The organism is Rathayibacter sp. VKM Ac-2762 (assembly GCF_009866585.1).
Taxonomy (GTDB): domain Bacteria; phylum Actinomycetota; class Actinomycetes; order Actinomycetales; family Microbacteriaceae; genus Rathayibacter.
This window is the reverse complement of the sequence record NZ_CP047419.1, coordinates 563205-619346: the sequence shown is the minus strand read 5'-3', so window position 1 is coordinate 619346 and position 56142 is coordinate 563205. Positions and strand designations below refer to the sequence as shown.

Below are 56142 nucleotides of genomic sequence, written 5' to 3'. Positions count from 1 at the left end.
CCGCCGAGGGGCGCTCGCGCGAGGCCTCCGCCCGTCGCGACGAGGCGCGAGCCGGCCTCTCCGTGCTCGAGCACCGCTCGGAGCGCCTGGCCGAGCTCACCGCGACGGCCGCGGGCCGCCTCGCGGTGCTGGGTGAGCGCCTCCACCGCCACGAGGAGCTGCGCGGGCTGGCCGAGACCGTCTCCGGCCGGGGGCAGAACACGCGCCGGATGGACCTCGAGGCCTTCGCCCTCGCCGGACGCCTGGAGGAGATCGTGACCGCGGCGAACCTCCGCCTCGACGCGATGACCAGCGGCCGCTACGCACTCGCCCACGACGACTCGCTCGCCTACCGCGGTGCCGCCTCCGGCCTCGGGATCGACGTGCTCGACGCCTTCACCGGCGTCCGCCGGCAGCCCGCCTCGCTCTCCGGCGGCGAGACGTTCCTCGCCTCGCTCGCCCTCGCCCTCGGCCTCGCCGACGTGGTGACGGCGCAGTCCGGCGGCATCTCGCTCGAGACCATGTTCATCGACGAGGGCTTCGGCTCGCTCGACGCCGAGACGCTCGAGACGGCGCTCAGCACGCTCGACGAGCTGCGGTCGGGCGGTCGGACGATCGGCCTGATCAGCCACGTCGACGCGATGCGCGAGCGGCTGCCGATCGGCCTCCGCGTCGCGGTGGGGCCGCGCGGCGACTCGACGATCCTCACCGGCTGAGCGGCCGCTCCCGGGCGAAGGGGCGACGACGGCCCGCTGGCTCCTCTCGCACTGCAGCAGCGAGCGCGCCCGCGCCCGCTGCTAGGGTCGTGCGCAGTGACACGGGGTGCCCGCCAGGGCTGAGAGAAGACCCGTTGAACCTGATCTAGTTCGTACTAGCGAAGGGATGTCGCGAATGAGCATTCGCACGCCTGTCCACCCGACCCTCCCCGCCGACACGGCGCCCGACCCGGCGTCCGTGGGTCGCGATCTCGCCGAGCTCCGCGCCGCCGGGCCCCTGGTGCAGTGCATCACGAACGCGGTCGTCACCGGCTTCACCGCCAACAGCCTCCTGGCCCTCGGCGCCAGCCCGGCGATGTGCGACCTGCCCGGCGAGGCGGGCGTCTTCGCGGGCCTCGCCTCCGCCGTGCTCGTCAACCTCGGCACGCCCGGAGCGGAGCAGCGCGAGGGTGCTCGCGAGGCGGTCGCCGCGGCCGGACGCGCCGGCACCCCCTGGGTGCTCGATCCGGTCGCCGTCGGCCCTCTGCCCGTCCGCACCGCTCTGGCGGTGGAGCTGCTCGAGGCGCGGCCCGCGATCATCCGCGGCAACGCCTCCGAGATCCTCGCCCTCGCGGGAGCCGGTGCGGGCGGCCGCGGCGTGGACGCCGTCGACACCGCCGAGCAGGCGCTCGACTCCGCCCGCGTCCTCGCCCGCCGCACCGGCGGCGTGGTCGCCGTCTCGGGAGCGGTCGACCTCGTCACCGACGGCGAGCGGATCGTCCGAGTCACGGGGGGCCACCCGCTGCTGACCCGCGTGACCGGCGGCGGCTGCGCGCTCGGCGCCGTGATGGCGGCGTTCCTCGGCGCGGGCGCCCGCCCGCTCGACGCGGCCGTCAGCGCCTCCGCGGTCTGGGGCCTCGCCGCCGAGCGGGCCGCCGCTGCGAGCAGCGGTCCCGGGTCCTTCGCCGTCGGCCTCCTCGACGCCCTCGCTGCCCTCCAGCCGGCCGACGCCGAGGCCGGGGCGCGGATCGCATGAGCCTCGACCTCTCGCTCTACCTCGTCACGGACACCGCGCAGTGCGGCCCGCGCGGCGTGCCCGCCGTGGCCGCTGCCGCCGTCCGGGGCGGAGTCACGACCGTGCAGATCCGCGATCACGACGCCCCCGCCGCCGAGCTCGTCGCCCTGACCCGGGCCGTCGCCGCCGTCCTCGACGAGCGCACGACCCTGCTGGTCGACGACCGCGTCGACGTCGCCCTCGCCGCCCGCCTCGCGGGCGCCCGCGTCCACGGCGTCCACCTCGGGCAGTCCGACCTCCCCGTCACCGCCGCCCGCTCGCTGCTCGGACCCGACGCGGTGATCGGGCTCACCGCGAACACCCCCGAGCACCTCGCCGCCGTCCGCGCCCTGCCCGCGGGGACGGTCGACTACCTCGGCGTCGGCGTCATTAGGCCCACCGCGACCAAGCCCGACCACCCCGCTCCCCTCGGTGTCGACGGGTTCGCCGCCCTCGCCGCGGCCACGGCGCTGCCCTGCGTCGCCATCGGCGGAGTCGGAGCCGCGGACGCGGGGCCACTCCGCCTCGCCGGTGCGGCCGGTCTCGCGGTCGTGTCGGCGCTCTGCACGGCCGCCGACCCCGCGGCGGCCGCCCGCCTGATCCGAGCGGAGTGGGACCGGTGACCGCCGGCGCCCGCGTCCCCCGTGTCCTCAGCATCGCCGGCACCGATCCGACCGGCGGTGCAGGCGTCCAGGCCGACCTCAAGTCGATCGGCGCGCTCGGCGGCTACGGCATGGCGGTGGTCACCGCGCTCGTCGCGCAGAACACGCACGGGGTCCGCTCCGTGCACCTGCCGCCCGCCGCGTTCCTCCGCGAGCAGCTCGACGCGGTGAGCGACGACGTCACGATCGACGCGGTGAAGATCGGGATGCTCGCCACGGCCGAGTACGCCGGAGTCGTCGCCGAGTGGCTCGACGAGGTCCGCCCGCCCGTCGTGGTCGTGGATCCGGTGATGGTCGCGACCAGCGGTCACCGGCTGCTCGCTCCCGAAGCCGAGGACGCCGTGCGCGACCTGCTCCGCCGCGCCGACCTGGTGACGCCGAACCTCCCCGAGCTGGGCGTGCTGGCCGGAGAGCCGACCGCCTCCGACTGGCCGGCCGCGCTCGCGCAGGGAGCGGCACTCGCCCGCGCCCTCGACGCCGCCGTGCTGGTGAAGGGCGGCCACCTCGACGGCCCCGCCACCCCGGACGCGATCGTCACCCCCGACGGCCTCGTGCGCGAGGTCCCCGGCGAGCGCGTCGCCACCTCGAACACGCACGGCACCGGGTGCTCGCTCTCGTCCGCGATGGCGACGCTCCTGGCCGGGCGCGACACCTCCTCCGACGCCCTGGTCGAGGCGCTGACGGAGGCCAAGGAGTGGCTGACCGGCGCCCTGCGCGCCGCCGACGCTCTCGAGGTCGGCACCGGCAACGGCCCGATCGACCACTTCCACCGGCAACGTCCTCCGGCGTTCTGCGCGGACGTCTGGGAGAGGACCCGGACCCTCCGCGACGAGATCGACGCGCTCCCGTTCGTGCGGGCCCTCGGCGACGGCTCCCTCGGGCGGGAGGACTTCGAGTGGTACCTCGAGCAGGACGCTCTCTACCTCACCGAGTACGCCCGCGTCCTGGCCGTGGCGGCGCAGCGCGCGCCGACCACCGCCGAGCAGGTCTTCTGGGCCGAGGGCTCGGCGTCCGCCCTCGCGGCGGAGGCGCAGCTGCACCGCGACCGGCTCGGGACCAGGGACGCGGCTCCCGCGCCCGTGACCCGCGGCTACACCGACCACCTGCTCGCGGTCGCCGCGCGGGGCGGCTACGGCGAGATCGTCGCCGCCCTGCTCCCCTGCTTCTGGCTCTACGCCGACGTCGGGTCGCGCCTCGCCGCCTCCGGGCACCCCGAGCACCCCTACGCGGACTGGCTGCTCTTGTACGGCGACCCGGTCTTCGCGACGGCCACCGAGCGGGCGATCGAGTTCACGGAGCAGGCCGCCCGCGACGCCTCACCGAGGGAGCGCGCCGCGATGAGGGACGCTTTCCTGCGGTCGAGCTCGTTCGAGAAGGACTTCTTCGCCGCACCGCTCGCCCGGACCGGCTGAGCGCTCAGCCGGCCCGGCCGGGTGCACTCAGCCGATCGCCTCGCGCAGGACGTGCATGAGGGCGTCCAGCTGCACCGTGTCGGCCGAGGCCGTCTCGGCGTCCGCGCCGTCGAGCGCCCGGGCGGCGAGACCGGCCTTGGCGTCGATGAGCTCCGCGATCTTCGCGTCGATCGTGTGCGCCGCGATGATCCTCCACGCCGTCACCGGCTCCTCCTGGCCGATGCGGTGCACGCGGTCGATCGCCTGCGTCTGCTCGGCCGAGGTCCACGACAGCTCGGCGAGCACCACGTTGGACGACGCCTGCAGGTTCACGCCGACTCCCGCCGCGGTGAGCGAGCAGACGGCGACAGAGACGTCCGGGTCCTCGTTGAAGGCGTCGATCTGCGTCTGGCGGAACGCCGCGGTCTGGTCGCCGCGGATGGAGACGGACGTCAGCTCGCGCTTCTCGAAGGTGTCCTCCGCCTGGTCCATCACGTCGATGTGCTTCGCGAAGAAGACGACCTTGCCCACCGAGCGGGCCAGCTGCGAGGCGTAGTCGGCGGCCAGCGCCGCCTTGGCCTGGCCGATCCGGCGCACCATGGTGAAGACGTTCTCGCCGGTCTTGGCCGACTTCGACTCCTCGAGCTCGCTCTGCGCCACGATGCGGATGAACCGCTCGCGCTCGTCGTCGTCGAGCTCGTGCGTGATCGAGGAGGTGACCGCCCTGAAGCGCTGCAGCATGCGGGCGCCGAGCTCGCGCTCGGCCTTCTGGATGGAGCGGCCGAGGTCGTCGTCCAGCTCGACGGGCAGATCGACGATCCGCTTCGACGGCAGGTCGGCGGCGACGTCGATCTTCTTGCGCCGGACGATGCCGAGGTCGATCACGGCCTCGCGCGCCTCCGGGTAGAAGCCCGTGTCGGCGGGGGTGAGGCCCGTCTCCTCGAGGCGGCCCATCAGCTCCGGTCCCGGCTTGGTCTCGTCGATCCAGCCGAGGAAGCGCCAGATGGCGCGGAAGTCGTCGACGTCGTTGATCAGCGGGGTGCCGGTCAGCGCGATCATCAGCGGATCGTGCCCCGGAGTGGTCTCGCGGATCCTCGACGCCAGCGCGAGCACGCTCTGCGAGCGCTGCGAGCGGAGGTTCTTGATGAAGTGCGCCTCGTCGACGACCATGCCGCGGAAGCCCAAGCTCCCGAGCCAGCCGATGTGCCGGTCGAGGATGTCGTAGTTGACGATGACCACGTCGGCGAACGCGTCGAGCGTGCCGCCGTCTCCGTGGATGACCGTGGCGCGCCGCTGCGGCGTCCAGTGCTCGACCTCGCGCGCCCAGTTCATCTTGACCACGTTCGGCACCACCGCGAGCAGCGGGTACGCCCCGACCACCGAGGCGGCCAGGAGGCTCTGCGCGGTCTTGCCCAGACCCGGCTCGTCGGCGAGCAGGAAGCTGCGGTGCCCCTCGCGGGCGCTCTCGATGAAGCGCGCCTGGTGCGGCATCAGCTCGCGGCCGCGCGGCGAGACCCGGTCGAGCTTCGGCGGCTCCGGGAGCTCCATGCTCGCGGCCCGTCCGCCCGCTCCGTACTCGAACGCCTTGAAGAGCGGCCCGAGCAGCTCCCAGTCGTCGAGCCTGCGACGCGGCGCCGGAGCCGAGGCCTCGGCGATCGAGAAGTCCGGCGGGAGGAAGGGGTTCGCCAGCTGCCGGGCGCGCACCGACTGCGGCACGACCTGGTTGACCGGCACCTCGGGCTTGGGCTCCGGCTCGGTCACGATGAGCAGCTCGTCGGGGCTGAGCTCCGCGCCCGCCTCGAGCAGCCAGTCGCGGCGGAGCTTCTGCGCGGCCGCCGTGACGCCGGCCTCCGATTCGAGCAGCGCGATCAGGCTGGTGTCGCGGGCGGCCGTCTTGGCCAGGATCGTGGCGATGCCGTCGAGGCGCTTCATCTCCTCGGCGCGCTGCGCGTCGCTGAGCGAGGGATCGACCTTGACCCGCTTGCGCTCCTCGCGCATCAGGAGGGCGATCACCAGGAACTTCGTCCGGTTGGTCGGTCCGACCTTGCCGGTCTGGGCCTTCGCCTCCACCTCGCGGACGCGGCGGGCGAGGATCGGGATGATCCCCGCGTTGTCCACGCCGCGCGAGCGCGATCGGGGTCGGCTCCCGGCGGCGTTCGACGCTCGTCGCGTCTGACCGGACTGACGCTGGCCGCTGCGAGCCATGCTCCTCCTCGATGTGTGACGGGGGGCGGAGGAGGGGTTCCCGCGCGCTGCCGTCGCCGTGCATCCGCCGGATCGCCTCCGGAGAGGCGTCGGGCGTCGGTGCATCCGGTGGCCGTCGGGAGCTCCGAGCAACGGGTCTGGGACCCGGTCGCAGCATCCCCGGCGTGCGGGTGCGCCGCCAGTCTACTCCTCGGGGCGGTCCGGTCGGCGCTCCGCCGCGCGGACGGTCGCGCTCGTCGTCATCCCGGAGTCGGGACGCGGATGACGAGGCCCGCCGCCACGAAGACGCCGACCGCGGCGAGGCTCAGCGAGGACCAGATCGCGTCCGGGAATGCGAACGGCAGCACCGGGTTCCACAGCACGAGCACCGGGACGAGCCCGACCAGCCAGAGGAGTGCGCGCGCCTGGATCGCGAACCAGCCGATGACCGCCGCGAGGATCGCGACCGGGTAGCGGATGAAGTCGTAGGCGTCGGAGCCGACGAGGGCGAGCCCGGCCAGCAGCACGATCGCGCCGAGGATCCCGGGCGCGAGCGCCATGCGGGCGCGGTCGCGCGAGGGGTAGCGGGCGGCGGTCGCGCGGGACGGCTTGCGGGTGCTCACCCCTCGATCGTAGGCGCGCGCATACCCCGCCCGGGTACCGCCTGCGGCGCGTAGGCTGGAGGAGTGATCGAGGACCTCAAGAAGCGCTCGCTGCACCGTGCCCGGATCCTCGGCGGCCAGATGCGCGGCCTCGAGCGGATGATCGAGAACGAGGACTACTGCGTCGACATCGTCACGCAGTCCCTCGCGATCCAGAAGTCGCTCGGCTCGCTCAACAAGCTCATCGTCGAGAACCACCTCCGCACGCACATCACCGCGATGTTCGAGGAGGGCGGAGACGCCCGCGAGGCGGCGATCGCCGAGCTCGTGAAGATCTTCGAGCTCTCCAACAACCGCTCGTGACCGCCGGCCTCGTCGCCGCGGCGCGGGTGCGCCCGCTGCTGCTCGACGGGGGCCTGGGCACGGAGCTGGAGGAGCAGGGGGCCGCGGTGGACTCCTCGCTCTGGAGCGCCCGGGTCCTGCTGGAGGAGCCCGGCCGGGTCGTCGCCGCGCACCGCGCCTTCGCCGAGGCGGGCGCCAGGGTCGCGGTGACCGCGAGCTACCAGGTGTCCGCGAGCGGATTCGCAGCCGCGGGGCTGGCCCCGGGCCTCGCCGAGCGCGCCCTCCGGGAGAGCGTCGACCTGGCCCGGCGCGCGCAGAGCGGCTGGGTCGCCGCCTCCGTCGGCCCTTTCGGTGCGAGCCTCGGCGACGGCTCCGAGTATCGCGGCGACGACGGCCTCACCGTCGGCGAGCTCGCCGCCTGGCACCGGCCGCGCCTGGAGGCCCTGGCCGCGGCCGGGCCCGACCTGCTCGCCGTCGAGACCATCCCGTCGGTGCGGGAGGTGCGGGCCGTCGTGGAGGCCCTCGCGGGCTCCTCGGTCCCCGCCTGGATCTGCGTGAGCGGCCGTTCGGGCCGCACCGCGGCCGGCGAGCCCCTGGCCGAGGCGCTCGCCGTCGCCGCCGCCTCCGAGGAGGTCGTCGGCGTGGGAGTGAACTGCTGCCCGCCCGGCGACGTCGCCGAGGCGGTCCGCATCGCCCGCTCCGTCACCGGCAAGCTGGTCGTCGTGTACCCGAACAGCGGCGAGGAGTGGGACGCCGTCGAGCGTCGCTGGGCAGGCGACGCGGCCTTCGACCCCGCGCTGGTCGCCTCCTGGCGCGCGGCGGGAGCGGATCTGATCGGCGGCTGCTGCCGCGTGGGACCTGCGGCGATCGCTGCCCTCGGACGAAGCCTGGAGGGGGAGTCGTGACCACCCTGAGAGCCGTGCGCGGCGACCTCACCCGCGAGCACGTCGACGCGATCGTGAACGCGGCGAACTCGTCGCTCCTCGGCGGCGGCGGCGTCGACGGCGCGATCCACCGCGCGGGCGGACCGGAGATCCTCGCCGAGTGCCGCCGGCTCCGCGGGACCGAGCTGCCGGACGGCCTGCCCGCCGGCTCCGCGGTCGCCACGACCGCCGGCCGCCTCCCCGCCCGCTGGGTCGTGCACACCGTCGGTCCCGTCCACTCGCGGTCGGAGGACCGCAGCGCCGTCCTCGCCTCGGCCTACCGCGAGTCGGTGCGCACCGCCGTCGGTCTCGGTGCGCGGACGCTCGCCTTCCCGGCCGTCTCGGCGGGCGTCTACGGCTGGCCGATGGACGACGCGGCGCGCATCGCGGTGGAGACGGTCCGCGAGGCGACCGCGGACGGCGCACTCGACGAGGTCCGGTTCGTCCTCTTCTCCGCGGACGCCCTCGCGGCCTTCGAGGCCGCCCTGGCCGCGGAATGACGGAAGGGGAGCCGACCCTGCGGTCGACTCCCCCTCCACGGTGCTGCGCTAGGCCGTCTTCGGCCGCGCGAACTCGTCGTAGGGCAGCGTGATCGGGCGGGTCCGCGGAGGCATCCGCACGACCGCCTCGAGCGCCGGGCCCAGTGCCTCGCGCCACGCGCGGTAGCCGTCCTCGTTGAGGTGCAGGCCGTCCGGCGAGTACTGCTCGAGCAGCCCGCCGTCCTCGCCCGCGAGCACCGGCCACAGGTCGAGGTAGCCCGCGTGCGCCGTGGGCGCGAACTGCCACAGGTGGCGGTTGATCTCGCGGATCTGCGGCGCGAACTCATGTCCGCGCGGCAGGACCGAGGTCACCAGGATGCGCACGTCCGGGAGGTCGCGCCGGAACGTCGCGACGATCGTCTCGATGTTGCGCACGACGTGCTCCGTCGTGCGGTGCCAGGCGAGGTCGTTGGTGCCGATCAGCAGCACCACCGTGTCCGGCTCCTGCGCGACCAGCTCGGCGAGCCGCGCGACGACGTCCGCCGTGGTGGCCCCTCCGACTCCCTCGTCGACGACCGTCGACTCCGTCAGCCACTCGCCCCAGGCTCCCGCCTGGATGATGCTGTCCCCGATGAAGAGGACCTTCCCCAGCTGGAGCCCGCGCCCCGCGTCCGTACTCGACCGTTCGCTCATCGTGCTCCTCTCGTCGGCGTCCCGGGCGGCCTCGCCGCCGCCGGACCCCTCCATTGTCACCGCTGCACCCGGCGCCCGCCAGGGGAGCGCTCGTCGCCGGAGTCCGGCAGGTCGGCCGCGGTGGCCGTGATGCGGTTGGCCATGCCGTTGAAGATGATGCCGTGGAAGGGCAGGATCGCGAACCAGTAGAGCCTGCCCGCGAGGCCCTGCGGGAAGAACACCGCGCGCTGCGTGTAGACCGAGCCGCCGTCTCCGGAGGGCTCGGCGCGCATCTCGAGCCAGGCCCCGCCGGGCACCTTCATCTCGGCGCGCAGGCGCAGGAGCTTCGGCCGCTCGATCTCCTCGACGCGCCAGAAGTCGAGGGCGTCGCCGGCGTGCAGGCGCGCGGAGTCGCGGCGCCCGCGCTGCAGGCCCACTCCCCCGACGAGGCGGTCCATCCAGCCGCGGATCACCCACGCGAGCGGGAAGGAGTACCAGCCGTTGGTGCCGCCGATGCCCTCGATGACGCGCCAGAGCTTGGCCGGGTCGGCCTGGGTGCGGCGCTCCTTGAGGTCCACGTAGACCGTGTGGCCGGCCCACTCCGGGTCGCTCGGCAGCGGATCGCTGGGAGCGCCGACGACCTCCGCGTTCTGCCAGCTCGTCTCGATCTCGCCCGCCTGCATCTTTCCCAGCGCGAGCCGGACGGCGCGGCGGTAGGAGGTCAGCCCGCCCTCGGGGTCGGGGATGAGCGCGCGGATGTCCTGCTCGTGCACGACGCAGTCGTACTGCAGCGAGGCGATGATGGGCACCGCGAGCGAGCGCGGGATCGGCGTGACCAGGTTGACCCACTGCGAGGCCAGCCACGGGGTGAACACCGGCAGGGACGCGATCGGCCGCTGCGGGAGCCCGGCCTCGACCGCGTAGCCGTTCATCATCTGGCCGTAGCGGAGCACGTCGGGCCCGCCGATGTCGAAGGTGCGGTTGAGCGTGGCGTCCTCGAGCGACGCGGAGCCGATCAGGTAGTGCAGCACGTCGCGCACGGCGATCGGCTGGATGAAGTTGCGCACCCACTGCGGCGCGGGCATGTACGGCAGCACGTCGGTGAGGTGGCGCACCATCTCGAACGAGGTCGACCCGGAGCCGATGATCACGCCCGCCTGCAGGGCGATCGTCGGCACTCCCGACTCCATCAGGATCCGGCCCACCTCAGCGCGCGAGCGGAGGTGCTTCGAGAGCTCCTGGCCCTCGGGGTGCAGGCCGCCGAGGTAGACGATGCGGCCGACGCCGGCCGACCTCGCGGCCGTGGCGACGTTCTGCGCGGCGCGGCTCTCGACCTCCTCGAAGTGGGCGTGGTCGTTGCCCGAGCCCATCGAGTGGACGAGGTAGTAGAGGACGTCGACGCCCTCGACCGCGGCCTCCAGCGACTCCGGATCGCCGAGATCGCCCTGGGCGACCTCGACCTCCTCCGCCCACGGCACGTCGACCAGCTTGCGCGCGTCGCGCACCAGGACGCGCACCCGGAAGCCCGCCTCGAGGAGGCGCGGCGTCAGCCTGCCGCCGATGTAGCCGGTCGCACCGGTGACGAGCGCGAGGGAGCGCGCCGAGTCGGAGGGGGTTTCGCTCATGCGGCCACGGTACGCCGATGGCCTCGGGACCTCTCCCGCTGGTGCGGGCCCGCGGCCCCTGCTAGGCGGCGCCCGGCATCCCGCTCAGTCGATGCCGAGGACCTCGCGGACCTGCACCACGTCGTGGTTCATCTGGCGGATGAGGGGCTCGACGCCCTCGTAGGCGACCTGGCCGCGGATCCGGCCGACGAACGCCACGTCGACCACGCGGTCGTAGAGGTCGAGGGTGTCGAGCGTCTGATCGAGCACGTACGCCTCGACCTGCTTGGGCGGCACTCCGACGAAGGTCGGGTTGCTGCCGACCGAGATCGCGGCGGGATGCGTGACGCCGTCGGTGGTGAGCCGGCCCGCGTAGACCCCGTCGGCCGGGATCAGGCCCTGCGACTGCGGCGAGAGGTTCGCGGTCGGGAAGCCCAGCTCGCGGCCGCGCTTCGCTCCGTGCACGACCACGCCGCGTACCACGGGCTCGTGCCCGAGCAGGCGCGTCGCGTGCTCCACATCGCCCTCGGCCAGCAGCTCGCGGATCCAGGTGGAGGAGACGCGGCGCCCGTCCTCGGGCCGCACGTCGTCGATCAGCTCCACCTCGAATCCGTGCTGCCCGCCGAGCACGCGCAGCAGGTCGACGTCGCCCGCTCCCCGGGCGCCGAAGCGGAAGTCGGAGCCGACGAGGACCACGCGGGCCTCGAGCGCCTCGACCAGCACCTGCTCGACGAACTGCTCTGGCGAGAGCGCCCGGAACGCCTCGTCGAAGGTGAGCAGCAGCGTCGCGTCCACGCCGGTCCCGGCGAGGAGCTCGAGCTTCTGCTCGTTGCCGACCAGGACGGGCGGGCACTTCTCCGGCGCGATCACGCTGAGCGGATTGCGGTCGAAGGTGACGACGACGGCGGCGAGCCCCTGCTCGCGGGCCCGCTCGTGCAGCCGGCCGATGACGGCCCGATGCCCGGAGTGGACGCCGTCGAACTTGCCGATCGTGACGGCGGAGGGTCCGATCCCGGCCAGGTCGCCGGGGCGGGTCTCGACGCGCATCAGGCGGCCGCCCGGGCCGTGCGCCGCCCCTGCACGCGGAGCCACCAGAGGCCGAGCACGGGCAGGACGAGCGGGATCAGCAGGTAGCCGGCGCCGAAGGCCGCCCACACCGTCGACTGGCGCCCGAACGGGTCGGCGCTCGCGAGCCCGAGGAGCTGCGGAGCGAGGAGGCTGAGCGCGCCGACCACGAGCACGCCCACCAGCTCGAAGGTGATCGTCACCCACGCGACGCGCTGCCAGGCGCGGCCCGGGACGATCAGGGCGACCGTCGCGACGATGTACACGACGGCCGAGAGCGCGGAGAGCGAGAACGCCAGCGGCGCCTCGTCGAACCGGTCGATGATCTGGAAGACGGAGCGCCCCGTCGCGGCGAGCGCGAGGATCCCGTAGACCACGACCAGGAGGCTGCCGATCCCGCGCGAGCGGGCGGAACGGGTCGGCTCGCCGCTCCCGGGGGCCGAGGGGACTGAGGGGTCGTGAGCGGCCCGTCCGGACGCATCGCTGGCTGGTTTCGACATCGCACGTCCATGCTAGGCGTTCGCCGGGCCGGGCCCGGTGGCGGGCCCGATCAGGCGCTCTGGAAGAACCAGATCTGGTGCATCCGGTAGACCATGACCGCGATCGAGAGGCAGGCGACGCCCAGGATCACGGTGCTCCAGCGGCTCCGCTCGATGAGCGCCCAGAACCCGGCAGCGAGCGGCAGGAGCAGCGCCGAGATCAGGTAGATGTAGTACTCCGGCAGGCTCCCCGACGGGCGGTTGCCGACCAGCGGCGACACGATCGCGACCGCCAGCTGGACGATCAGCAGCAGCTCGACGATCGCCGTCGCGCCGACCGAGACGTCCGAGGGACGGCGGGCGAGCAGCCCGAGCACGAGGCAGAGCAGGCCGGCCGCGACGGCGATCCCCACCTGGAGGATCGTGAACCACTCGATCACGAGGCGGCCGTCCGCAGGTCCTCGGTCGGGAAGTTGACGACGCTCTTGAGCTGGGTGCCGCGCCGCTCGGCGAGGCCGATCAGCCGCTCCCCCGGGCCGACCGCGGCGAGGAGGCCCTTCGCGCCCGCCACCGCCTCCGGGGCCGGGATGCGCTTGCCGTTCGCGAGATCGCCCGCCTCCTGGGCGTCGAGGCGCAGCAGGGGGAACAGCTCGCCCGCCACGAGCGTCGGCGGCAGGAGCGCGGCGGGGACGTCGAGCTCGTCGATCTCGCCGGCCTGGGCCACGGAGAAGGGGCCGACCGCGGTGCGCCGCAGCGCGGTCAGGTGGCCGCCGACTCCGAGGGACGCGCCCAGGTCGCGGGCGAGCGCGCGGATGTAGGTGCCGGAGGAGCAGGTGACGCGCACGTCCAGGTCGAGGAACCCCTCGACCGGGCGGCTCGCCAGGACGGCGAACTCCGAGACGGTCACGGGGCGGGAGGCGAGCACGACCTCCTCGCCGTCGCGGGCGCGGGCGTAGGCGCGGCGGCCGTCCACCTTGATCGCGCTGACCGTGCTCGGGACCTGCTCGATCGCTCCGGTGAGGGCCGCGATCGCGTCGGACACCGACTCCGGGGCGAGGGCCGCGACGAGGGCGGGCTCCGCCGAGGCGAGCACCTCGCCCTCCTGGTCGTCGGTGGTGGTGGAGGAGCCCAGCCGGATCGTCGCCTCGTACTGCTTGTCGAGGCCGACGAGGTAGGTGAGCAGGCGCGTCGAGGGGCCGAGACCGAGGATCATCAGCCCGGTCGCCATCGGATCGAGCGTCCCCGCGTGGCCGACCTTGCGGGTCCCCGCGCGGCGGCGGGTCCGCGAGACGAGGTCGTGGCTGGTGATGCCGCCGGGCTTGTCCAGCAGGAGGATCCCGTTCGGAGCCGGGGCGGGGGTCTCGAGCACGGGTGCGAGGATACACGGACGGATCGGGAGTACCCCCGGGGTGGAGCCGGAGCCCTCGCCCGCCCGTCCTAGGCTGTCCGGATGAGGATCGCAGTACTCGGAGCAGGCGCCGTCGGCGGCACCATCGCCGCCCTTCTCGACCGCGCCGGGCACGACGTCGAGGTCACCGCCCGAGGCGACCACCTCACCGCGATCCGCCGGTCGGGGATCCGGCTCGACGGGGCGTGGGGCGAGCACACCGCCTGGGTCCGCTGCGGCGAGTCTCTCGACCTGGTGCCCGATCTCGCCTTCGTCTGCACGAAAGCGCAGGACGCCGAGGACGCGCTGCGCACCAACCGCCGCACGGTCGACGGCACTCTCGTCGTCGTCGTCCAGAACGGACTGGACGGACTCACCGCGGCGGCCCGGCAGGTGCGCGACGCCCGGCTCGTGGGTGCTCTCGCCCTCTTCGCCGCGAGCCACCTCGAACCCGGCCGGGTCACCGTCACGGCTCCTGCCACGACCACGCTCGGCGTCCCCGGCCGCCCGGCCGACGACGACGTCCGACGGGCCGCCGCCGTGCTCGGCGAGGCGGTCCCCACCGCCGTCACCGACGACTTCACCGGAGCGCAGTGGACGAAGCTGCTGATCAACGAGGTCAACGCCCTGCCCGCGATCACCGGGCTCTCGGTCCAGGAGACGATCGACGATCCGGGGCTGCGGCGCGTCCTCGCCCGGTCGATGCGCGAGGCCGCCCGGACGGGCCTCGCGTCGGGCGTCCGCTTCGGCTCGCTGCAGGGACTCTCGAACACGTCCGTCCGCGCCCTGGCCGCCGCTCCCCTGCCCCTGGTCGAGCTGCTCCCCCGCCGGATGGCCGCGCGGATGGGCGAGGTGCCGAACCCCGGGTCGACGCTGCAGAGCGTCCGCCGCGGAGTGCCGAGCGAGATCGACCACCTGGCCGGGGCCGTGGTCCGCACCGCTCACCGCGGCGGGCGCGAGGCACCGGTCAACCAGCTGCTGGTCGACCTGGTGCACGAGGTCGAGCGGGCGGGCGCCTTCGTGCCGCCGGCGGAGGTCGTGCGCCGCGCCGCCCTGGTCTGAGCCCGCGGCCCTGTCGGACGGACGCCGCCCGCGGCGGCGGCCGCCGTCCCGAGGCTCAGCAGGAGTCGGCGAAGAGGCGCCGGGGCTGCTCCGGATCGCGGATGTCGACGAGGATCCCCGCCAGCCGGCGCGGGTCCGTCGTGGCGCGGTACGCCGCGTCCACCGGCGGCTCCTGCGTGTCGAGGCGGATGCTGGTGCTCCACGCGCCGCGCAGCTCCGGCCGGAGGGCGAACTCGCCGTCGACGAGCAGCACCGCGTCGCGGCCGGCGGTCCGCCAGCGCGCCTGCCGCGCCTCGTCGCGCACTGCGTCGAAGCCCGCGAGCACGAACCCGGTGCTGCCGCCGAGGGTGAACGGATCGAGCAGCACGCGGCGCAGGAGCTCGTAGTCGTACCCGGCCGCGTAGGAGCGCTGCTCGTCGGGCACGGCGGGGTCGTCCCGATCGGCGCGGGGACGTCGGAAGTCGGCGAGGTGCGCGACGATCGCGTCCTTGCCGGCCCGGCGGAGCACCTCCGCGAGGTCGAGCGCGAACGCCGCGCTCACCGCGGGGTCGTCGCCGTCGATCCCGACCTTGACCCGTCCGCGCCCGTAGTTGTGCAGCACCTCCGCCGCGAGAGCGTCGAGCACATCGGCCTTCTGCGGAGCCCACCTGGTCATCCGTCCACGATACGCGCCGCCGCCTAGTGTGGGCTGATGCCCTCCGACCCTCTCGCCGACGCGATCACCGCCTGGTTCCGCACGAGCGCCCGCGACCTGCCGTGGCGCCGCGAGGGCTTCCCCGCCTGGGGCACGCTCGTCAGCGAGTTCATGCTGCAGCAGACCCCGGTGGTCCGCGTCGTCCCGCGTCTGGCGGAGTGGCTGGAGCGCTGGCCGACACCCTCCGCACTCGCCGCCGTCCCGCCCGGCGAGGCGGTGCGCGCCTGGCAGTCCCTGGGCTACCCGCGGCGGGCCCTGCGCCTGCACGCCTGTGCCGTGGCGATCGCCGAGGAGCACGGCGACGTGGTCCCCGACGACGTGGAGACCCTCCTCGCGCTGCCCGGCATCGGCGACTACACCGCCCGCGCCATCGCCGTGTTCGCCTACGGGAGGCGGCACCCCGTGGTCGACACCAACGTCCGCCGGGTCCTCGCGCGCGCGGTCGACGGAGCGGCGGAGCCCGGCCCGCCCCGCGCGAGGGCCGACCTCGCCGCGATGTCGGCGCTGCTGCCCGAGTCGCTCTCCGAGGCGGCGGCCTTCAACGCGGGCGCGATGGAGCTGGGGGCGGTCGTCTGCACCGCCCGCGCTCCGCGCTGCGACGAGTGCCCGATCCGCGACCTCTGCCGCTGGCGGGCGGAGGGGTACCCCGAGCACACCGGGCCCGTGAAGGCGAAGCAGAAGCGGTTCGAGGGCTCGGACCGCCAGGTCCGCGGCCTCATCCTCGCCGAGCTGCGCGCCGCGCACGGCCCGGTCACCGCGGCCGAGGTGGAGTCTCTCTGGCCGGACGCCGACCAGCGCGGTCGCGCCCTGGCCGGGCTCCTCGCCGACGGCCTGGCGACGGGCGGCCCGGAGGACGGCTACCTCCTCCCCGGCTCCTGAGGGCCCGTCGACCGCCGTCCGCGTCGGAGGAGGCGGGTAGGGTCGGCGCCGTGACCGGTCGCCGCCTCCGCCTCCCCCGCCCCGACGCCGCCGTCGAGCGCGCCCTCGACGTCGACCTCGCCCAGGACGTCCAGCGCGCCCTCGCCGCGGTCCGCGTCGAGAACGACCTGCCCGGCCCGTTCCCGCCGGCCGCGCTGGCCGAGGCCGAGCACGCGGACGCCGGAGCGGACGACGAGGACCGCGTCGACCGGACGGACCTCCCCTTCGTGACGATCGACCCGCCCGGCTCGCTCGACCTGGACCAGGCCCTCCACCTGGAGCGCACGTCGGAGGGCGTCGTCCTCCGCTACGCCATCGCGGACGTGCCCGCGGTCGTCCGCACCGGCGGAGCGCTCGACGCCGAGACGCGCCGCCGCGGCCAGACCTACTACCTCCCGGACGGCCGCGTCCCGCTGCACCCCGCGGTCCTCTCCGAGGGGACCGCGTCGCTCCTGCCGGACGAGACGCGCCGAGCGCTGGTCTGGACGCTGACCCTCGACGAGCGGGCGGAGCCGCGCTCGGTGCACCTCGAGCGGGCGCTCGTGCGCAGCGTGGCCCGGCTCGACTACGAGGGCGTGCAGCGCAGCGTCGACGCGGGCGATCCGCACCGCTCCCTCGCCCTCCTCCCCTGGTTCGGACGCGAGCGCCTGGCGCGCGAGTCCGAGCGCGGAGGAGCGAGCCTGACGCTGCCCGAGGAGGAGATCGTCGCCGCCGACGGCGGCTACCGGGTCGAGCGCCGCGCTCCCCTGGGCGTCGAGGGCTGGAACGCCCAGGTCTCGCTGCTGACCGGTATGGCAGCGGCGACGATGATGCTCGACGCGGGGGTGGGCATCCTCCGGACCATGCCCGAGGCCGACCCCGCCACCGTCGCGGCCTTCCGCTCCCGAGCCGCGGCGCTCGGCGTCCCGTGGCCCGAGGAGGAGGCCTACGGCGCCTACCTGCGCCGCCTCGACACCGCCGACCCCGCCCAGCTCGCCATCATGTACGCCGCGGCGAGCCTGTTCCGCGGCGCCGGCTACACCGCCTTCGACGGCGCCCCGCCGGAGCATCCCGCGCAGGCGGCCCTCGCCGCGCCGTACGCGCACGTCACCGCGCCGCTGCGGCGCCTGGTCGACCGGTTCGGCCTCGCCGTCTGCCTCGCGGTGTCCCGGGGCGGAACGATCCCGTCGCAGCTGCGCGAGGCGCTGCCCCTGCTCCCGCCGCTCCTCGCCGCGAGCGACCGCCGGGCCGGAGCCGCCTCCCGTGCGGCGACCGCGATCGTCGAGGCCGCCGTCCTCCGCGGCCGCGAAGGAGCCTCCTTCAGCGGGATCGTCGTCTCCTCGGCGCGCACCCGCTCCTCGGTCCAGCTGCTCGACCCGGAGATCACCGTCGACGTCCCGGCCCCGCTCACGCCGGGAGCCCGTGTCGTCGTCGTCCTGGAATCGGTCGACGTCGCCACGGGCTCCGCGGTGTTCGGGCTCGGCGCCTAGTCCTCGTCGTCCTCGCGGGGCTTCACATAGGGGTCGGCCTCGCCGGCGTAGTCCGCCTGAGCGGCGAGCGACTGCACCTGCGAGTCCTGGCTGCGCGCGGCGGCGAGCAGATCCTCGATGTGCTTCGCGTTCTCGGGCACCGCGTCGAGGATGAACTCGAGCGACGGCGTGAGCCGGGACGTGATGTTCCTGCCCACCTCGGTGCGGAGCATTCCGGTGGCGGCCTTGAGGGCCGCGGCCGAATCGGCGCGCTCCTCATCGGTGCCGTAGACCGTGTAGAACACCGAGGCGTGCTGCAGGTCGCCGGTCACCTGGACATCGGTGATGGTGACGAAGCCGAGGCGCGGGTCGCGGAGACCGCGCTCGAGCCGCTTCGCGACGATCACCTGGATACGTTCGGCGAGCTTCCTCGCCCGGGCCGGATCTGCCATGGCTGGTCCTCACATCTCTCTCGGCGAACCGTTCAGCTCGCCATTCAACCACTCTCCGCCCGGACGACCGGTCGCGTCCGAGGGGGCCTTGCTTCTGGGGCGTGATGCCCCTCGACCGCGCGTCTGCGACGGCGCGGGTGGGGTGCCTCCTCGCGGCTCCCTCCCGCGGGCCTGCGGCCCGCCCGCCAGGCCCGGCCAGGAGCCGCGAGGAGGCACCCCACCCGTGCCCGCGATCGGAGGGAGTGCGGGTCCGCCCCCCGGATCCTCGGGGACCGGGGTGGGAAGGCTCAGGTGCTGGATCGGGAGCCGGACGTCGCCCGCAGGCTCGCTGCTCGCGAGCTGCTCGCTCAGCGGGCGCACCCACCAAGACAGGAGCGCCTGATCGGGGTCGGTCTCCCGCATCCGGGGGTGCGGAAGCGCCCGCTTGAGGGTCCGCACCTCCGGGAGGAGGGCGGCCCCCCGATTCCTCCCGCAGGGCGCGAGAGGACGAGAGTCCCCTCCCGATCCCGCACGAACAGCGCCGTGAGACGCCGGAAGGCCCGGGCGGACCCGGGCCTTCCAGTGGAGCGGATCAGCCTCGCGGCTTCTCCTTCATCTCGATCGTCTCGATCTCGTCGCCGATCTGGATGTCGTTGTACTTTCCGAGACCGATACCGGCCTCATAGTCCGTACGGACCTCCGTGACGTCGTCCTTGAAGCGACGCAGCGACTCGATGGCCAGGTTGTCCCCGACCACGACGCCGTCACGGATGACGCGCGCCTTCGAGTTGCGGGTGATCGTGCCGGAGCGGACGATGACACCCGCGATGTTGCCGAACTTGGAGGAGCGGAACACCTCGCGGATCTCGGCGACACCGGACTGGACCTCCTCGAACTCGGGCTTGAGCATGCCCGTGAGCGAGTTCTCGACCTCTTCGATCGCGTTGTAGATGACCGAGTAGAAGCGGATGTCCACTCCCTCTCGAGCAGCGCGCTCGCGGGCCTTCGGGTCGGGGCGGACGTTGAAGCCCACGATGATCGCGTTGTCGATCGTCGCGAGGTTGACGTCCGACTCCGTGATCGCACCGACACCGCGGTGGATGATGCGCAGCTGCACCGAGTCGTCGACCTCGATCTTGACGAGCGACTCCTCCAGCGCCTCGACGGCACCGGACACGTCGCCCTTGATGATGAGGTTGAGCGACTCGACCTTGCCCTCCTCGAGAGCACGGGTGAAGTCCTCGAGCGAGATGCGCTTGCGGGCCTTGGCCAGCAGGGCGTTGCGCTGAGCGGCTTCGCGCTTCTCGGCGATCTGACGGGCCGTGCGGTCCTCCTCGGTGACGAGGAAGGTGTCGCCGGCGCGGGGCACGGACGAGAGTCCCTGCACCTGCACCGGACGCGACGGCACGGCTTCGAGGACGGCGTTGCCGTTCTCGTCCGCCATCGCACGGACGCGGCCGTAAGCAGTTCCGGCGACGATCGCGTCTCCGACGCGCAGCGTTCCCGACTGGATGAGCACGGTCGCGACCGCACCGCGTCCCTTGTCGAGCTTCGCCTCGATCGCGACTCCGCGCGCCTCCTTGTTGGGGTTGGCGCGCAGGTCGAGACCGGCGTCCGCGGTGAGCAGCACGGCGTCCAGGAGGTCCTGGATGCCGGTGCCCGCGCGAGCCGACACGTCGACGAACATGACGTCTCCGCCGTACTCCTCGGCGACGAGCCCGAACTCGGTGAGCTGCTGGCGCACCTTGGCCGGGTTGGCGTCGGGCTTGTCCACCTTGTTCACCGCGACCACGATCGGCACGTTGGCCGCCTGGGCGTGGTTCAGCGCCTCGATGGTCTGCGGCATGATGCCGTCGTCCGCCGCGACCACGAGGATCGCGATGTCCGTGACCTGGGCACCGCGGGCTCGCATGGCGGTGAACGCCTCGTGACCCGGGGTGTCGATGAAGGTGATCGGGCGCTCGATGCCCTCGTGCTCCGCGACGACCTGGTACGCACCGATGTGCTGCGTGATGCCGCCCGCCTCGCCGGCGACGACGTTGGCGTTGCGGATCGCGTCGAGCAGGCGCGTCTTTCCGTGGTCGACGTGACCCATGACGGTGACGACGGGGGGACGGATCTCGAGGTCCTCGTCCGTCTCGTCGTCGAGCTCCTGCTCGAGGTCGAGACCGAAGCCCTCGAGGAGCTCCTTGTCCTCGTCCTCGGGCGAGACGACCTGGATCTTGAAGCCGAGCTCGGAGCCGAGCACCTCGAAGGTGGCCTCGTCGAGCGACTCGGTGGCCGTCGCCATCTCGCCGAGGGCGAAGAGGACGGTGACCAGGTTGCCGGGGGGCACCGGCACGCCGGTCATGGCCTCGATCTTGTCGGCGAAGTCCGAGATCGACGCGCCGCGGCGCAGACGGATGACCGTCCTGCCGTCGCCGCGGGGGACGCTGACGCCGCCGAGCGACGGGGCCTCCCTGAGCTCGAACTCCTGACGCTTCGTGCGCTTGGACTTCCGGGCCTTGCTCTTGCCGCCGCCGCGACCGAAGGCTCCTGCGGTTCCACCGCCGGGCCCGCGACCGCGACCGCCGCCGCCACCGGGACGCGGGGCGAAGCCGCCACCGGCACCGGGAGCGCCGCCGGGGCGCTGGAAGCCGCCGCCGGCCGGACGACCGGCACCGCCGGGACGTCCTGCTCCGCCGCCGGGTCCGCCGGGACGCTGGCCGAAGCCGGCGGGGCGCTGGCCCATGCCGGGTCCGCCGGGTCGGGGCGCGCCGGGGCGCGGAGCAGCGGGGCGGGGGATGTTGCCCGGGGTCGGACGCGATCCCATGCCCTGCGAGCTGGCGAAGGGGTTGTTGCCGGGGCGCGGGGCGGCGGGACGCTGTCCCATGCCCTGGTTGCTGGCGAACGGGTTGTTGCCCGGGCGCGGGGTGCCGCCGGGGCGGTTGGAGCCGCCCGAGGCGCCGCCGGGGCGCGGGGTGTTCGCGGCGGAGCCGGACGCGGGGTCACGGGCTTGGGTCCGCCGGGGTCGCGCCGGACGCCGGCTTTCGGCGGCGGCCGGAGCCGCGGGGCCCTCGGTCGGAGCCGGAGCGACGGCCTCGGCGGGCGCGTCCTTGGCTGCCTGGGCGCGCTGAGCGGCCGCGGCCTCCTGGGCTGCCTGAGCCTGGGCCTGGCGCTCGGCGACAGACATCGGCGGTGCGGGCGCCGGAGCGGGCGGCTTGGCCGGTCCGGGCGTGGGCGCGGACGGACGCGCGCCGGAGGGGCGCGGGGCCCCGGGACGGGCGCCGGCGGCGGGGGCGGCCGGGGTCGCCGACGCTCCCGCGGAGGAACCGCCCTGGCCCTGGAGGGCCTGGCGGAGCTTGCGCGCCACCGGGGGTTCGATGCTCGAGGACGGGCCCTTGACGAACTCGCCGAGCTCCTTCAACTTCGCAAGTGCGACCTTGCTATCGACACCCAGTTCGGATGCGATCTCGTGTACGCGTGGTTTTGCCACTTCTCTCCTGTCTTGGGCCTGCACCCAAGACGGGGGCAGGCGTCACGAACGGACGGGTCTCATTTCGAGCCGCTCATCAGTCTTCGCTCATGATCAGTTCACGGGCCGTTCTGCCTGTTCTCTATGGTGTGATCGTGCGCTGCTCCGGCCCCTCCGGTCGAGGGGCCGAGCCGGTCGGATCGTGCGATGTACTGCTCCAGCTCGCTCGCGTCCACGCTCTCGCGTGTCCGGAACGCTCTTCCGAACGCGCGGCGCTTGACCGCGAGCTCGTAGCAGTCGGCTGTGTCGTGGAGCCACGCTCCCCGACCAGGACGGACGGCACGCGGGTCTACCGCGAGGACGTTCGAGTGGAGGACCAGCCTCAGAAGAGAGGCCCGGGGGGCGCGCAGACGGCAGCCGACGCACGTTCTGACGGCTTCCACTCTACTCCCTCCCCTCCGGGTCCGCTCCCCCGCACGGCCGATGCTCGGGGATCACTCCCCGTCCATCACCGAATCGGGCTGGATGTCGATCTTCGCGCCGGTCAGCTTGGCGGCGAGGCGGGCGTTCTGGCCCTCCTTGCCGATGGCGAGCGAGAGCTGGTAGTCGGGGACGAGCGCCCGGACGGCCTTGAGGCTCTGGTCGATCACGAACGCGCTGGTCACCTTGGCGGGCGAGAGCGCGCTGGCGACGAAGGTCGGCAGGTCGGAGGAGTAGTCGACGATGTCGATCTTCTCGTTGTTGAGCTCGGCGGTCACCGCGCGCACGCGCTGGCCGAGCTCGCCGATGCAGGCGCCCTTGGCGTTCACGCCGGGCTCCGTCGCGCGCACCGCGATCTTGGTGCGGTGGCCCGCCTCGCGGGCGAGGGAGACGATCTCCACCACGCCGGACGCGATCTCGGGGACCTCGAGGGCGAACAGCTTGCGCACCAGCGACGGGTGGGTGCGGGACACCTGGACCGACGGGCCCTTGGGTCCGCGGCCGACGCTCGTGACGTAGACGCGGATGCGGCGTCCGTGGCTGTAGTCCTCGCCGGGCACCTGCTCCTCGGGCGAGAGGATCGCCTCGATGGAGCCGAGGTCGACGTGGATCATCCGCGGGTTGGGGCCCTGCTGGATGACGCCGGCGACGATGTCGCCCTCGCGGCCCTTGAACTCGCCGAGCACGTGCTCGTCGGCGATGTCGCGCAGGCGCTGGTTGATGACCTGCTTCGCGGCGAAGGCGGCGATGCGGCCGAAGTCGCGCGGGGAGTCCTCGGCCTCGCCCACGACGGCGCCCTCCTCGTCGAGCTCGGGCACGAAGACCGAGACGTGACCGGTCTTGCGGTCGAGGTGCACTCGCGCGTCGACGGCGGTGGCCTTGTCGGCGTCGTCGGCCTGGCCGATGTGCTTGAGGTAGGCGGTCAGGATCGCCTGCTCGATGATCTGCACGAGTTCCTCGAAGGGGATCTCGCGCTCGCGCTCCATGAGTCGCAGAACGCTCAGGTCGATGTCCACGGGCGGGCCTTTCTCTCTATTCACTTGGATGCCGCGGTGGTGACCGCGGTCGTTCGCCTGCCGGGCTCTCACCCGGATCAGCCCTCAAGGGTACCCGACGCGGCCCGGGGTTCCACCCGCGGATCCTGCCGACGCACGGAGGGCCCCGCCTGCCATGGGAAGCGGTGGCGGGGCCCTCGGCGTGTCGGGTCTAGGCGCCCAGCCGGGCGAGCGCCTCGGCGACCGGGAGCTGCTCGCGCTCGCCGGACCGGCGGTCCCACAGCTCGACGATCCCGTCGGCCGCTCCTCGGCCCGCGATGACGATCACGGGCACCCCGATCAGCTCGGCGTCGCCGAACTTGACGCCGGGCGAGACCTTCGGGCGGTCGTCGATCAGCACGTCGCGGCCGGCGGCCTCGAGGGAGGCGCCGATCGACTCGGCGAGCTCGAGAGCCGCCGCGTCCTTGCCGGTCGCGATCACGTGCACGTCGAACGGCGCGACGTTCGCGGGCCACAGCAGTCCGCGGTCGTCGTGGGTGGCCTCGGCGATGATGGCGAGGATGCGGGTCACTCCGATGCCGTAGGAGCCCATCGTGACGGTGACGAGCTTCCCGTTCTCGTCGAGCACCTTCAGCCCGAGGACGTCGGCGTACTTGCGGCCGAGCTGGAAGACGTGGCCGATCTCCATGCCGCGGGCGGTCTCGATCGGGCCCGAGCCGTCGGGCGCCTCGTCGCCGGTGCGGACGTCCGCGACCTCGACGGTGGCGTCGCCGTGGAAGTCGCGGCCGGCGACCAGGTCGAGGACGTGCTGCCCGGAGACGTTGGCCCCGGTGATCCAGGCGGTGCCGTCGACCACGCGCGGGTCGAGCAGGTAGCGGACGCCTGTCGCCGACTCCTCGCCCAGGACGGCTCCCTCGGCCGACCAGGGTCCGATGTAGCCCTTGACCAGTCCGGGGTGCTTCGCGAAGTCCTCCGCCGTGGCGGCCTCGACCTCGGCCGGGGCGAAGGCCACCTCGGCGCGCTTGAGGTCGACGTCGCGGTCGCCGGGCAGGCCGACGATCACGAGCTCGCGGGTGCCGTCGAGCGCGGTGAGCGCGAGGACGACGTTCTTCAGGGTGTCGGCGGCGGTCCAGGCGCGGCCGTCGGGGCGGGGCTGCGTCGCGTTCGCCAGGTCGACCAGGGTCTGGATGGTCGGGGTGTCGGGCGAGTCGAAGACGCGCGCCTCGGGCAGGCCCTCGACGGGCAGCGCCGCGGGGACGGGCGTGCGGTACGCCTCGACGTTCGCCGCGTACCCTCCCGCCGACCGGACGAAGGTGTCCTCGCCGACGGGGGTGGGGTGCAGGAACTCCTCGCTCCGGGAGCCGCCCATCGCTCCGGCGTCGGCCTGCACGATCACGTACTCCAGGCCCAGGCGGGCGAAGATCCGCTCGTAGGCGTCGCGCTGGCGCTGGTAGCTCGCGTCGAGGCCGGCGTCGGTGTAGTCGAAGGAGTACGCGTCCTTCATCGTGAACTCGCGGCCGCGCAGGAGGCCCGCGCGGGGCCGCGCCTCGTCCCGGTACTTGTCCTGGATCTGGTAGATCGACAGGGGCAGGTCCTTGTAGGAGGAGTAGAGGTCCTTCACGAGCAGCGTGAAGAACTCCTCGTGCGTGGGAGCCAGCATGTAGTCGGCGTCCTTGCGGTCCTTCAGGCGGAACACGCCGTCGCCGTACTCGGTCCAGCGGCCCGAGAGCTCGTAGGGCTCGCGGGGCAGGAGCGCGGGGAAGTGCACCTCCTGGGCGCCGGCCGCCTCCATCTCCTCGTGGATGATCCGCTCGATGCGGCGCTTGACGCGCAGGCCCAGCGGCAGCCAGGCGAAGACGCCGGGCGCTTGACGGCGGATGTAGCCCGCGCGGACGAGGAGGCGGTGGCCCGCGACCTCGGCGTCGGCGGGATCCTCCCGGAGCGTGCGGACGAACAGATGCGAGAGACGGGTGACCACGAGGGACGATCCTATCCGCTGCGCTCCCCCGGCTCGCGAGGGCGCCGGGAGCCTCAGTCGGGGATCCGCGAGAAGACGACCGCTCCGCCCGTGCCGTCCAGCAGCACGTCGTCGGGGGTGCCGCCGATCGTCATCGGGCCGGAGAGGAGCGCCCGGAGCCGGATGGCCTCGGGGCTCGGCGTGTCGGAGCAGCTGTCGGATCCGGTCACCTCGTCGCCGGGGACCAGCACGCCGTCGTCGATCCGGTAGGCGGCGCTGACCACGAGGCAGCCCGTGCCGACGACCAGGGTCGGCGCACCCCCGACGCTCTCCGAGCGGAGGCGGACGCGGGCGTCCTCGACCCAGGCCGTGTACGGGGTCTCCCCCTCTGCCGCGGTCAGCACCCAGCGGTCGCAGCCGAAGGGGTCCTGCGGGGTGCGGCTGTCGATGCACTCGCCGGCCTCGGAGGACGGGCCGCTGCGGAGCGCGGCGACACCGGAGGCGAGGAGCGCGGCGGCGACGACCACGAGCGCGAGGCGCAGTGCGGGGCGGACCACGTCGATCCGCCCCGCGTCGTCAGTTCGCGCCGACGGTGACGACCGGGGCTCCGGTCGAGGTGTCGTCGGCCGGCATCTCGGCGGCCAGGCGGTTGGCCTCCTCGATGAGGGTCTGGACGATCTCGGCCTCGGGGACGGTCTTGATGACCTCGCCCTTGACGAAGATCTGGCCCTTGCCGTTGCCGGAGGCGACGCCCAGGTCGGCCTCGCGGGCCTCGCCGGGTCCGTTGACGACGCAGCCCATGACGGCGACGCGCAGCGGGACGCTCATGCCCTCGAGGCCGGCGGTGACGTCGTTGGCGAGCGTGTAGACGTCGACCTGCGCGCGGCCGCAGCTGGGGCAGGAGACGATCTCGAGCTTGCGCTCGCGGAGGTTCAGCGACTGGAGGATCTGCAGGCCGACCTTGACCTCCTGCGCGGGCGGGGCCGAGAGGGACACGCGGATGGTGTCGCCGATGCCCTCGCCGAGGAGGATGCCGAAGGCGGTGGCGGACTTGATGGTCCCCTGGAACTCGGGGCCGGCCTCGGTGACGCCGAGGTGGAGGGGCCAGTCACCGCGCTCGGCGAGCTGGCGGTAGGCCTTCACCATGACGACGGGGTCGTTGTGCTTGACCGAGATCTTGAAGTCGTGGAAGTCGTGCTCCTCGAAGAGGCTGGCCTCCCAGACGGCGCTCTCGACGAGGGCCTCGGGGGTGGGCTTGCCGTACTTCTGCAGGATGCTCGGCTCGAGCGAGCCGGCGTTGACGCCGATGCGGATCGAGACGCCGGCGGCCTTCGCGGCGGCGGCGATCTTGCCGACCTGGTCGTCGAACTTGCGGATGTTGCCGGGGTTCACGCGGACCGCGGCGCAGCCGGCGTCGATCGCGGCGTAGACGTAGTTGGGCTGGAAGTGGATGTCGGCGATGACCGGGATCTGGCTCTTCTTGGCGATGATCGGCAGCGCCTCCGCGTCGTCGCGGCTCGGCACCGCGACGCGGACGATGTCGCAGCCGGACGCGGTGAGCTCGGCGATCTGCTGGAGGGTCGCGTTGATGTTCGTCGTCGGTGTGGTGCACATCGACTGGACGCTGACCTGCGCGTCACCGCCCACGAGCACCTTGCCCACCTTGATCTGGCGGGACTTGCGGCGGGGGGCGAGGGTCATGGGGACCTTGGGAAGACCCAGATTCACTGCTGGCACGCGCCCCATCGTACGCGCGCCGCGGTACCCCTCGTCCGCTCGCCGCACCTTCCCAGCCGCCGCCCCTCCTGCGGGCCTCGGAACCCGCCCACCGCACCTGCTCTCAGCCCGAGACCTCACGACGATCCGCGGTCGCCGCGCTCCCGAGCCGAACCGCCGATCCCGTCCGAGCGACCGGCCCCAGCCGCCCGCACCCCGCTCCACCCACACCCCACCTCGCAGAGCCGACCGCACCACGCCGGGCGAGGCCCGCCCTGCCACCCCCGAGGCGAACGGGTGAATCGCGTCCCAGCGATTCGCCCCAGCCGTCCGCACCCCGCTCCACCCACGCCCCCACCCCGAGAAGCCGACCGCGCCACGCCGGGCGAGGCCCGGCGTGGAATCCGACTCAGAACAGCGTGATCGGCTTGACGATGTCGGCGTAGATGAGGAGGGCGCTCATGCCGCCGAGGACGAGGACGACGACGTAGGTGAGCGGGAGCAGGCGGGCGATGTCGACGGGGCCGGGGTCGCGGCGTCCGAAGAGCTTGGCGATCCGGCGGCGCAGGCCCTCCCAGAGGGCGCCGGCGATGTGGCCGCCGTCCATGGGGAGCAGCGGCACCAGGTTGAAGACGAGGAGGGCGACGTTGAGCGAGGCGAGGACGCCGACCATCGTCTGCACCTTGGACACGACGGGGAGCTGGTCGGAGGCGGCGATCTCGCCCGCGATCCGGCCCACTCCGACGACGCTGATCGGGCCGTTGGCGTCGCGCGCCTCCGAGCCGAACGCCGCCTGGGCGACGTCGATGAGGCGCTGCGGCAGGTTGAGGATGACGTGGGCGACGCTGGTGATGTTCGACCAGACCGTCTCGGGCACCGCGGTGATCGGCTGCTGCGCGAGGGCCGATGTGGGCGAGATGCCGATGAAGCCGACCGTCTGCGTCTCGATCGCACCGGAGGCGTCGGTGACGGGGGCGCCGTTCGCGTCGGTCACCGCGACCTCGTTCTCGGCGGGGGTGATCGTGAGGGTCAGCGGGGCGCCGTCGCGCTGGACGGACACGCTGAGCGGGACGCCCGCGGAGCGCTGGATGATCGGGGTCAGGTCGTTCCAGGTGCTCACCGCAGTGCCGTCGATCGCCGTGATCGTGTCGCCCGGCAGCAGGCCGGCCGCGGCTCCGGGTGCCAGCGGGTCGTCGGCGGTGCAGGTCGCGGTCGCGCGCTGCGACTCCGGGACCACGCACTGCGAGACCGCGGCGAGGGTGCTGGTGCTCTGCGGGATCCCGATGCCGCAGAGGAGGACGGTGAAGAGGACCGTGGCGATCACGAGGTTCATGAAGGGGCCGCCGGCCATGACGATCACGCGCTTCCACACGGGGAGCCGGTAGAACGCGCGATGGTCCTCGCCGTCGCCGATCGTCTCGGCGCTGGCGGCACGGGCCTCGTCGATCATCGTGGCGTAGGCGCCGCGCCGGGGCTCCTCGAGCTGGGCCTCGGAGGACGCCAGGCCGTTGAAGAAGCCTGTGCTCGACTCCGTGGGCCGGTCCCCCGGGTGCTTCGGCGGGTACATGCCGATCATGGCGATGTAGCCGCCGAGCGGGATCGCCTTGACGCCGTACTCCGTCTCGCCGCGTCGCCGGGAGAAGAGGGTCGGCCCGAACCCGATCATGTACTGCGTGACCTTGACCCCGAACAGCTTGGCGGGGAGGAGGTGCCCGACCTCGTGCAGGGCGATGGAGAGGGCGACGCCGACGGCGATGATGACGACGCCGAGGACGAAGAGCAGCACGGATTCCACCGACACACTGTAGGCCGGGCCCGCCCGTCCACGCTGGGGTGCGCCTGCACGGATCCGATGAACTCCGCGGCCGAGCGGATCAGCGGCGCGACGTCCGCCGACACGGATCCGCGGAGACGGAGCCCGTCCGGATGACCCCTGGTCAGACTCCGGCGATCCGCTCGTCCGCCGTGCGGCGCGCCCAGTCCTCCGCCGCGGCCAGCGACTCGCGGGTCAGCGCGCCGTCGACGCTGTGCGCGTCGACCACCGCCTCCACCGTCTCGAGGATGTCGAGGTAGCCGATCCGCCCGGCGTGGAACGCCTGCACGGCCTGCTCGTTCGCCGCGTTGAACACGGCCGGGTAGGAGGCGCCCGCCTCCCCGACGCGCTTCGCGAGACGGACCGAGGGGAACGGATCCTCGTCCAGCGGCTCGAACGTCCAGGAGTGGGAGCGGGTCCAGTCGAGCGGGACGCCGACCCCGGCGACACGGTGCGGCCAGTCGAGGCCGAGCGAGATCGGGAGCCGCATGTCCGGCGGCGAGGCCTGGGCGATCGTCGAGCCGTCGACGTACTCGACCATCGAGTGGATCACCGACTGCGGGTGCACGGTGACGTCGATCCGGTCGTAGGGCACGTCGAAGAGCAGGTGCGCCTCGATCACCTCGAGCCCCTTGTTGACCAGGGTGGAGGAGTTGGTCGTGACGACCAGGCCCATGTCCCAGGTCGGGTGTGCGAGCGCCTGCGCCGGGGTGACGTCGCGGAGGGAGGCGCGGTCGCGTCCCCGGAACGGCCCGCCGGACGCTGTCAGCACGAGGCGGCGGACCTCGCGGTGCTCGCCCGCGAGGAGGGCCTGGGCGATCGCGGAGTGCTCGGAGTCGACCGGCACGATCTGGCCGGGACCGGCGAGCGAGGTGACGAGCTCGCCGCCGACGATCAGCGACTCCTTGTTGGCGAGGGCGAGCGTCCTGCCCTCCTCGAGCGCCGCGAGCGTCGGGCCGAGCCCCACCGAGCCGGTGATCCCGTTCAGCACGACGTCCGCGTCGACCGAGCGGATCAGCTGCTCGGCTTCCTCCGCACCGAACGCCGTGTGCTCGACGCCGAACGCGGACGCCTGCTCGGCGACCGCCGCCCGGTTCGAGCCGGCGGCGAGGCCGACGACCTCGAACCGCTCGCGGTTCGCACCGATGACGTCGAGAGCCTGCGTGCCGATGGACCCGGTCGAGCCGAGGATGATGACCCTGCGCATCCGCCCATCCTGGCACGGAGCGCCCAGCGCCTCCCGGTCAGCTGATGGCGAGGATGTCGACCACGAAGACGAGGGTGTCGGTCCCGCTGATCCCCGCGTTCTGGTTGCCCTGGTCGCCGTAGCCCTTCGACGGCGGGATGGTGACGAGCACCTGCGAGCCGACGGTCTGGCCGACCACGGCCTCCTTGAAGCCCTCGATCACGTCGCCGGTGCCGAAGGCGGCGGGAGCGGGCTTCCCCCAGCTCTGGTCGAACACCTCGCCGGTGCCCCAGACCACGCCCTGGTACTGCACGATCAGCTGGTCGCCGTCGGCCACGGTCGCGCCGCTCCCCTTCTTGAGGACGGCGAGCTGCAGGTCGGCGGGCGGGTCGGTCGAGGGGATGGTGACGGTGGGCGCCCCGTCCTCGGCGAGCGCCACCGTCGGCAGGCCGTCGACCGGGGGCTGCGGCTCGCCGTCGGCGGCGGTCGGCACGATCTGCTCGACGTCGATGACCATGACGATCGAGTCGGTCGCGGCGATGCCGAACTGGCTCTGCCCGGCGTCGCCGAACGCGTCGGCCGGGGGAACGACGGCGACGACGCGCGAGCCGACGGTCGCGCAGTTGACGGCCTTCACGAGGCCGGCGAGGTACTGGTCGGTGTCGACCTCGAAGGCCGCGCGGCCACCGGACGCGTAGCTGCTCGCCGAGAACTCGGCACCGCTCGTCCCGTTGTAGAGCGTGTAGTCGACCAGCACGGTGTCGCCCTCGGCGACCTCCTCGCCGGTGCCCTCGATCGCGACGGATCGCTCGGTGGCGTCCACGCTGACCGGGCTGGGGAACACGGTGACCGGCTTGGTGGCGAAGTCGCCGCTGGTCTGCACCGCGGCGGTCGCCTCGCCCTCGGTCGCGCAGCCGAGCGGGGTGGCGGAGGCGGACGGCGCCGCATCCGGCTCCCCGGGGGTGCAGGCCGCCAGGCTCAGGGAGGCGCCGAGGACGGCGAGGATCGCGAGGGTTCTGCGCACAGGGGCACCTTTCGTGACCGGCGGCGGCCGGTGGACGTTCGGGGATCGCCTCCATCCTGCACGGCGCGCCTCGCAACGCGCTGGGTGCGGGTCCTCGAACGGTCCCAGGCCTACCATCGGGGCATGCGTGAATTCTCGGTCCCCCAGTCCCGAGAGCTCGTCACCGAGCTCCCCGGCCCGCGCTCCGTCGCCCTCCAGGAGCGCCGCGTCGCCAGCGTCTCCCGCGGCGCCGGGACGCTCGCGAACATCTACATGGACCACGCGTCGGGCGCGGTCCTGGTCGACGTCGACGGCAACCGCCTGATCGACCTCGGCTGCGGCATCGGAGTGACCACCATCGGCCACGCGCACCCCGCGGTCGCCGCGGCGGCCGCCGCGCAGGCCGAGAAGCTGACGCACACCCTCTTCACCGTCACTCCGTACGAGAACTACGTCCGGGTCGCCGAGAAGCTCGCCGAGATCACCCCCGGGGACTTCGAGAAGCACTCGATCCTGGTCAACTCCGGCGCGGAGGCGGTCGAGAACGCCGTCAAGATCGCGCGGAAGTTCACCGGCCGCCGCGCCATCGCGACGCTCGACCACGCCTTCCACGGCCGCACCAACCTCACGATGGCGATGACCTACCGCCCCTGGCCGGAGCGCGCGGGCATGGGCCCCTTCCCGGGCGAGATCTACAGCCTCCCGATCAGCTACCCGTTCCGCGATCCCGAGGGCATGACGGGCGAGGAGGCGGCCGAGCGCACCATCGACTACATCACCACCCACATCGGCGCGCAGGAGCTGGCCGCGCTCTTCGTCGAGCCGATCCAGGGCGACGGCGGCATCATCATCCCGGCGCCGGGCTACTTCCGCCGCCTGTCCGAGTTCTGCACCGAGAACGGCATCGTCTTCGTCGCGGACGAGATCCAGGCCGGCATCGCCCGCACCGGCACCTGGTACTCCATCGAGCACCACGGCGTGGTCCCGGACCTCATCACGACGGCCAAGGGCATCGCCGGCGGCTTCCCGCTCGCCGCCGTCACCGGCCGCGCCGAGATCATGGACGCCGTGCAGCCCGGCGGCATCGGCGGCACGTTCGGCGGCAACCCCGTCTCCACCGCCGCGGCGCTCGCGACGTTCGAGGCGATCGAGTCCGAGGGCCTGCTGGAGGAGGCGCAGCGGGTCGAGCGCCTGCTGCGGGCGCGGATCGGCGACTGGGCCGAGCGCTTCGCGGTCGTGGGCGAGGTCCGCGGCAAGGGCGCCATGTGGGGCGTCGAGCTCGTCCACCCGGGCACGAAGAAGCAGTACCCGGAGGCGCTCACCGCAATTCTGAAGCACGCCACCACGAACGGCGTGATCGTCCTCGACGCGGGCAGCTGGGACAGCGTGCTGCGGATCATGCCGAGCGTGGTCATCAGCGAGGAGCTCATCGACGACGCCGCGACGGTCATCGAGGAGGCGCTCGCCCAGTTCGGCTGATCCGCCGCATGACCGGAGCGGCATGGACGCCCCGGTAGCTTCGTCGGAATGCGGATCGACGACGACCACGAGAGGCCGACTCCCCCGGGGATCGGCCTCTCCGCGCGTCTGGCGCGCCTGTCCATCGGCGGCGTCGGCCGGCTGGTCTACCGGCCGATCGTGGAGGGGCGCGACAACGTCCCGGCCGAGGGACGCGTGATCCTGGCGGCCAACCACCTCTCGTTCATCGACTCCCCGGTGCTGACGCTGCTCGCCCCGCGGCCCGTGCAGTTCCTGGCCAAGTCGGACTACTTCACGGGGACCGGCGTGCGGGGCGCCCTCTCGCGCGCCTTCTTCACGAGCGTCGGAGCGGTCGCGGTCGAGCGCGGCGCCGGCCAGGCCGCTCAGGAGGCGCTGGACCTCGGCCGGGCGATCCTCGAGCGGGACGAGGCGTTCGCCGTCTACCCCGAGGGCACCCGCTCCCGCGACGGGCGCCTCTACAAGGGCCGCACCGGAGTGGCGTGGCTCGCCCTCACCACGGGCGCGCCGGTGGTCCCCGTCGGCATGATCGGCACGCAGGAGCTCCAGCCGGTGGGCACGAGGGTGCCGCGCCTGCACCGGATCACGGTCCGCTTCGGGGCTCCGCTGGACCTCTCGCGGCACGGCTCCGCCGACTCCGGCCGCGCCCGACGCCACGCCACCGACGAGGTGATGGCGGCCGTCCACGCGCTCTCCGGGCAGGAGCTCGCCGGTGCGTACAACGAGTCGCCGCCGACGACCACGGTCGAGCGCATCCGCCGGGCGCTCCCGCACGAGCGCCGCTGAGCCTCAGCGCGCGGACGCCTCCGGCTCGTGGGCGACGGGGAAGTTCACGGAGTTGGCGATGAAGCAGAGCCGGGAGGCCTCGGCGTGCAGCGTCTGGGCGATCGCCACCATCGACTCCTCGGCGACAGTGACGCGGGGCCGGAGGGTCACCGAGGTGAAGCGGCCGCTCTCCCCCTCCTGCAGCATCGAGCCCACCGCGTCGTCCGTGTAGCCGGTGACGACGACTCCGTTCTTGACCGCCACGTGCAGGTAGGAGAGGAGGTGGCACTGCGCGAGCGCCGCGAGGAGCAGCTGCTCCGGGTTCCAGCGGTCGGCGTCGCCCCGGAAGGGCGTGTCGGCCGAGGCGAGGATGGGCGCCGGGCCCTCCGCCGTGACGGTCAGCTGGCGCCCGTACTCGCGGTAGCCGCTCGTGCCGGTGCCCCGGTCGCCCTCCCAGACGACGGACACCGCGTACTCGTGCTCGGACTTCATCGGGCTCCTCCTCGACGGCGGTGGATCAGGCCGGTCGCGCCGGTCTGGACCTCTGGACGCGGAACCCCCGCGGGTAGACTCCGAGGACCATGACAGACACGCTCGCCCCCCAGGTTCCCACGTCCGCAGTCCCCCAGGAGCGGCGCGTCGCGACCGAGATCCCCGGGCCGCGATCCCGGGCCCTGCACGAGCGCCGCCTCGCCGTCGTGCCCACCGGCGTCGGCACCGCGCTCCCCGTCTACATCGACCGCGCGCACGGCGCGATCCTGGTCGACGTCGACGGCAACAGCTTCATCGACCTCGGCGCCGGCATCGGCGTGACGACGATCGGGCACACCGACGACTCCGTCGTCGCGGCCGCCGCGGAGCAGCTCGCGCGCCTCACGCACACCCTCTTCACCGTCACTCCGTACGAGCCCTACATCCGCGTCGCGGAGCTGCTGGCCCAGCACACCCCCGGCGACTTCGCCAAGAAGACCGTCCTGGTCAACTCCGGTGCCGAGGCGGTCGAGAACGCCGTCAAGATCGCGCGCAAGCACACCGGCCGCCCCGGCGTCGCGGTGCTCGATCACGCGTACCACGGACGCACGAACCTCACGATGGCCATGAACTTCAAGGCGCTGCCCTACGGCCTGGGCTTCGGACCCTTCGCCAGCGACGTCCACCGTGCGCCGAGCTCGTACCCGTACCACGACGGCCTGTCGGGAGCCGAGGCCGCCCAGCGCGCGATCTCGTACCTCGAGAAGACCGTCGGCGCGTCCGCCCTGGCCTGCCTCGTCGCCGAGCCCATCCAGGGCGAGGGCGGCTTCATGGTCCCCGCCGACGGCTTCCTCCCGGCACTGCAGGAGTGGTGCACGGCCAACGGCATCGTCTTCGTCGCCGACGAGATCCAGTCGGGCATGGCCCGCACCGGCGCCTGGTTCGCCAGCGAGCACCTCGGCCTCGTCCCCGACCTCGTCCTCTCGGCCAAGGGCATCGCCGGCGGCCTGCCGCTCGCGGGCGTGACGGGCCGCGCCGAGATCATGGACTCGGCGCAGGCCGGCGGACTGGGCGGCACCTTCGGCGGGAACCCCGTCGCCGCCGCCGCCGCCGTCGCGGTCTTCGAGCGCATCGAGCGCGAGGGCCTCCTCGCCGAGGCCGACCGGATCGGCGCACGCCTGGGCGCGGCGCTTCGAGGCCTGCAGGAGCGCTACGACATCATCGGCGACGTCCGCGGCATCGGCGCGATGATGGCGATGGAGCTCGTGCAGCCCGGCACCGCCGGCACCACGAAGGAGCCGAACGCCGTCGCGGTCCAGGCGATCATCGACTACGCCGCCCAGCACGGGGTCCTCGTGCTGAGCGCCGGCACCTACGGCAACGTGGTCCGCTTCCTGCCGAGCCTCGCCCTCACCGACGAGCTGCTCGACGACGCCGTGTCGGTCATCGCCGACGCGTTCGCCGCCCTCTAGGCGCGATCCTCCGAAGGCCACCGCGGGCGCCGAGGCGCTCCCCGGTGGCCTTCGGCGTCTCCGGGAGCGCGGGACCGGTCGGCGCATCGGGCAGGATGGGGGGATGCCAGCAGGAACCTTCACCGTCGCCGAGTCCGTCGAGCTGGCCGTCGTCGAGCGATCCGGGTTCGTCGAGTCGCGCCACGCCGGCTCCGCCGTCCTCCTCGACTCCGAGGGCCGCGTCGCCCGCAGCCTCGGCACCCCGACGGCTCCCGTCTTCCCCCGCTCCTGCCTCAAGCCGTTCCAGGCCCTCGCGGTGATGACCGCCGGAGTCGAGCTGAACGGCGCGGAGGCGGTCATCGCCACCGCGAGCCACGCCGGCATCCCCCAGCACGTGGCGCTGGTGCAGAACCTGCTCTTCCGCGCCGGCCTGGACCACACCGCCCTGCAGTGCCCGGCCGACTGGCCCGGCGACTCCGGGACCCGCGCTCAGCTGCTGCGGGCGGGCGCCACTCCGGACCCGCTCTACATGAACTGCTCGGGCAAGCACGCGGCGATGCTGCTGGCCTGCGTGCAGAACGGCTGGAGCACCGAGGACTACCTCGAGCGGACGCACCCGCTGCAGCAGCACATCGTCGACACGATCGAGCGCCTCACCGGCGAGCGCGTCGTGGCCTCGGGGATCGACGGCTGCGGAGCTCCCGTGCACGCCCTTCCTCTGACCGCGCTGGCGAAGGGCGTCTCGCGGATCGTGTCCTCCTCCCCCGCCTCACCGTTCGGCCTCTACCGCCAGGCCGGCGTCCTCACGGCCGCGATCCTCGAGAACGCGTGGGCGATCGACGGCCCGGGCCGGGACAACACCGTCGTTATCGAGCGCCTGGGCCTGGTCGCCAAGCTCGGCGCCGAGGGCGTGCTCGTGATGGCCTCGCCCGACGGCACCACCGTCGCCCTGAAGATCCTCGACGGGAGCCTCCGCGCCGCGACCGTGGTCGCACTGAAGCTCCTGGTCGAGGCGGACGCGGTGGACCGGACCGCGGCGAACGACGTGCTGGTGCGGCTGAACCCGGTCGTGTCGGGCGGCGGGCGCCCGGTCGGCGCGATCCGCGCCTCCTACGTCTGACCGCACGTCCCGGCACGCCCTGAGCTACTGCTCGCGCGCGAGGCGCTTCGCCCGGGCCGCCGCGGAGACCTGCGTGATCACCACCACGAGGATCGCGAGGACGAACACCGCCGATGCGATGACGTTCGCCTCCGCCGGGATGCCGCGCGCCGCCGCGATGTAGATGTACTTCGGGAACGTGGTGACCGATCCGGAGTTGAAGTTCGTGATGATGAAGTCGTCGAAGCTCAGCGCGAACGAGAGCAGCGCCGCGGCGAGGATGCCGGGCAGCAGCAGCGGGAAGGTGATCCGCCAGAAGACCTGGTTCGGCGACGCGTAGAGGTCGCGTCCCGCCTCCTCCAGCTTCGGGTCCAGGCTCGCCACCCGCGCCTTCACGGTGACCACGACGAAGCTGATGCAGAACATCGTGTGCGCCAGCACGATCGTGACCAGCCCCTTCTCGGCGCCCACGCTGAGGAACTGCGCGGCGAGGCCGGCTCCGAGCACCACCTCCGGAGTCGCCATGGGGAGGAACAGCAGCAGGCTGATCGCCGACCGGAACCGGAAGCGGAACCGCACGAGCGCGATGGCGATCATGGTGCCGAGCGCAGTGGCCAGCACGGTGGCGATCACACCGACCAGCAGGCTGTTCCCGAAGGCGGTCATCACCTCCTCACTGGTCCAGGCCGACACCCACTTGTCGAGGGTGAAACCGCGCCAGGCGAGGTTGCTCTTCCCCGAGTCGTTGAAGGAGAAGACGAAGGTGTACCCGATCGGGATGAGCAGGAAGAGCAGCGCCAGCGCCGTGTAGACGCCGAGCCCGAGGCCGCGGAAGCGGCGGCGGCCCCGGATCGGGGCGGGGGGCGGCGCGCCGAGCGCCTCCTGGGCGCTCGCGAGCGGACGGTCGGCCGTCGAGGTCACAGGAGGTCCTCCGTTCCACTGCGCTTCACGTAGAAGCCGACGATGACCAGGATCACGGCCATCAGCACGATCGAGAGCGCGGCGGCCGCCGGGTAGTTCTCGAGCGTGAGGAAGTTCGCCTCGATCGCGTTGCCCACCATCGAGGTCTGCGACGAGCCGAGGAAGTCCCGGCTCGCGTTGATGTAGTCGCCCGCCGCGGGGATGAACGTCAGCAGCGTGCCCGAGACGATGCCCGGCATCGACAGGGGGACGGTCACGCTCCAGAACACGGAGGCGGGGTGCGCGTAGAGATCCGACCCTGCCTCCAGGAAGCGCACGTCGAGGCGCTCGAGCGTCGTGTACAGCGGCAGCGTCATGAACGGGATGAAGTTGTAGGTGATGCCGAAGATCACGGCGATCGGCGTCCCCGTGAGGTGGCCGTCGCTCGGCAGGACCGCCACGGCCTTGAGCGCCTGCACGAGCGGGCTCTCGTCCGCGAGGATCTGCTTCCACGCCAGCGTCCGGAGCAGGAAGCTGATGAAGAAGGGCGCGATCACCAGCGTGAGGAGCAGGTTCTGCAGCAGCGGCCAGGGCCGCGCCTTCACTCCGATGAAGTAGGCCAGCGGGTAGCTGATCACCAGCGCGAGCACCGTCGCGATCAGCGCGTAGCCGAAGGAGCGGAGCACGTGCGGCCAGTAGTCGCCCATCACCACGAGGTAGTTCTGCCAGGCGAACCCGGGGGCGTACTCGCCGATGTCCCCGTCCGGCACCTCGGCCTGGAAGGACGTGAGCACGAGCGAGATCAGCGGCGCCAGGAAGAACAGCAGCATGTAGGCGATGCCCGGCAGCAGCAGGACGAGCGCGATCGTCGACCGCCGGCGGACCGGAGCGTCCTGAGGATCCGCCTGCCCCGTGGCGAAGGCGGCGAAGGCCATGCCTACGCTCCCCCGCTGCGACCGGCCAGGAGCCCCCGGCGCTGCACGGCGATGGCGCTGGTGGAGTCGTCCGCCTCGAAGCGCGGGACCGAGCCCGGTTCGTCCGCGAGTCCGAAGCCGTGCTCGGTGCTGAAGCCGACCCACACCTCCGCTCCCTCGCCGACGACCGGCCCGAAGACCATGTTCTGCGCGAAGACGACCACCGGGCCCAGGCCCGGCATCCGGATCGTGTACTGGGTGCTGACCCCGCTGAAGGAGACGTCGACCACGCGGCCGGGCCCGAGCACGTTCCGGCCGGAGTCCGCCGGCGGCTCCTGCGTCAGCAGCAGGAGCTTCTCGGGGCGGACGCCGACCGTGATCTCCCCGCTCGTGCGGGCGCAGCGGGCGACGGGCACGACGATCCGGTGCCCGCCCGCGTCGACGGTGAGTGCGCGGTCGGTGCTGCCGACCACCTCACCCGTGAAGAGGTTGGACTGGCCGAGGAAGTCCGCGACGAACGCGGTGCGCGGGAGCTCGTAGAGCTCCTCCGGCGCGCCCATCTGCTCGATCCTGCCCTTGTTCATCACCGCGACGGTGTCGGCCATCGTCATGGCCTCCTCCTGGTCGTGCGTGACGTGGAGGAAGGTGAGGCCCACCTCCTCCTGGATCGACTTGAGCTCCAGCTGCATCTGCCGGCGGAGCTTGAGGTCGAGGGCGCCGAGCGGCTCGTCGAGCAGGAGCAGGGCGGGCCGGTTGACGAGGGCGCGCGCGAGGGCGACCCGCTGCTGCTGACCACCGGAGAGCTGCGCGGGGCGGCGCTGGGCGAGGTGGTCGAGCTCGACCAGACGGAGCGCCTCGTGCGCCTTGCCGACGGGGTCGGCGATCCTCCGCCGCTTCAGGCCGAAGGCGACGTTCTCGAGGATCGACATGTGCGGGAACAGCGCGTACGACTGGAACACGGTGTTGACGGGCCGCTGGTACGTCTTCGTCTCGGTGACGTCCCGCCCGCCGATGAGGATCCGGCCGGCGGAGGGCTCCTCGAGCCCGGCGACCAGGCGCAACGTCGTCGTCTTGCCGCAGCCCGAGGGGCCCAGCAGGGCGAAGAAGGAGCCCGCCGGGATGGTGAGGTCCAGGGAGTCGATGGCCGTGAAGCCCGGGTACTGCTTGCTGATCCCGACCAGCTGGAGGTCGGCGCCGCTCTCGGCGAAGGTCCCGATCGCCATCAGATGCCCAGGAGCACCTTCTGGAACTCGGCCTGGTACTCCTTCTCCTCCGCGGCGGTCAGGGTCCGGAACACGTGCGCCTGCGCGAGCGTGTCCTCGTCGGGGAAGATCAGCTGGTTCTCGGCCAGCTCCGGATCGATGCTCTCCATGACGTCCTTCGCTCCATCCACAGGGGTGATGTAGTTGACCCAGGCGGCCACCTCGGCGGCGACCTCGGGCTCGTAGTAGTAGTTCATCAGGGCTTCGGCGTTGGCCTTGCGCTCGGAGCCCATCGGGACCACGAAGGTGTCGTTCCAGAGTGCGCCGCCCGAGTCGGGGAAGGCGAACTCCCACTTGTCGCCGGCCTCGGCGTTGATCAGGGTGATGTCGCCGGACCAGCAGATCGCCGCGAGGGTGTCCTCGTTCTGCAGGTCGTTGAGGTACGCGTTCCCCTTGATGTTGCGGATCTGTCCGGCGTCGACCTGCTCGCGGAAGACGTCGATCGCGTTCATGTACTCGTCGTCGCCCCAGGAGCCGGCGATGTCCGTCCCCTGAGCGAGCATGATGAGCCCGATCGTGTCGCGCATCTCGCTCAGCACGCCGACGCGGCCGCGGAGCGACGGATCCCACAGCTCCTCGATGCTCGAGAGGCCGTTCGGCAGCTTCTCCCTGTTCCAGCAGATGCCCGAGAACCCCGCCTGGTACGGGAGGGAGAGCCGGCGGCCCGGATCGAAGTCGGGGTTCGCCAGCGAGGGCGTGAGGTTGGCGATGTTCGGGATGTTCGCGTGGTCGAGCTCCTGCACGTAGCCGCGGCGGACCAGGCGCGAGACCATCCACTCCGTCAGGCAGACCGTGTCGGCGCCGATGTACTGCCCGAGCGCGAGCTGGTCCTTCACCTTGCCGTAGTAGGAGTTGTTGTCGTCGACGGCGACGTTGTAGGTCACCGCGATGCCCGTCTGCTCCTCGAAGCCCTGGAGCGTGGGGTGGTTCCCGTCGTCGTCCTCGTCCATGTAGGCGGGCCAGTTGTCCCACACCAGGCGCGGGTCGCCGGCCGATCCGTCGGCGGCGGCGGTCGGAGCGGCACGGGTCTGCGGGGCGCAGGCGGCCAGGGCGAGGGCACCCGCTCCGAGGCCGATCCCGCCGAGGACCGCCCGACGCGAGAAGACTGCCCGGCGCTCGCGCTCGTGCGAGCGTGCCGCGGCGACGGCCCGGCGGAGGACGGGATCCCTCGGGAGGGGACGGGTCATGGCGGGGGCTCCTGACTGCGTCGGGGCTCGTGCCTCGGGGGCCGAACGTGGGGAAATACTGGCACAGCGCTCATCCACCTGTCACGGAGAACGGAGGAGAACGCTCATCCGGAAACATGATCGTCACGAATTCCGCACCCGGAGGCCGTGTCGACCGCCGATTCGGTCCCCGGAGGCCCTGCCGTCAGCGGGTGAGGGGCGGGCGTCCCGAGCCGCCGGCGGACCCGTCGACGCGCTCGACCGCCATCTCGACGGAGGAGAGCAGGATCCGGCTGCCGAGCTTCGCGCGGTACCGGCGGCCGGCCTCGAGCGGGAGCGGCGCCTGGGTCGGCGCGACCAGCACGGACCCGTTGGCCGACCAGCGGTCCCTGACCCAGAGCCCGCCCTCGTCGAAGCCGAACTCGAGGTGGGTCTTGGAGAGGGATCGCGACGGATCCGGGATCGCGAGGATGTGCCGGAACGTCTCGTTGGGGTCCGGGAGCGGCTGGCGTCCGATCAGGCCGTTGCCGGTCACGATCGCGTGCTGCCCGGTCGCGAAGCTGAGGCGCACGAGCCCCTGCGAGGGCGGCGCCATCGGAGCGCCTGGGGCGGGACGCCGGTGCCGGCCGGGGGCCAGGCCCGGCAGCCAGGCACGGCGGGACGGATCGAGGACCGTCGTGTCGCCGGAGGACGAGGGGCGGGACGCACCCGTCGTGGCATGCGCCGCCACCGACGAACCGCACTCGCCGCAGAGGATCGCCCCGGGAGCGAGGTTGGAGCCACACGTGCTGCAGATCACCGAGAACGCCCTTCCGCTCACCATCGTACCCAGCGCCGGCGCGGGGAGCCCCGAGCCGGCCGAACCCGACGCGAACCGGCAGGCGCCGGACCGTCGTACGGCCGTTCGGCGCGTGCGGGCGGTCCGGCGGCACCACGACCGCGGCCGCCCCGTGCCGGGGCGCTGCTCGTCAGACCGGTGCGCCGGCCTCCTCGTCGCCGGTGACCGCGAGGACGTCGACGACGATCACGGTGACGTTGTCGCGCCCGCCGTTGTCCAGCGCGGCGTCGACCAGGGCGTCGGCCGCCTCCTGAGCGGAGCCGGTGCCGCTGAGCAGGTGGCCGACGCCGGCATCGGTCAGCTCCTTCGTGAGTCCGTCCGAGCAGATCAGCAGACGCGATCCGGCGAGGACGGGCACGAGCCGGTAGTCGGGGACGGGCGCCTCGTGGAAGCCGACCGCGCGGGTGATCACGTTGCTGTGCGGATGCACGTCGGCCTCGTCGCGGGAGATCAGGCCCGCATCGACCAGCTCCTGGACGATGGAGTGGTCCACGGTGAGCTGCACGAGGGTCCCGGCGACGCTCAGGTACACGCGCGAGTCGCCGATGTTGAAGACGGACCAGTAGGGCTCTCCCCCGACCACCGTGAGCGCGATCCCGGTGACCGTGGTCCCGGTGCCGACGTCGGCCGTGTGCGACTGCCGGGCGATGTCCCCGACCGCCTCCCGAAGCGCCCGGTCGATCTCCTCCGCTCCGACGGTCGCGCCGAGCGCCGCGGTGGACAGGCGCGACACGACCGCGTCGCTGGCGACCTCTCCTGCCGCGTGCCCGCCCATCCCGTCGGCGACAGCGAAGAGCGGGCTCTTGGCGAGGTAGCTGTCCTCGTTCGCGCTGCGCACATGGCCGGTCTCGGTGCGCGCGGCCCACCCGAGGGTGACTTCGGCCGAGGGTGCGTCGGAGCTCCAGGCGGAGACGGGGACGGTGACGGACGCGCGGCTGCGGCCGATCTGCGTCATCGCTGCTCCTCGCATCCCCGTGGCCCGCGGCCGTCCGGTCCGTCGGCCCGTGACCGCCGGCTCCAGGGGTGCCCGGCCGCCCCCCGATGGTAGTCGCTGACGGCCCTCCGCCGAGCCGGCCGCGATCGCCGTCGCCCGATGTCCGTCGCGCAGACGGGACCACGCTCCGACCACCGGATCCGATGCCGGATCGAGCTCCGACGTGCGGATCCACTTGCCCGGGCACCCGTGGACTGCCAGAATCGCCACATGGCCCCGTCTCGCCCCCCCTCTCAGCGTCCTGTCCAGCTCGACGAGGTGTCGAAGGCGATCATCGAGCAGCTGCAGGCCGACGGTCGGCGCTCGTACGCCGAGATCGGCAAGGCCGTGGGCCTGAGCGAGGCGGCCGTCCGGCAGCGGGTGCAGAAGCTCACGGAGTCGGGCGTCATGCAGATCGTCGCCGTGACGGATCCGATGCAGCTCGGCTTCTACCGCCAGGCGATGATCGGTGTGCGCGTCACCGGCGACACCCGCGACGTCGCGGACCGGCTCGCCTCCATCCCCGCCGTCGACTACGTCGTGCTGACGGCCGGCTCCTTCGACATCCTCGCCGAGGTCGTGTGCGAGAACGACGACGATCTGATCGCCCTGCTCAACCAGGAGATCCGGTCGCTTCCCGGCGTGCTCTCGACCGAGACCTTCGTCTATCTGAAGCTCCACAAGCAGTTCTACAACTGGGGAACGCGGTAAAAGATGACCACCGAGACAGCCTTCTCGACCTCCGGCCTCGAGTCGGGCGATCCCGTCCGCGGGACCGACGCGCAAGGGGGGATCGACGACGCCTCCCTGCAGAAGAAGGCGAAGGACCACCTCTGGATGCACTTCACCCGTCAGTCGACGATGGACTCCGGCGCAGGCGTGCCGATCATCACGCGCGGCGAGGGACACCACATCTGGGACAGCACCGGGCGCAAGTACTTCGACGGCCTGTCCGGCCTCTTCGTCGTCAATGCGGGACACGGGCGGCGCCGACTGGCGGAGGCCGCGGCGAAGCAGGCGTCCGAGCTCTCCTTCTTCCCGCTGTGGTCCTACGCGACCCCCTCGGCGATCGAGCTGGCCGACCGGCTCGCCGACCACGCGCCGGGCGACCTGAACCGGGTCTTCTTCTCGACCGGCGGCGGCGAGGCGGTGGAGACGGCGTTCAAGCTCGCCAAGCACTACTGGAAGCTGCAGGGCAAGCCGGGCAAGCACAAGGTCGTCTCGCGCTCGGTCGCGTATCACGGCACTCCCCAGGGAGCGCTCGCGATCACGGGCATCCCCGGGATGAAGTCGATGTTCGAGCCGCTGGTGCCGGGCGGCTTCCGCGTCCCCAACACCAACTTCTACCGGGCTCCCGAGCACGGCGACGACCTGGAGGCGTTCGGCCTGTGGGCTGCGAACCGCATCGAGGAGATGATCGAGTTCGAGGGGCCGGACACGGTGGCCGCCGTGTTCCTGGAGCCCGTGCAGAACTCGGGCGGCTGCTTCCCGCCCCCTCCCGGGTACTTCCAGAGGGTCCGCGAGATCTGCGACAAGCACGACGTGCTGCTGGTGTCCGATGAGGTGATCTGCGCGTTCGGCCGTATCGGGCACATGTTCGCCTGCGACGAGTACGGCTACGTGCCGGACATGATCACCTGCGCGAAGGGGATGACCAGCGGCTACTCCCCCATCGGCGCGACGATCGTCAGCGATCGGATCTACGAGCCCTTCCGCCACGGTCAGGTCGTCTTCCCGCACGGCTACACCTTCGGCGGCCACCCCGTCTCGGCCGCGGTCGCGCTCGAGAACCTCGACATCTTCGAGGAGGAGGGCCTGAACGAGCGCGTGCGAGAGAACTCGCCCGTCTTCCGGTCCACGCTCGAGAAGCTGCTCGACCTGCCGATCGTCGGCGACGTCCGGGGCGACGGCTACTTCTTCGGCATCGAGCTGGTGAAGGACAAGGCGACGAAGGAGACGTTCGACGAGGACGAGTCGGAGCGGCTGCTGCGCGGATTCCTCTCGAAGGGGCTCTTCGACGCGGGGCTGTACTGCCGGGCGGACGACCGAGGCGATCCCGTCGTGCAGCTCGCACCGCCGCTCACCATCGGCCCGCGCGAGTTCGACGAGATCGAGCAGATCCTCCGGAGCGTTCTCACCGAGGCCTGGTCGCGGCTCTAGCGACCTCACGCGGCGCGCTCCCGCCGATCGGCGGCGAGTGCGGCCGCGACCCGGCGCGCACCTGCGTGGTGCGGATCGAGAGCGACGGCCTCGTCGGCGAGCCGTCCGGCCTCGTCGGCACGGCCCTCACCGGCCAGGATCCGCGCGAGGAGGACGAGCACTCCGGCTCGCTCGCTCGCGGGTGCGACGACGGCGGCACGGCGGAGCAGCGGGGCGAGCGCTCCCGCCGCGCCGGGGTCACCGCTCCGCGCCGACCGCAGCACGCGGTCCGCACCGCGGCTGCGCTGCACAGCCACGACGAGCGCAGCCAGGCCCGCAGGCCGGACCTCGGGATCGGGACCGGTGAGAGCTCGCCGGACGAGGTCGTCGACACCGCGCAACAGCACGTCGGGCAGCTCAGCCCGCGGGTGGCGGTCGAGGAGACGGTCGACCGCGGCGGCCACCGCTCGCGGGTCGTCCCGGTCGCCGGCCTCGAGCCCGTCGTCGTCGCCGGACGACGTGAGCACGGCGACCCGAAGGGCGAGACCGGGGAGCCGGCGCGCACGCTCCTCGAGGGCGGCGACGAGTCCCTCGCACGACTCCGGACCCGCCTCGCCGGGATGCACCAGCGCGAGTGCTCGCCGCACCCGCCCGAACCGGCCGAGCGCACCGAGGCAGGCCCGCGCGACCAGGGACGGATCCGCCCCCGACAGCTCGAAGCGGAGCGAGCCGCTCGGCGCGCCGGCCCGGAACGGGACGAGCACGAGGCTCGCCTCCGCCGCACCCCGCCGGGATCCGTGAGCGGCGTGGAACAGGGCGGCGTCGTCGGGTGAGGCCGGGACACGCGAGGCGGGAGCGGGGCGGAGGAGGAGCGCTGAGGAGGTCATGCTGCGATCCTGCCGACCACCGCACCCGCCGGGAGCGACGGCCCTCGGGATCATCGGAAGGATCTCGAGATCGCCGCCTGTGGAGGGAGAGGTCCCATCGACACCGAATCGCCGGCGCACGGATGGCGCCCTCCGGCCCCCAGGAATCCCTCCACAGGGACCGATCGGCCGAGTTCTGCACCGGTGTCCGATTCCCGCCGGTCGGTGGGGAGTCCCGCGGATACTCTCGACGCATGAGAACGACTCCCCTTCACGTCCGACGGACGACGAGCCCCCTCGGCCGCATCGAGGTGGGCAGCGACGGCGATGCGATCGTCTCGCTCGCCATCGAGCAGGCCGGTCTGCTCCCGCACGAGCACCTCCCGGAGTCGGACCTCCCGGTGCTCCTGCGGGCCGTCGAGCAGCTGGACGAGTACTTCGACGGGACCCGCCGCTCTTTCGATCTGCCGGTCGCTCTGCGCGGCACGCCCTTCCAGCTCGAGATCTGGCAGCGGCTCCAGGCTCTGGGCTTCGGGGAGATCACCTCCTACGGCGCACTGGGCACGGCCGCCGGTCGCCCCCGGGCGGGCCGGCCGATCGGCGGAGCGGTCGGTGCGAACCCGGTGCCGATCATCGTGGGCTGCCACCGCGTCCTCGCGAGCGACGGACGGATCACCGGCTTCAGCGCGGGCGAGGGCGTCGCCACGAAAGCCTGGCTTCTCGATCACGAGGGGATCCCCCACCGATGAGCACGGCCGACGGACTCGTCGAGGGAGAGGACGGCCTGGTCCGCTGCGCCTGGAGCGGCGCGGATCCGGAGTACCGCCGCTACCACGACGAGGAATGGGGCACCCCGCTGCACGGAGATCGCCCGCTGTTCGAGAAGATCTCCCTCGAGGCGTTCCAGTCCGGCCTCTCCTGGATCACGATCCTCCGCAAGCGGCCGGGGTTCCGCGAGGCCTTCGACGGCTTCGATCCGGCCCGCGTCGCCCGGTACGACGACACCGATGTCGAGCGGCTGATGGAGGACAGCGGCATCATCCGGAACCGCGCGAAGATCATCGCCACCCGGGACAACGCCCGGGCCGTGCTCGCGCTCCTGGAGCAGAGAGGCGAGGGCGCGCTCGACGAGCTCGTGTGGTCCTTCCACGATCCGGACGTCGAGGACCGGGTGGTCCGAGCCGCCGACGTCCCTGCGACGACGCCCGGGTCGACGGCGCTCGCGCGAGCGCTGAAGGCCGCCGGGCTCCGCTTCGTCGGACCGACCACCGCGTACGCGCTGATGCAGTCGGCCGGAGTCGTCGACGACCACCTCACCGGCTGCTGGCGCCGACGCTGACGCCTACGACTCCGGCACGACGAGGTCGAGCTCTCCCGTGTGCCGGTTCTCGGCGAGCAGGAACCCGCGCCCGGCCGCCCACGCCGAGAGCTCGCCGAGCGACTCCGTCGCCACCCGGTCCTCCGCCAGCGCCCTGACGAAGCGTCCCTTGCCCTGCTTGTTGAAGTGGTTCAGCGACCGGAGGACGCCGTCGGCCCCGCGCGAGCGGACGCGGACGAAGAACCGCCCCTCGCCCGCAGGGACCGGTCCGAGCGCCGCGTACGCCTCGCTCCGCAGATCGAGGACGAGCCCGTCGAGCGCGCTCAGCACCCGCCCGGCCTCCGCCGCCCACCACCGCTTGAGCGGTCTGCCCGGCACACGGGAGTCGTGGGACAGACGGTAGGCAGGGATCAGGTCGAGGGCGCGGATCGGCCCCCAGAGCGCGGACTGCACGATCGCCGTCCGACCGAGCACCTCCCGTGCACCGGAATCGAGGCTGCGCGCGTCGAGCGCATCGAAGAGCACCCCGTCGAAGCGGTCGACCGCGGGGAGACCTGCCGCGGTCGCGAGCCCCGCGTTGCGATCGATCTCGCCGAGCTGACGCGGACCGAGCTTCAGCGCCCGGGCCGAGAGCTCGCGGTCCCCGGCCAGCGCGATCAGCGCCTCCGCCAGCTCGCGCCGCTTCGCGTGGAGCTCGGGGAAGGCGAGCGACTCGAGCACGAACGGCTCGTCGCCGCCGTCGCGCTTCGTCTCGGACGGTGGCAGCAGGACGTGCACAGGACTCCTTCGGAGAAGAGGGACGGGCGGCACGACGAAGGGGCCGGACGATCGCGATGATCGTCCGGCCCCTCCGTGCCGCGGTGAGCGGCGGTGTACTAGACCAGCGATGCCTGACGGGCGACCACGGTCACCACGTCGTTCTCGACGGACAGGAAGCCGTCGTCGGCCTGCGCGGTGAGACGCGTGCCGTCCAAGGCCGTGACGCGCACCTCGCCGGTGGCGAGGATCGCGAGCATCGGCTCGTGGCCGGCGAGGATGCCGATCTCGCCCTCGACGGTGCGAGCCGTGAGCTGCTTCGCCTCTCCGGACCACACCTCGGCGTTCGCGGACACGACGCTGACCTTCAAAGTCCCGGCCATGATCAGCCGTTCTCCTTCTGGATCTGGGTCCACTTCTCCTCGACGTCCGAGATCGAGCCGACGTTGAAGAACGCCTGCTCGGCCACGTGGTCGAACTCGCCCTTGGTGATCGCGTCGAACGACTCGATCGTGTCCTTCAGCGGGACGGTCGAGCCCTCGACACCCGTGAACTTCTTCGCCATGTAGGTGTTCTGCGAGAGGAACTGCTGGATCCGGCGCGCACGCGACACCGTGATCTTGTCCTCCTCCGACAGCTCGTCGACACCGAGGATCGCGATGATCTCCTGCAGCTCCTTGTTCTTCTGCAGGATCTGCTTCACGTTCGTCGCCACGCGGTAGTGGTCGGCGCCCAGGTAGCGGGGGTCGAGGATGCGCGAGGTGGACGTGAGCGGGTCGACGGCCGGGTAGAGGCCCTTCGACGCGATCTCGCGGGAGAGCTCGGTGGTCGCGTCGAGGTGGGCGAAGGTGGTCGCCGGCGCCGGGTCCGTGTAGTCGTCGGCGGGGACGTAGATCGCCTGCAGCGAGGTGATCGAGTGTCCGCGCGTCGAGGTGATGCGCTCCTGGAGCACACCCATCTCGTCGGCGAGGTTCGGCTGGTAGCCCACCGCGGAGGGCATGCGGCCCAGGAGGGTCGACACCTCCGAGCCGGCCTGCGTGAAGCGGAAGATGTTGTCGATGAAGAGCAGCACGTCCTGCTTCTGCACATCGCGGAAGTACTCCGCCATGGTCAGTGCCGACAGGGCGACGCGCAGACGCGTTCCCGGCGGCTCGTCCATCTGGCCGAAGACGAGCGCGGTCTTGTCGAAGACGCCCGCCTCCTCCATCTCGGCGATGAGGTCGTTGCCCTCACGGGTGCGCTCGCCGACGCCGGCGAACACCGACACTCCACCGTGGTCCTGCGCGACGCGCTGGATCATCTCCTGGATGAGGACGGTCTTGCCGACGCCCGCGCCGCCGAACAGGCCGATCTTGCCGCCCTGCACGTACGGAGTGAGCAGGTCGATGACCTTGATGCCGGTCTCGAACAGCTCGGTCTTGGACTCGAGCTGGTCGAACTGCGGGGGCTTGCGGTGGATGGGCCAGCGCTCGGTGATCTCGAACGACTCGCCGTTGATCTTCCCGTCGGCGTCGGCGTTGAGCACCTCGCCGATCACGTTGAAGACCTTGCCCTTGGTCACGTCGCCGACCGGGACCGAGATCGGCAGGCCGGTGTCGTGGACCTCCTGGCCGCGGACGAGTCCGTCGGTGGGGTTCAGGGAGATGGCCCGGACGAGGTCGTCGCCCAGGTGCTGCGCGACCTCGAAGGTCAGCTTGCTCGAGACGCCCTCGACCTCGACGTGCGTGTAGAGCGCGTTGTAGACCTCGGGGATCGCGTCGTGGGGGAACTCGATGTCAACGACGGGGCCGGTGACGCGGGCGATGCGGCCGATGGCCCCGCCCGACGTCCCGGTCGCCGCCTCAGGTGCGGTCAGTGTCATTGCTACTTCCTTCTGTGGTCTCACCGCTCCCGGAGGGCGGAGTCGAAACTGTGTGGAGCGGAGCCCTCTTACTTGGAGGAGGACAGGGCGTCGGCGCCGCCGACGATCTCGGCGATCTGCTGCGTGATCTCGGTCTGGCGGGCGTTGTTGGCGAGACGGGTGTAGGTCTTGATCAGCGTGTCCGCGTTGTCGCTCGCCGACTTCATGGCCTTCTGGCGTGCCGCGTGCTCCGAGGCCGCCGACTGCAGCATCGCGTTGAAGATGCGGCTCTCGACGTACACGGGCAGGAGGCGGTCGAGGACCGTCTCGGGGTCGGGCTCGAACTCGTAGAGCGGGTACAGCTCGCTGTTCTGCTCCTCGGCGCCCTCGACGACCTCGAGCGGCAGCAGCCGGACGACGGTCGGCTGCTGGGTGACCATGCTGACGAAGCGGTTGTAGACGAGGTGGATCTCGTCCACGCCGCCCTCCTCGTCATCGAGGTTGTACGACTCGACGACCGCGTCCGCGATCTCCTTCGCCGTCTCGAACACGGGCTGGTCGGTGCCGCCCGTCCAGACGCGGACGCTGGCCCGCTTCCGGAACGAGAAGTACGCGTTCGCCTTGCGGCCGACCAGGTAGAAGACGACCTCCTTGCCCTCGCTGCGCAGCAGCGCGGCCAACTCCTCGGCCTCCTTGAGCACGCTCGAGGAGAACGCGCCGGCGAGGCCGCGGTCGGAGGTGAAGATCACGATCGCGGCCGTGTCCAGCTTCTCGCGCTCGGTCGTGAGCGGGTGCTCCACGTTCGAGTAGGTCGCGACAGCGGACACGGCGCGCGTGATCGCGTTCGAGTACGGCGCCGCGGCAGCGACGCGGTTCTGCGCCTTCTGGATGCGCGAGGCCGAGATCAGCTCCATGGCCCGAGTGATCTTCTTGGTCGTCTGGGCCGAGCGGATCTTCGACCGGTAGACCCGGAGTTGCGCTCCCATGTGTCTCCTGTTGTCCTAAAAGTGGCGAATCGTCGGGGTGCCGCTGGTCAGCGACGGCCCTTGATGATCTTCTCCTGGCCGACCTCGTCGGCCGCGATGGCCTGGTGCTCCTCGCGCCCGACCGAGGCGAGCGGCTTGCCCTCACCGGTCTGGAACTCCAGCTTGAAGCCGTCGACGGCACGGTTGAGCTCGGCGACGGTGTCGTCGGAGAGCACGTTGGTGTCGCGGAGGGTGTTCAGCACCTGGGTGTTGCGGCCCAGATAGTCCAGGAGCTCGCGCTCGAAGCGCAGCACGTCGGGGACCGGGACCTCGTCGAGCTTGCCGTTCGTTCCGGCCCAGATCGAGACGACCTGCTCCTCGACGGGGTACGGCGAGTACTGCGGCTGCTTGAGCAGCTCGGTGAGGCGGGCGCCGCGGGCGAGCTGACGGCGCGAGGCGGCGTCGAGGTCGGAGGCGAACATCGCGAAGGCCTCGAGCGAGCGGTACTGCGCCAGCTCGAGCTTCAGCGTGCCGGAGACCTTCTTGATCGACTTGACCTGCGCGTCGCCGCCGACCCGCGAGACCGAGATGCCCACGTCGACCGCGGGACGCTGGTTGGCGTTGAAGAGGTCGGACTGGAGGAAGATCTGGCCGTCGGTGATCGAGATCACGTTGGTCGGGATGTAGGCCGAGACGTCGTTCGCCTTGGTCTCGATGATCGGCAGACCGGTCATCGAGCCGGCGCCGAGCTCGTCGGACAGCTTCGCGCAGCGCTCCAGCAGACGGGAGTGCAGGTAGAAGACGTCACCCGGGTACGCCTCGCGTCCCGGCGGGCGGCGCAGGAGGAGCGACACGGCGCGGTAGGCCTCGGCCTGCTTCGACAGGTCGTCGAAGATGATCAGGACGTGCTTGCCGCCGTACATCCAGTGCTGGCCGATGGCCGAGCCGGTGTAGGGGGCGAGGTACTTGAAGCCGGCGGGGTCGGAGGCCGGGGACGCGACGATGGTCGTGTACTCCATCGCTCCGGCGTCCTCGAGCGCGCCCTTCACCGAGGCGATGGTCGAGCCCTTCTGGCCGATGGCGACGTAGATGCAGCGGACCTGCTTGTTCGTGTCGCCCGACTCCCAGTTGGCCTTCTGGTTGATGATCGTGTCGATCGCGATGGCCGTCTTGCCGGTCTGGCGGTCCCCGATGATGAGCTGGCGCTGGCCGCGGCCGACCGGGATCATCGCGTCGATGGCCTTGATGCCGGTCTGCAGCGGCTCGTGGACCGACTTGCGCGACATGACGCCGGGAGCCTGGAGCTCGAGGGCGCGGCGGCCCTCGGAGGCGATCTCGCCGAGTCCGTCGATCGGGTTGCCGAGCGGGTCGACGACGCGGCCGAGGTAGCCGTCGCCGACGGGGACCGAGAGGACCTCGCCGGTGCGGGTGACCTCCATGCCCTCCTCGATGCCGGAGAACTCGCCGAGGACGACGACGCCGATCTCGTTCTCGTCGAGGTTCTGGGCCAGGCCCAGGACACCGTTGGAGAAGCGGATGAGCTCGTTGGCCATGACGCCGGGGAGGCCCTCGACGTGGGCGATGCCGTCGGCGGCGTCGATGACGTAGCCGACCTCGGTGGTGGAGGCCTTGCCCGGCTCGTACGACGAGACGAAGTCCTTCAGCGCGTCGCGGATCTCATCCGGGCTGATGGTGATATCTGCCATGGGAATTCCTATTCGTTGGGTCCGTGCGAGCCGAAGAGGTCGTCGGGGCCTGACCTGGATGGTGCGGGGGTCGAGGGCAGTGCCCTCTGAGGATACGTGCGCCCGTCAGGACGCGAGCTGGAGCTTCAGGTCGGACAGCCGTGCGGAGACGGTTCCGTCGATGACCTCGTCGCCGACGTGCAGGCGCATCCCGCCCAGGAGGGAGGGATCGACCACGACGTTGACGGAGACCGGTCGGCTGTACTGGCGCGTGAGCGCCGAGCGGAGCCGGTCGAGCTGCTCGGGGGCGATCGGTGCGGCGACCGAGACCGTGGCGAGGATGAACCCGCCCTGGTCGGCGACCACGCCGGCTGCGAAGCGGACGAGCTCCGGGATGCGGCGACCGCGCGGGTGCGCGATCAGCTGCCGGAGGATCGCCAGCGTCTCGGCCGCGGCCTTGCCCTCGAGGAGGCGCTGCACGAGCGCGACCTTCGAGTCGGCGGCGGCGAGCTTGCTGCCGAGCGCGAGCTCGAGCTGGGCGTCGGAGGCGACGACCTCGCCGAAGGAGTGGAGCTCCTTCTCGAGGTTGACGCCCTCCGGAGCGGACGACGCGATCGCGCGGACCCCGACCTCCTCGACCCCGGCGACCATGTCGCTCGGGCTCGACCAGCGGTGGCCGACGATCACGGTGAGCAGGCGCTTGGCCGGCTCGCCGAAGGGACCGAACACGCGGGCGACGAGAGCCTGCTTGCTGCTCGAGTCGGCGCTCGGGTCGGCGAGGGCCGCGCGCAGCTGCGCCTGGCCGTCGATGACCCGTGCGGCCTCGAAGAGCTGCTGGGCCGTGTCGAGGGACGCCTGACCGGCGAGGGCGGAGAGCTCCGCCTTCGCCGATGCGAGTGCCTGCCTGGACGCGCTGCCCATCAGTTGTTCGCCTTCTCCGAGGCCTCGAGGTCGGCGAGGAAGCGGTCCACGATCGCGGACGCCTTCGCGTCGTCGTTGAGGCTCTCGCCGATCACGCCGGAGGCGAGGTCGATGGCGAGGGTTCCGACTTCGGAGCGGAGCGAGACCACGGCGGCCTGACGGTCCGCCTCGATCTGGGCGTGCGCGTTGTGGAGGATGCGCTCGGCCTCGACCTGCGCCTGCTCCTTCTTCGCCGCCACGATCGCGTTGCCGTCGGCGTTCGCCTTCTCGCGGATCACTCCGGCCTCGGCGCGGGCCTCGGCCAGCTGGGCGGTGTACTTCTCGAGGGCGGCCTCAGCCTGTCGCTGGGCCTCGTCGGCCTTCGCGATGTTCCCCTCGATCGCGGCGGAGCGCGCGTCGAGCATCTTCTGCAGGCGCGGCAGGACCAGCCTCCAGAAGAAGAACAGCAGGATGAGGAAGATCACCCCCGACCAGAAGAAGTCGTAGAACTCCGGGATCAGAATGACCGCGGGGACGTCACCTTCTTCCGCAGCGATGTTCACAGCGGTGCTGAACACGACTACGCCGCGAAGATGAAGTAGGTGGCGAGGCCGATGAGCGCGAGCACCTCGGTGAACGCGATGCCGAGGAACATCGTGGTCTGGAGGCGGCCGGCCATCTCGGGCTGGCGCGCCATGGCCTCGACGGTCTTGCCCGCGACGATGCCGACACCGATGCCGGGGCCGATCGCTGCGAGGCCGTAACCGACCGTCGCGATGTTGCCGGTGAGTTCGGCGAGAACGGTGACTGAGTCCACGAGTGGGTCCTTTCAGTGGGGTGATCGTGAGAACGGGCGGGAGCCCGTGAGTAGTGGGGTCAGTGCTCCTCGGCGACGGCCAACTGGATGTAGACCGCAGCGAGGAGGGTGAAGATGTAGGCCTGCAGCACGGCGACGAGGAGCTCGAAGAGCGTGAACGCACCGCCGAAGGCGAAGGTCACGACGCCGAAGAGCTTGAAGCCCGGGTCGATCTGGGAGCTGAAGAGGAAGAACTGCGTGGCCGAGAAGCACAGCACCAGCAGGAGGTGGCCGACGATCATGTTCATCACGAGCCGCAGTGCGAGCGAGAGCGGACGGATGATGAACGTCTGCAGCAGCTCGATCGGCGTGAGGATGAAGTAGATCAGGAACGGCGCTCCGGGCGGGAACAGGGCGTTCTTGAAGAAGCCCATCCCCCGGTCCTTGATGCCCGCGTAGATGAACGTCACGTAGGCGACCAGGCCGAGGAAGAGCGGCATGCCCACCACGGAGGTCCCCGCGATGTTCAGGAACGGGACGATGCCGGTCAGGTTCATCGAGATGATCGCGAAGAAGATCGTCACGAGGATCGGGAGGAACCGGCGTGCGTCCTTCTCGCCGAGGATGTCCTTGGCGATGGTGACGCGGACGAAGTCGAACGCGAGCTCGACGACGTTCTGGAAGCGGCCGGGGACGAGGCGCAGCTTGCGCGTCCCGAGCCAGAAGAACAGCATCAGTGCGATGACCGCGATGAAGCGGACCAGCATGACGCGGTTGATCTCGAAAGGGGTTCCCTCGAAGAGGAAACCGGGCGGGAAGAACTCGGAGATCGACGGGGTGTGGAAGTCACTCTCACCGGTCGAGGACGAGACCAACAGGGTCACAGCGTTAGCAAACAGCGCTAGCTCCTGGAATTCGGGGCGTGGCACGTTGCAGCCGACCGAATCGAATCATTCGGACGCAACGCTCTCGCGACGACGAAAGGTGGGGTTTTCCGCTCGGACGGCGATCGTGCTCGACGACCGCCATCAACGATGAGACGATCTGAGGACACGTTCGCCTGCGGGATTCGTCCCTACTGTAGCAACAGAACGGCCTGAGAGCCGAATCGTGGTCCTCTCAGGAACCGTTCGGCTCGTCCTCATCGAGCGATGTCGCTGACGTTCGGCATGCGCGAGCGCGAGACGACGAGGACGTCGATCACCAGGGACCCCAGGACGGCGACGATGATCGTGACGAACATCGCGATGCTGTTCAGCCACGGCTGATCGCGCAGGACCAGGGCGGCGATCACGAACAGCACGAACTTGGCGAGCCACGTGCCGAGGACGACGGCGAAGAACCCGCCGATGTCGAGGCGGTTGGCGACGAGGATGCTCGCGGCGGTGAGGAGCACCATCACGCCGCCGACGATCGCGCCGAGGAGGGCTCCGATCGCGCCCTCTCCCCCGGCGGCGATCCCGCCGACGACGGTGCCGAGAACGGCCAGGGCGAGCACGAAGAGGCCGCCCACGACCAGCGCGCGGCGCAGGACGGGGACGGACGCGGGCTGCGGACGGGGGGTGGCCGGGGAGGCTCCGGTCATGATGCTTCCTTCCGCGCCGTGGTCGGCGCTGTCGTGTCCCGGTCGATCGGGAGTCCGGCCGGCGGACGGAGCAGCTCCGTCGAGGACGCGCGGTCGAGGGGGTCGAGGACGGGTGAGGCCTCCGCGGACTGCGCCGCCGCCTCGAGCCGCTTGCGGCGGCTGAGCGGGGCGAGCGTGACGACGGTGCAGACCAGCAGACCGACTCCGAGGAAGACGAGCGGGACCCACAGCACGTCGACCACGAACATCAGCAGGCAGCTGACGGCGACGACGGCGGTCCACGCGTAGAAGATCAGCACGGCGTGCAGGTGGGAGTGCCCCATGTCGAGCAGGCGGTGGTGCAGGTGCTTCCGGTCGGCGCTGAACGGCGATTTGCCCGCGCGCAGGCGCCGGATCACGGCGAGGCCGAAGTCCATCAGCGGCACCACGAGGATCGCGAACGGCAGGATGATCGGGATGAACGCGGGCAGGAGCTCCTTCGCCGCGAGCTGGGCCGGGTCGATCTGGCCGGTGACCGCGATCGCGGAGGTGGCCATCAGCATCCCGATCAGCAGTGCGCCGCTGTCGCCCATGAACATCCGCGCCGGACGCCAGTTGATGGGGAGGAATCCGGCGCAGGCGCCGACCAGCAGGACCGCGATGAGCGAGGCCAGGTTGAAGTAGTCGGTGGGCGAGGTCTGCTGCACCAGCAGGTAGCTGTAGAGGAAGAAGACGCCGTTGGCGATCAGGGCGACGCCCGCCACGAGGCCGTCGAGGCCGTCGATGAAGTTGAGAGCGTTGGTGACCAGGACGATCGCGAGCACGGTGATGATCAGCGACATCCACGGCGAGCCGACGGTCAGGCCGCCGATCGGCAGGGAGACGATCTGCACGCCCTTCCAGGCGATCAGGCCCGCGGCGATCAGCTGACCGGCCAGCTTCGTGGTCCAGTCCAGGTCCCAGATGTCGTCGGCGACGCCGATGAGGACGATGAGCAGGCTCGCGCCGAGGATCGCGAGGATCGGCTCGGGATTGGCGAACACCAGCCGGAAGTAGGGCAGCTGGGAGGCGATGCCGAAGCCGACGAGAATCCCGAGGAACATCGCGATGCCGCCCAGGCGGGGGGTCGGCCGCGTATGCATGTCCCTGACGCGGATCTTCGGGTAGAGCCGGTACTTCAGGCTCAGCTTCCAGATGACCCACGACAGCGCTCCGGTCACGAGCGCGACCGCGAGCGAGACGAGGGCGAAGGTGATCACCGGTTACTCACCCGGAGCGGAGTCGGTGCGGGCGGCGCCGGTG

General features: G+C 72.0%; 57 protein-coding genes and 1 riboswitch (2 of these 58 running past the window's edge). Of the genes, 18 read left to right on the top strand and 39 right to left on the bottom strand.

The window, feature by feature from the left end:
- From GTU71_RS02965 to thiD, 4 genes are all read left to right on the top strand, one after another.
- A protein-coding gene (locus GTU71_RS02965) for an SbcC/MukB-like Walker B domain-containing protein (protein ID WP_244230621.1) crosses the window boundary here: on the top strand, positions 1-695 show its 3' portion. It extends 646 nt beyond the left edge of the window; only the last 695 of its 1341 coding nucleotides appear in the window; its start codon lies beyond the left edge, outside the window; it ends in the stop codon at positions 693-695.
- A gap of 92 nt (positions 696-787) precedes the next feature.
- Positions 788-879, top strand: a riboswitch (TPP riboswitch).
- Entirely contained in the window at positions 871-1710 is an 840-nt protein-coding gene (gene thiM, locus GTU71_RS02960) for a hydroxyethylthiazole kinase (protein WP_104246561.1), read from the top strand. Its footprint overlaps the riboswitch before it by 9 nt.
- Complete coding sequence (gene thiE, locus GTU71_RS02955) at positions 1707-2351, top strand: thiamine phosphate synthase (protein WP_159939278.1); 645 nt, start codon at positions 1707-1709, stop codon at positions 2349-2351. The genes thiM and thiE overlap by 4 nt, the downstream gene beginning before the upstream one ends.
- On the top strand, positions 2348-3802 hold the full coding sequence (gene thiD, locus GTU71_RS02950; RefSeq protein WP_159939277.1) for a bifunctional hydroxymethylpyrimidine kinase/phosphomethylpyrimidine kinase: 1455 nt from the start codon (positions 2348-2350) through the stop codon (positions 3800-3802). Before thiE ends, thiD begins: the two co-directional genes overlap by 4 nt.
- A gap of 27 nt (positions 3803-3829) precedes the next feature.
- Here the strand turns inward: thiD and GTU71_RS02945 are convergent, their stop codons facing one another.
- Both GTU71_RS02945 and GTU71_RS02940 read right to left on the bottom strand, forming a co-directional pair.
- The gene (locus GTU71_RS02945) at positions 3830-5986 is read right to left on the bottom strand and encodes a DEAD/DEAH box helicase (RefSeq protein WP_104225603.1); all 2157 of its coding nucleotides are present in this window, start codon (positions 5984-5986) and stop codon (positions 3830-3832) included.
- A gap of 239 nt (positions 5987-6225) precedes the next feature.
- On the bottom strand, positions 6226-6588 hold the full coding sequence (locus GTU71_RS02940; protein WP_244230620.1) for a DUF6804 family protein: 363 nt from the start codon (positions 6586-6588) through the stop codon (positions 6226-6228).
- A gap of 63 nt (positions 6589-6651) precedes the next feature.
- Here GTU71_RS02940 and GTU71_RS02935 point away from each other — a divergent pair, with 63 nt between their 5' ends.
- The 3 genes from GTU71_RS02935 to GTU71_RS02925 are packed head-to-tail and all read left to right on the top strand — an operon-like array spanning position 6652 to position 8332.
- A complete protein-coding gene (locus GTU71_RS02935; protein WP_104223062.1) occupies positions 6652-6930 on the top strand; it encodes a metal-sensitive transcriptional regulator in 279 nt (92 codons plus the stop codon).
- Complete coding sequence (mmuM, locus tag GTU71_RS02930; protein WP_159939276.1) at positions 6927-7814, top strand: homocysteine S-methyltransferase; 888 nt, start codon at positions 6927-6929, stop codon at positions 7812-7814. The genes GTU71_RS02935 and mmuM overlap by 4 nt, the downstream gene beginning before the upstream one ends.
- Positions 7811-8332, top strand: a complete 522-nt coding sequence (locus tag GTU71_RS02925; protein ID WP_104225600.1) for an O-acetyl-ADP-ribose deacetylase — start codon at positions 7811-7813, stop codon at positions 8330-8332. Before mmuM ends, GTU71_RS02925 begins: the two co-directional genes overlap by 4 nt.
- Before the next feature lie 48 nt (positions 8333-8380).
- On the opposite strand, the gene GTU71_RS02920 is transcribed toward GTU71_RS02925, so the two are convergent.
- The 6 genes from GTU71_RS02920 to truB all read right to left on the bottom strand — a co-directional run bounded on the left by GTU71_RS02920 (position 8381) and on the right by truB (position 13500).
- Positions 8381-9004 (bottom strand): GDSL-type esterase/lipase family protein, encoded by a 624-nt coding sequence (locus tag GTU71_RS02920; RefSeq protein ID WP_104225671.1) that lies wholly within the window; start codon positions 9002-9004, stop codon positions 8381-8383.
- Between the two features lie 56 nt (positions 9005-9060).
- Positions 9061-10608 carry an SDR family oxidoreductase gene (locus tag GTU71_RS02915; protein WP_159939275.1) on the bottom strand — a complete coding sequence of 516 codons (1548 nt, stop codon included), beginning with the start codon at positions 10606-10608 and terminating at the stop codon, positions 9061-9063.
- An 84-nt stretch (positions 10609-10692) separates the two neighbouring features.
- Positions 10693-11634, bottom strand: a complete 942-nt coding sequence (locus GTU71_RS02910) for a bifunctional riboflavin kinase/FAD synthetase (RefSeq protein ID WP_104225670.1) — start codon at positions 11632-11634, stop codon at positions 10693-10695.
- Complete coding sequence (locus GTU71_RS02905) at positions 11634-12152, bottom strand: hypothetical protein (RefSeq protein WP_244229447.1); 519 nt, start codon at positions 12150-12152, stop codon at positions 11634-11636. The genes GTU71_RS02910 and GTU71_RS02905 overlap by 1 nt, the downstream gene beginning before the upstream one ends.
- Before the next feature lie 50 nt (positions 12153-12202).
- Entirely contained in the window at positions 12203-12571 is a 369-nt protein-coding gene (locus GTU71_RS02900; protein WP_104223058.1) for a hypothetical protein, read from the bottom strand.
- On the bottom strand, positions 12568-13500 hold the full coding sequence (gene truB, locus GTU71_RS02895) for a tRNA pseudouridine(55) synthase TruB (protein WP_104223057.1): 933 nt from the start codon (positions 13498-13500) through the stop codon (positions 12568-12570). The genes GTU71_RS02900 and truB overlap by 4 nt, the downstream gene beginning before the upstream one ends.
- 81 nt (positions 13501-13581) lie before the next feature.
- Between truB and GTU71_RS02890 the strand changes: the two genes are divergently transcribed.
- Complete coding sequence (locus GTU71_RS02890; protein ID WP_104249600.1) at positions 13582-14580, top strand: 2-dehydropantoate 2-reductase; 999 nt, start codon at positions 13582-13584, stop codon at positions 14578-14580.
- Between the two features lie 55 nt (positions 14581-14635).
- On the opposite strand, the gene GTU71_RS02885 is transcribed toward GTU71_RS02890, so the two are convergent.
- Positions 14636-15235 (bottom strand): hypothetical protein, encoded by a 600-nt coding sequence (locus tag GTU71_RS02885; protein ID WP_159939274.1) that lies wholly within the window; start codon positions 15233-15235, stop codon positions 14636-14638.
- Between the two features lie 36 nt (positions 15236-15271).
- On the opposite strand from GTU71_RS02885, the gene GTU71_RS02880 reads away from it, so the two are divergent.
- On the top strand, positions 15272-16153 hold the full coding sequence (locus tag GTU71_RS02880) for an A/G-specific adenine glycosylase (RefSeq protein ID WP_104246569.1): 882 nt from the start codon (positions 15272-15274) through the stop codon (positions 16151-16153).
- A 50-nt stretch (positions 16154-16203) separates the two neighbouring features.
- On the top strand, positions 16204-17661 hold the full coding sequence (locus GTU71_RS02875; protein ID WP_159939273.1) for an RNB domain-containing ribonuclease: 1458 nt from the start codon (positions 16204-16206) through the stop codon (positions 17659-17661).
- Here the strand turns inward: GTU71_RS02875 and rbfA are convergent.
- The 10 genes from rbfA to GTU71_RS02825 all read right to left on the bottom strand — a co-directional run bounded on the left by rbfA (position 17658) and on the right by GTU71_RS02825 (position 30696).
- Positions 17658-18092, bottom strand: coding sequence for a 30S ribosome-binding factor RbfA (gene rbfA / locus GTU71_RS02870; protein WP_104223052.1), 435 nt, complete (start codon positions 18090-18092; stop codon positions 17658-17660). The genes GTU71_RS02875 and rbfA overlap by 4 nt on opposite strands.
- Positions 18093-18663: 571 nt before the next feature.
- Positions 18664-21546 carry a translation initiation factor IF-2 gene (infB, locus tag GTU71_RS02865; protein ID WP_159939272.1) on the bottom strand — a complete coding sequence of 961 codons (2883 nt, stop codon included), beginning with the start codon at positions 21544-21546 and terminating at the stop codon, positions 18664-18666.
- A gap of 98 nt (positions 21547-21644) precedes the next feature.
- Positions 21645-21968: a YlxR family protein gene (locus GTU71_RS02860; protein ID WP_104225593.1), complete on the bottom strand. Its 324-nt coding sequence runs from the start codon at positions 21966-21968 to the stop codon at positions 21645-21647.
- A gap of 51 nt (positions 21969-22019) precedes the next feature.
- Entirely contained in the window at positions 22020-23021 is a 1002-nt protein-coding gene (gene nusA, locus GTU71_RS02855; RefSeq protein WP_104225180.1) for a transcription termination factor NusA, read from the bottom strand.
- Positions 23022-23211: 190 nt separating this feature from the next.
- Complete coding sequence (locus GTU71_RS02850) at positions 23212-24978, bottom strand: proline--tRNA ligase (protein ID WP_104352639.1); 1767 nt, start codon at positions 24976-24978, stop codon at positions 23212-23214.
- Between the two features lie 53 nt (positions 24979-25031).
- Positions 25032-25514: a hypothetical protein gene (locus GTU71_RS02845; protein ID WP_104246574.1), complete on the bottom strand. Its 483-nt coding sequence runs from the start codon at positions 25512-25514 to the stop codon at positions 25032-25034.
- A 19-nt stretch (positions 25515-25533) separates the two neighbouring features.
- Positions 25534-26694 carry a flavodoxin-dependent (E)-4-hydroxy-3-methylbut-2-enyl-diphosphate synthase gene (gene ispG / locus GTU71_RS02840; RefSeq protein ID WP_173244694.1) on the bottom strand — a complete coding sequence of 387 codons (1161 nt, stop codon included), beginning with the start codon at positions 26692-26694 and terminating at the stop codon, positions 25534-25536.
- 388 nt (positions 26695-27082) lie between these two features.
- Positions 27083-28468, bottom strand: a complete 1386-nt coding sequence (locus GTU71_RS02835; protein ID WP_244230619.1) for a site-2 protease family protein — start codon at positions 28466-28468, stop codon at positions 27083-27085.
- A gap of 142 nt (positions 28469-28610) precedes the next feature.
- Positions 28611-29693: a 1-deoxy-D-xylulose-5-phosphate reductoisomerase gene (gene dxr, locus GTU71_RS02830; RefSeq protein WP_159939271.1), complete on the bottom strand. Its 1083-nt coding sequence runs from the start codon at positions 29691-29693 to the stop codon at positions 28611-28613.
- Between the two features lie 37 nt (positions 29694-29730).
- The gene (locus tag GTU71_RS02825) at positions 29731-30696 is read right to left on the bottom strand and encodes an FKBP-type peptidyl-prolyl cis-trans isomerase (protein WP_159939270.1); all 966 of its coding nucleotides are present in this window, start codon (positions 30694-30696) and stop codon (positions 29731-29733) included.
- 123 nt (positions 30697-30819) lie between these two features.
- On the opposite strand from GTU71_RS02825, the gene GTU71_RS02820 reads away from it, so the two are divergent.
- On the top strand, positions 30820-32154 hold the full coding sequence (locus GTU71_RS02820; protein WP_159939269.1) for an aminotransferase class III-fold pyridoxal phosphate-dependent enzyme: 1335 nt from the start codon (positions 30820-30822) through the stop codon (positions 32152-32154).
- Positions 32155-32202: 48 nt separating this feature from the next.
- On the top strand, positions 32203-32958 hold the full coding sequence (locus GTU71_RS02815; protein ID WP_104223042.1) for a lysophospholipid acyltransferase family protein: 756 nt from the start codon (positions 32203-32205) through the stop codon (positions 32956-32958).
- Between the two features lie 3 nt (positions 32959-32961).
- Here GTU71_RS02815 and GTU71_RS02810 read toward each other — a convergent pair whose 3' ends face one another.
- Positions 32962-33429 carry an OsmC family protein gene (locus GTU71_RS02810; protein WP_104223041.1) on the bottom strand — a complete coding sequence of 156 codons (468 nt, stop codon included), beginning with the start codon at positions 33427-33429 and terminating at the stop codon, positions 32962-32964.
- 89 nt (positions 33430-33518) lie between these two features.
- On the opposite strand from GTU71_RS02810, the gene gabT reads away from it, so the two are divergent.
- Positions 33519-34880, top strand: coding sequence for a 4-aminobutyrate--2-oxoglutarate transaminase (gabT, locus tag GTU71_RS02805; protein WP_159939268.1), 1362 nt, complete (start codon positions 33519-33521; stop codon positions 34878-34880).
- Positions 34881-34983: 103 nt separating this feature from the next.
- Positions 34984-35979 (top strand): asparaginase, encoded by a 996-nt coding sequence (locus tag GTU71_RS02800; RefSeq protein WP_104223039.1) that lies wholly within the window; start codon positions 34984-34986, stop codon positions 35977-35979.
- A 24-nt stretch (positions 35980-36003) separates the two neighbouring features.
- Here GTU71_RS02800 and GTU71_RS02795 read toward each other — a convergent pair whose 3' ends face one another.
- The 6 genes from GTU71_RS02795 to GTU71_RS02770 form a co-directional block, all read right to left on the bottom strand.
- Positions 36004-36810, bottom strand: coding sequence for an ABC transporter permease (locus GTU71_RS02795; protein ID WP_181027101.1), 807 nt, complete (start codon positions 36808-36810; stop codon positions 36004-36006).
- A gap of 65 nt (positions 36811-36875) precedes the next feature.
- Positions 36876-37793 (bottom strand): ABC transporter permease, encoded by a 918-nt coding sequence (locus GTU71_RS02790; protein ID WP_104223037.1) that lies wholly within the window; start codon positions 37791-37793, stop codon positions 36876-36878.
- A gap of 2 nt (positions 37794-37795) precedes the next feature.
- A complete protein-coding gene (locus GTU71_RS02785) occupies positions 37796-38995 on the bottom strand; it encodes an ABC transporter ATP-binding protein (RefSeq protein ID WP_159939266.1) in 1200 nt (399 codons plus the stop codon).
- Positions 38995-40221, bottom strand: a complete 1227-nt coding sequence (locus GTU71_RS02780) for a spermidine/putrescine ABC transporter substrate-binding protein (protein WP_159939265.1) — start codon at positions 40219-40221, stop codon at positions 38995-38997. Before GTU71_RS02780 ends, GTU71_RS02785 begins: the two co-directional genes overlap by 1 nt.
- A 184-nt stretch (positions 40222-40405) precedes the next feature.
- The gene (locus GTU71_RS02775; protein ID WP_104237594.1) at positions 40406-40795 is read right to left on the bottom strand and encodes a hypothetical protein; all 390 of its coding nucleotides are present in this window, start codon (positions 40793-40795) and stop codon (positions 40406-40408) included.
- 373 nt (positions 40796-41168) lie between these two features.
- Positions 41169-41993 carry a protein phosphatase 2C domain-containing protein gene (locus tag GTU71_RS02770; protein ID WP_104225583.1) on the bottom strand — a complete coding sequence of 275 codons (825 nt, stop codon included), beginning with the start codon at positions 41991-41993 and terminating at the stop codon, positions 41169-41171.
- Between the two features lie 249 nt (positions 41994-42242).
- Between GTU71_RS02770 and GTU71_RS02765 the strand changes: the two genes are divergently transcribed.
- Both GTU71_RS02765 and GTU71_RS02760 read left to right on the top strand, forming a co-directional pair.
- Complete coding sequence (locus GTU71_RS02765; RefSeq protein ID WP_104223032.1) at positions 42243-42722, top strand: Lrp/AsnC family transcriptional regulator; 480 nt, start codon at positions 42243-42245, stop codon at positions 42720-42722.
- A 3-nt stretch (positions 42723-42725) separates the two neighbouring features.
- Positions 42726-44171, top strand: coding sequence for an aspartate aminotransferase family protein (locus tag GTU71_RS02760; protein ID WP_159939264.1), 1446 nt, complete (start codon positions 42726-42728; stop codon positions 44169-44171).
- A 5-nt stretch (positions 44172-44176) separates the two neighbouring features.
- On the opposite strand, the gene GTU71_RS02755 is transcribed toward GTU71_RS02760, so the two are convergent.
- A complete protein-coding gene (locus GTU71_RS02755; protein WP_159939263.1) occupies positions 44177-45037 on the bottom strand; it encodes a hypothetical protein in 861 nt (286 codons plus the stop codon).
- A 233-nt stretch (positions 45038-45270) separates the two neighbouring features.
- Here GTU71_RS02755 and GTU71_RS02750 point away from each other — a divergent pair, with 233 nt between their 5' ends.
- Both GTU71_RS02750 and GTU71_RS02745 read left to right on the top strand, forming a co-directional pair.
- Complete coding sequence (locus GTU71_RS02750) at positions 45271-45765, top strand: methylated-DNA--[protein]-cysteine S-methyltransferase (protein ID WP_104223029.1); 495 nt, start codon at positions 45271-45273, stop codon at positions 45763-45765.
- Positions 45762-46355, top strand: a complete 594-nt coding sequence (locus GTU71_RS02745; RefSeq protein ID WP_159939262.1) for a DNA-3-methyladenine glycosylase I — start codon at positions 45762-45764, stop codon at positions 46353-46355. Before GTU71_RS02750 ends, GTU71_RS02745 begins: the two co-directional genes overlap by 4 nt.
- 3 nt (positions 46356-46358) lie before the next feature.
- Here the strand turns inward: GTU71_RS02745 and yaaA are convergent, their stop codons facing one another.
- The 12 genes from yaaA to GTU71_RS02685 all read right to left on the bottom strand — a co-directional run.
- On the bottom strand, positions 46359-47111 hold the full coding sequence (yaaA, locus tag GTU71_RS02740; RefSeq protein WP_159939261.1) for a peroxide stress protein YaaA: 753 nt from the start codon (positions 47109-47111) through the stop codon (positions 46359-46361).
- 98 nt (positions 47112-47209) lie between these two features.
- Positions 47210-47473: a F0F1 ATP synthase subunit epsilon gene (locus GTU71_RS02735; RefSeq protein ID WP_104223026.1), complete on the bottom strand. Its 264-nt coding sequence runs from the start codon at positions 47471-47473 to the stop codon at positions 47210-47212.
- Between the two features lie 2 nt (positions 47474-47475).
- Complete coding sequence (gene atpD / locus GTU71_RS02730) at positions 47476-48951, bottom strand: F0F1 ATP synthase subunit beta (RefSeq protein WP_104223025.1); 1476 nt, start codon at positions 48949-48951, stop codon at positions 47476-47478.
- Between the two features lie 68 nt (positions 48952-49019).
- On the bottom strand, positions 49020-49916 hold the full coding sequence (locus GTU71_RS02725) for a F0F1 ATP synthase subunit gamma (protein WP_104223024.1): 897 nt from the start codon (positions 49914-49916) through the stop codon (positions 49020-49022).
- 47 nt (positions 49917-49963) lie between these two features.
- Entirely contained in the window at positions 49964-51601 is a 1638-nt protein-coding gene (gene atpA / locus GTU71_RS02720) for a F0F1 ATP synthase subunit alpha (protein WP_159939260.1), read from the bottom strand.
- Positions 51602-51706: 105 nt separating this feature from the next.
- On the bottom strand, positions 51707-52501 hold the full coding sequence (locus GTU71_RS02715; RefSeq protein ID WP_104232703.1) for a F0F1 ATP synthase subunit delta: 795 nt from the start codon (positions 52499-52501) through the stop codon (positions 51707-51709).
- The gene (locus tag GTU71_RS02710; protein ID WP_244229449.1) at positions 52501-53058 is read right to left on the bottom strand and encodes a F0F1 ATP synthase subunit B; all 558 of its coding nucleotides are present in this window, start codon (positions 53056-53058) and stop codon (positions 52501-52503) included. The genes GTU71_RS02715 and GTU71_RS02710 overlap by 1 nt, the downstream gene beginning before the upstream one ends.
- 2 nt (positions 53059-53060) lie before the next feature.
- Positions 53061-53297, bottom strand: coding sequence for an ATP synthase F0 subunit C (locus GTU71_RS02705; RefSeq protein ID WP_055794702.1), 237 nt, complete (start codon positions 53295-53297; stop codon positions 53061-53063).
- 59 nt (positions 53298-53356) lie between these two features.
- A complete protein-coding gene (gene atpB, locus GTU71_RS02700; RefSeq protein ID WP_068254016.1) occupies positions 53357-54160 on the bottom strand; it encodes a F0F1 ATP synthase subunit A in 804 nt (267 codons plus the stop codon).
- Between the two features lie 257 nt (positions 54161-54417).
- Positions 54418-54861, bottom strand: coding sequence for a hypothetical protein (locus tag GTU71_RS02695; RefSeq protein WP_104255053.1), 444 nt, complete (start codon positions 54859-54861; stop codon positions 54418-54420).
- Entirely contained in the window at positions 54858-56099 is a 1242-nt protein-coding gene (locus tag GTU71_RS02690; protein WP_181065442.1) for an MraY family glycosyltransferase, read from the bottom strand. Before GTU71_RS02690 ends, GTU71_RS02695 begins: the two co-directional genes overlap by 4 nt.
- A 3-nt stretch (positions 56100-56102) precedes the next feature.
- Positions 56103-56142, bottom strand: the 3' portion of a protein-coding gene (locus GTU71_RS02685; protein WP_159939259.1) for an L-threonylcarbamoyladenylate synthase. The gene runs 941 nt beyond the window's last position; 40 of the gene's 981 nt are visible here — the last part of the coding sequence; its start codon lies beyond the right edge, outside the window; the stop codon is at positions 56103-56105.

Excerpts from the sequence above, each read along its gene's own strand:
- thiM (WP_104246561.1), top strand. The coding sequence starts at position 871 with ATGAGCATTCGCACGCCTGTCCACCCGACCCTCCCCGCCGACACGGCG.
- thiE (WP_159939278.1), top strand. The coding sequence starts at position 1,707 with ATGAGCCTCGACCTCTCGCTCTACCTCGTCACGGACACCGCGCAGTGC.
- GTU71_RS02945 (WP_104225603.1), bottom strand. The coding sequence starts at position 5,986 with ATGGCTCGCAGCGGCCAGCGTCAGTCCGGTCAGACGCGACGAGCGTCG.
- GTU71_RS02920 (WP_104225671.1), bottom strand. The coding sequence starts at position 9,004 with ATGAGCGAACGGTCGAGTACGGACGCGGGGCGCGGGCTCCAGCTGGGG.
- GTU71_RS02915 (WP_159939275.1), bottom strand. The coding sequence starts at position 10,608 with ATGAGCGAAACCCCCTCCGACTCGGCGCGCTCCCTCGCGCTCGTCACC.
- GTU71_RS02910 (WP_104225670.1), bottom strand. The coding sequence starts at position 11,634 with ATGCGCGTCGAGACCCGCCCCGGCGACCTGGCCGGGATCGGACCCTCC.
- GTU71_RS02905 (WP_244229447.1), bottom strand. The coding sequence starts at position 12,152 with ATGTCGAAACCAGCCAGCGATGCGTCCGGACGGGCCGCTCACGACCCC.
- GTU71_RS02890 (WP_104249600.1), top strand. The coding sequence starts at position 13,582 with ATGAGGATCGCAGTACTCGGAGCAGGCGCCGTCGGCGGCACCATCGCC.
- GTU71_RS02885 (WP_159939274.1), bottom strand. The coding sequence starts at position 15,235 with ATGACCAGGTGGGCTCCGCAGAAGGCCGATGTGCTCGACGCTCTCGCG.
- GTU71_RS02880 (WP_104246569.1), top strand. The coding sequence starts at position 15,272 with ATGCCCTCCGACCCTCTCGCCGACGCGATCACCGCCTGGTTCCGCACG.
- rbfA (WP_104223052.1), bottom strand. The coding sequence starts at position 18,092 with ATGGCAGATCCGGCCCGGGCGAGGAAGCTCGCCGAACGTATCCAGGTG.
- dxr (WP_159939271.1), bottom strand. The coding sequence starts at position 29,693 with ATGCGCAGGGTCATCATCCTCGGCTCGACCGGGTCCATCGGCACGCAG.
- GTU71_RS02820 (WP_159939269.1), top strand. The coding sequence starts at position 30,820 with ATGCGTGAATTCTCGGTCCCCCAGTCCCGAGAGCTCGTCACCGAGCTC.
- GTU71_RS02815 (WP_104223042.1), top strand. The coding sequence starts at position 32,203 with ATGCGGATCGACGACGACCACGAGAGGCCGACTCCCCCGGGGATCGGC.
- GTU71_RS02810 (WP_104223041.1), bottom strand. The coding sequence starts at position 33,429 with ATGAAGTCCGAGCACGAGTACGCGGTGTCCGTCGTCTGGGAGGGCGAC.
- gabT (WP_159939268.1), top strand. The coding sequence starts at position 33,519 with ATGACAGACACGCTCGCCCCCCAGGTTCCCACGTCCGCAGTCCCCCAG.
- GTU71_RS02800 (WP_104223039.1), top strand. The coding sequence starts at position 34,984 with ATGCCAGCAGGAACCTTCACCGTCGCCGAGTCCGTCGAGCTGGCCGTC.
- GTU71_RS02790 (WP_104223037.1), bottom strand. The coding sequence starts at position 37,793 with ATGGCCTTCGCCGCCTTCGCCACGGGGCAGGCGGATCCTCAGGACGCT.
- GTU71_RS02785 (WP_159939266.1), bottom strand. The coding sequence starts at position 38,995 with ATGGCGATCGGGACCTTCGCCGAGAGCGGCGCCGACCTCCAGCTGGTC.
- GTU71_RS02780 (WP_159939265.1), bottom strand. The coding sequence starts at position 40,221 with ATGACCCGTCCCCTCCCGAGGGATCCCGTCCTCCGCCGGGCCGTCGCC.
- GTU71_RS02775 (WP_104237594.1), bottom strand. The coding sequence starts at position 40,795 with ATGGCGCCGCCCTCGCAGGGGCTCGTGCGCCTCAGCTTCGCGACCGGG.
- GTU71_RS02770 (WP_104225583.1), bottom strand. The coding sequence starts at position 41,993 with ATGACGCAGATCGGCCGCAGCCGCGCGTCCGTCACCGTCCCCGTCTCC.
- GTU71_RS02765 (WP_104223032.1), top strand. The coding sequence starts at position 42,243 with ATGGCCCCGTCTCGCCCCCCCTCTCAGCGTCCTGTCCAGCTCGACGAG.
- GTU71_RS02760 (WP_159939264.1), top strand. The coding sequence starts at position 42,726 with ATGACCACCGAGACAGCCTTCTCGACCTCCGGCCTCGAGTCGGGCGAT.
- GTU71_RS02755 (WP_159939263.1), bottom strand. The coding sequence starts at position 45,037 with ATGACCTCCTCAGCGCTCCTCCTCCGCCCCGCTCCCGCCTCGCGTGTC.
- GTU71_RS02750 (WP_104223029.1), top strand. The coding sequence starts at position 45,271 with ATGAGAACGACTCCCCTTCACGTCCGACGGACGACGAGCCCCCTCGGC.
- GTU71_RS02745 (WP_159939262.1), top strand. The coding sequence starts at position 45,762 with ATGAGCACGGCCGACGGACTCGTCGAGGGAGAGGACGGCCTGGTCCGC.
- GTU71_RS02735 (WP_104223026.1), bottom strand. The coding sequence starts at position 47,473 with ATGGCCGGGACTTTGAAGGTCAGCGTCGTGTCCGCGAACGCCGAGGTG.
- atpD (WP_104223025.1), bottom strand. The coding sequence starts at position 48,951 with ATGACACTGACCGCACCTGAGGCGGCGACCGGGACGTCGGGCGGGGCC.
- GTU71_RS02725 (WP_104223024.1), bottom strand. The coding sequence starts at position 49,916 with ATGGGAGCGCAACTCCGGGTCTACCGGTCGAAGATCCGCTCGGCCCAG.
- atpA (WP_159939260.1), bottom strand. The coding sequence starts at position 51,601 with ATGGCAGATATCACCATCAGCCCGGATGAGATCCGCGACGCGCTGAAG.
- GTU71_RS02715 (WP_104232703.1), bottom strand. The coding sequence starts at position 52,501 with ATGGGCAGCGCGTCCAGGCAGGCACTCGCATCGGCGAAGGCGGAGCTC.
- GTU71_RS02695 (WP_104255053.1), bottom strand. The coding sequence starts at position 54,861 with ATGACCGGAGCCTCCCCGGCCACCCCCCGTCCGCAGCCCGCGTCCGTC.